57 protein-coding genes (2 of these 57 only partly in view) are annotated in these 55,293 nt (G+C 66.7%); 29 read left to right on the forward strand and 28 right to left on the reverse strand.

Translation table 11 applies throughout. The features are described 5' to 3' along the window. From trxB to aat, 3 genes are all read left to right on the forward strand, one after another. Positions 1-20, forward strand: partial view of a thioredoxin-disulfide reductase gene (trxB, locus tag ACQKIE_RS04850; protein ID WP_427456339.1) — the final stretch only. Its footprint begins 943 nt before the window's first position; only the last 20 of its 963 coding nucleotides appear in the window; the start codon falls outside the window, past its left edge; its stop codon occupies positions 18-20. Positions 21-81: 61 nt separating this feature from the next. Continuing rightward, positions 82-1,215 (forward strand): GNAT family N-acetyltransferase, encoded by a 1,134-nt coding sequence (locus ACQKIE_RS04855; protein WP_427456341.1) that lies wholly within the window; start codon positions 82-84, stop codon positions 1,213-1,215. Beyond that, positions 1,212-1,922, forward strand: a complete 711-nt coding sequence (gene aat / locus ACQKIE_RS04860) for a leucyl/phenylalanyl-tRNA--protein transferase (protein ID WP_427456343.1) — start codon at positions 1,212-1,214, stop codon at positions 1,920-1,922. The genes ACQKIE_RS04855 and aat overlap by 4 nt, the downstream gene beginning before the upstream one ends. A gap of 37 nt (positions 1,923-1,959) precedes the next feature. Here aat and ACQKIE_RS04865 read toward each other — a convergent pair whose 3' ends face one another. Further along, positions 1,960-3,357 (reverse strand): DHA2 family efflux MFS transporter permease subunit, encoded by a 1,398-nt coding sequence (locus tag ACQKIE_RS04865; RefSeq protein WP_427456345.1) that lies wholly within the window; start codon positions 3,355-3,357, stop codon positions 1,960-1,962. A gap of 103 nt (positions 3,358-3,460) precedes the next feature. After that, positions 3,461-4,330 carry a pseudouridine synthase gene (locus ACQKIE_RS04870; RefSeq protein ID WP_427456347.1) on the reverse strand — a complete coding sequence of 290 codons (870 nt, stop codon included), beginning with the start codon at positions 4,328-4,330 and terminating at the stop codon, positions 3,461-3,463. Between the two features lie 177 nt (positions 4,331-4,507). On the opposite strand from ACQKIE_RS04870, the gene ACQKIE_RS04875 reads away from it, so the two are divergent. After that, complete coding sequence (locus tag ACQKIE_RS04875; protein ID WP_427456349.1) at positions 4,508-5,449, forward strand: HDOD domain-containing protein; 942 nt, start codon at positions 4,508-4,510, stop codon at positions 5,447-5,449. Positions 5,450-5,456: 7 nt separating this feature from the next. On the opposite strand, the gene ACQKIE_RS04880 is transcribed toward ACQKIE_RS04875, so the two are convergent. Continuing rightward, entirely contained in the window at positions 5,457-5,990 is a 534-nt protein-coding gene (locus ACQKIE_RS04880; RefSeq protein WP_427456351.1) for a hypothetical protein, read from the reverse strand. Positions 5,991-6,138: 148 nt separating this feature from the next. Here ACQKIE_RS04880 and ACQKIE_RS04885 point away from each other — a divergent pair, with 148 nt between their 5' ends. The 3 genes from ACQKIE_RS04885 to ACQKIE_RS04895 all read left to right on the forward strand — a co-directional run bounded on the left by ACQKIE_RS04885 (position 6,139) and on the right by ACQKIE_RS04895 (position 10,513). Continuing rightward, positions 6,139-6,984: a restriction endonuclease gene (locus ACQKIE_RS04885; RefSeq protein ID WP_427456353.1), complete on the forward strand. Its 846-nt coding sequence runs from the start codon at positions 6,139-6,141 to the stop codon at positions 6,982-6,984. Positions 6,985-7,071: 87 nt separating this feature from the next. After that, complete coding sequence (locus ACQKIE_RS04890; protein WP_427456355.1) at positions 7,072-9,438, forward strand: phosphoketolase family protein; 2,367 nt, start codon at positions 7,072-7,074, stop codon at positions 9,436-9,438. 43 nt (positions 9,439-9,481) lie between these two features. Then, the gene (locus ACQKIE_RS04895) at positions 9,482-10,513 is read left to right on the forward strand and encodes an acetate/propionate family kinase (RefSeq protein WP_427456357.1); all 1,032 of its coding nucleotides are present in this window, start codon (positions 9,482-9,484) and stop codon (positions 10,511-10,513) included. A gap of 16 nt (positions 10,514-10,529) precedes the next feature. On the opposite strand, the gene ACQKIE_RS04900 is transcribed toward ACQKIE_RS04895, so the two are convergent. Then, entirely contained in the window at positions 10,530-12,047 is a 1,518-nt protein-coding gene (locus tag ACQKIE_RS04900) for a fumarate hydratase (protein ID WP_427456359.1), read from the reverse strand. 118 nt (positions 12,048-12,165) lie between these two features. Here ACQKIE_RS04900 and ACQKIE_RS04905 point away from each other — a divergent pair, with 118 nt between their 5' ends. From ACQKIE_RS04905 to ACQKIE_RS04925, 5 genes are all read left to right on the forward strand, one after another. Further along, the gene (locus ACQKIE_RS04905) at positions 12,166-13,137 is read left to right on the forward strand and encodes a thioredoxin family protein (RefSeq protein ID WP_427456361.1); all 972 of its coding nucleotides are present in this window, start codon (positions 12,166-12,168) and stop codon (positions 13,135-13,137) included. Between the two features lie 70 nt (positions 13,138-13,207). Further along, positions 13,208-13,813: a PadR family transcriptional regulator gene (locus tag ACQKIE_RS04910; protein ID WP_427456363.1), complete on the forward strand. Its 606-nt coding sequence runs from the start codon at positions 13,208-13,210 to the stop codon at positions 13,811-13,813. Continuing rightward, entirely contained in the window at positions 13,810-14,583 is a 774-nt protein-coding gene (locus ACQKIE_RS04915) for a siderophore-interacting protein (protein WP_427456365.1), read from the forward strand. Before ACQKIE_RS04910 ends, ACQKIE_RS04915 begins: the two co-directional genes overlap by 4 nt. Positions 14,584-14,663: 80 nt before the next feature. Continuing rightward, positions 14,664-16,811 (forward strand): AsmA family protein, encoded by a 2,148-nt coding sequence (locus tag ACQKIE_RS04920; RefSeq protein WP_427456367.1) that lies wholly within the window; start codon positions 14,664-14,666, stop codon positions 16,809-16,811. A 54-nt stretch (positions 16,812-16,865) separates the two neighbouring features. Then, the gene (locus tag ACQKIE_RS04925; protein ID WP_427456369.1) at positions 16,866-17,762 is read left to right on the forward strand and encodes a DMT family transporter; all 897 of its coding nucleotides are present in this window, start codon (positions 16,866-16,868) and stop codon (positions 17,760-17,762) included. Between the two features lie 232 nt (positions 17,763-17,994). Here the strand turns inward: ACQKIE_RS04925 and ACQKIE_RS04930 are convergent, their stop codons facing one another. The 4 genes from ACQKIE_RS04930 to orn form a co-directional block, all read right to left on the reverse strand. Then, complete coding sequence (locus ACQKIE_RS04930; protein ID WP_427456371.1) at positions 17,995-18,930, reverse strand: isopenicillin N synthase family dioxygenase; 936 nt, start codon at positions 18,928-18,930, stop codon at positions 17,995-17,997. Positions 18,931-18,947: 17 nt separating this feature from the next. Continuing rightward, positions 18,948-20,351 carry a phosphoglucosamine mutase gene (gene glmM / locus ACQKIE_RS04935; protein WP_427456373.1) on the reverse strand — a complete coding sequence of 468 codons (1,404 nt, stop codon included), beginning with the start codon at positions 20,349-20,351 and terminating at the stop codon, positions 18,948-18,950. A gap of 97 nt (positions 20,352-20,448) precedes the next feature. Then, positions 20,449-21,354, reverse strand: a complete 906-nt coding sequence (gene folP, locus ACQKIE_RS04940) for a dihydropteroate synthase (protein ID WP_427456375.1) — start codon at positions 21,352-21,354, stop codon at positions 20,449-20,451. Between the two features lie 4 nt (positions 21,355-21,358). Continuing rightward, a complete protein-coding gene (orn, locus tag ACQKIE_RS04945; protein WP_427456377.1) occupies positions 21,359-21,925 on the reverse strand; it encodes an oligoribonuclease in 567 nt (188 codons plus the stop codon). Positions 21,926-21,991: 66 nt separating this feature from the next. On the opposite strand from orn, the gene sbcB reads away from it, so the two are divergent. Continuing rightward, entirely contained in the window at positions 21,992-23,416 is a 1,425-nt protein-coding gene (gene sbcB, locus ACQKIE_RS04950) for an exodeoxyribonuclease I (protein WP_427456379.1), read from the forward strand. Positions 23,417-23,429: 13 nt separating this feature from the next. After that, on the forward strand, positions 23,430-24,116 hold the full coding sequence (locus tag ACQKIE_RS04955) for a DUF2461 domain-containing protein (RefSeq protein ID WP_427456381.1): 687 nt from the start codon (positions 23,430-23,432) through the stop codon (positions 24,114-24,116). A 37-nt stretch (positions 24,117-24,153) separates the two neighbouring features. On the opposite strand, the gene gloA2 is transcribed toward ACQKIE_RS04955, so the two are convergent. Genes gloA2 through ligA form a run of 3 tightly spaced genes read right to left on the reverse strand, consistent with a single transcriptional unit; the run spans position 24,154 to position 27,880 of the window. Beyond that, positions 24,154-24,540 carry an SMU1112c/YaeR family gloxylase I-like metalloprotein gene (gloA2, locus tag ACQKIE_RS04960; RefSeq protein ID WP_427456810.1) on the reverse strand — a complete coding sequence of 129 codons (387 nt, stop codon included), beginning with the start codon at positions 24,538-24,540 and terminating at the stop codon, positions 24,154-24,156. A gap of 2 nt (positions 24,541-24,542) precedes the next feature. Continuing rightward, on the reverse strand, positions 24,543-25,493 hold the full coding sequence (gene epmA / locus ACQKIE_RS04965; protein WP_427456383.1) for an EF-P lysine aminoacylase EpmA: 951 nt from the start codon (positions 25,491-25,493) through the stop codon (positions 24,543-24,545). Then, positions 25,490-27,880 (reverse strand): NAD-dependent DNA ligase LigA, encoded by a 2,391-nt coding sequence (gene ligA / locus ACQKIE_RS04970; protein WP_427456385.1) that lies wholly within the window; start codon positions 27,878-27,880, stop codon positions 25,490-25,492. The genes epmA and ligA overlap by 4 nt, the downstream gene beginning before the upstream one ends. Positions 27,881-27,978: 98 nt before the next feature. Between ligA and ACQKIE_RS04975 the strand changes: the two genes are divergently transcribed. Together ACQKIE_RS04975 and ACQKIE_RS04980 are read left to right on the forward strand one after the other, a co-directional pair. Then, a complete protein-coding gene (locus ACQKIE_RS04975; RefSeq protein WP_427456387.1) occupies positions 27,979-29,439 on the forward strand; it encodes an MFS transporter in 1,461 nt (486 codons plus the stop codon). A gap of 49 nt (positions 29,440-29,488) precedes the next feature. Beyond that, positions 29,489-30,676, forward strand: a complete 1,188-nt coding sequence (locus ACQKIE_RS04980) for a cation:proton antiporter (RefSeq protein WP_427456389.1) — start codon at positions 29,489-29,491, stop codon at positions 30,674-30,676. Here ACQKIE_RS04980 and ACQKIE_RS04985 read toward each other — a convergent pair. Next, positions 30,615-32,066 carry a cryptochrome/photolyase family protein gene (locus ACQKIE_RS04985; RefSeq protein WP_427456391.1) on the reverse strand — a complete coding sequence of 484 codons (1,452 nt, stop codon included), beginning with the start codon at positions 32,064-32,066 and terminating at the stop codon, positions 30,615-30,617. The two genes, ACQKIE_RS04980 and ACQKIE_RS04985, sit on opposite strands and share 62 nt — an antisense overlap. A gap of 132 nt (positions 32,067-32,198) precedes the next feature. On the opposite strand from ACQKIE_RS04985, the gene ACQKIE_RS04990 reads away from it, so the two are divergent. After that, positions 32,199-32,648, forward strand: coding sequence for a glycine zipper 2TM domain-containing protein (locus tag ACQKIE_RS04990; protein ID WP_427456393.1), 450 nt, complete (start codon positions 32,199-32,201; stop codon positions 32,646-32,648). A 103-nt stretch (positions 32,649-32,751) separates the two neighbouring features. On the opposite strand, the gene pncB is transcribed toward ACQKIE_RS04990, so the two are convergent. After that, positions 32,752-33,933: a nicotinate phosphoribosyltransferase gene (pncB, locus tag ACQKIE_RS04995; protein ID WP_427456395.1), complete on the reverse strand. Its 1,182-nt coding sequence runs from the start codon at positions 33,931-33,933 to the stop codon at positions 32,752-32,754. Further along, entirely contained in the window at positions 33,930-34,313 is a 384-nt protein-coding gene (locus ACQKIE_RS05000; protein WP_427456397.1) for a thioredoxin family protein, read from the reverse strand. Before ACQKIE_RS05000 ends, pncB begins: the two co-directional genes overlap by 4 nt. 101 nt (positions 34,314-34,414) lie before the next feature. Between ACQKIE_RS05000 and ACQKIE_RS05005 the strand changes: the two genes are divergently transcribed. Next, positions 34,415-35,221, forward strand: a complete 807-nt coding sequence (locus tag ACQKIE_RS05005; RefSeq protein WP_427456399.1) for a c-type cytochrome — start codon at positions 34,415-34,417, stop codon at positions 35,219-35,221. 20 nt (positions 35,222-35,241) lie between these two features. Here ACQKIE_RS05005 and ACQKIE_RS05010 read toward each other — a convergent pair whose 3' ends face one another. The 3 genes from ACQKIE_RS05010 to ACQKIE_RS05020 are packed head-to-tail and all read right to left on the reverse strand — an operon-like array spanning position 35,242 to position 37,939. After that, positions 35,242-36,273: an aminopeptidase gene (locus ACQKIE_RS05010; protein WP_427456401.1), complete on the reverse strand. Its 1,032-nt coding sequence runs from the start codon at positions 36,271-36,273 to the stop codon at positions 35,242-35,244. A 38-nt stretch (positions 36,274-36,311) separates the two neighbouring features. Continuing rightward, positions 36,312-36,854: a cytochrome b gene (locus tag ACQKIE_RS05015; protein ID WP_427456403.1), complete on the reverse strand. Its 543-nt coding sequence runs from the start codon at positions 36,852-36,854 to the stop codon at positions 36,312-36,314. Continuing rightward, complete coding sequence (locus tag ACQKIE_RS05020; RefSeq protein WP_427456405.1) at positions 36,851-37,939, reverse strand: catalase family peroxidase; 1,089 nt, start codon at positions 37,937-37,939, stop codon at positions 36,851-36,853. The genes ACQKIE_RS05015 and ACQKIE_RS05020 overlap by 4 nt, the downstream gene beginning before the upstream one ends. Positions 37,940-38,065: 126 nt before the next feature. On the opposite strand from ACQKIE_RS05020, the gene ACQKIE_RS05025 reads away from it, so the two are divergent. Beyond that, entirely contained in the window at positions 38,066-38,578 is a 513-nt protein-coding gene (locus ACQKIE_RS05025) for an RNA polymerase sigma factor (protein WP_427456407.1), read from the forward strand. Next, the gene (locus ACQKIE_RS05030) at positions 38,575-39,321 is read left to right on the forward strand and encodes an anti-sigma factor family protein (protein WP_427456409.1); all 747 of its coding nucleotides are present in this window, start codon (positions 38,575-38,577) and stop codon (positions 39,319-39,321) included. The genes ACQKIE_RS05025 and ACQKIE_RS05030 overlap by 4 nt, the downstream gene beginning before the upstream one ends. 12 nt (positions 39,322-39,333) lie before the next feature. On the opposite strand, the gene lolD is transcribed toward ACQKIE_RS05030, so the two are convergent. The 9 genes from lolD to ACQKIE_RS05075 all read right to left on the reverse strand — a co-directional run bounded on the left by lolD (position 39,334) and on the right by ACQKIE_RS05075 (position 45,962). Next, positions 39,334-40,026 (reverse strand): lipoprotein-releasing ABC transporter ATP-binding protein LolD, encoded by a 693-nt coding sequence (gene lolD, locus ACQKIE_RS05035; RefSeq protein ID WP_427456411.1) that lies wholly within the window; start codon positions 40,024-40,026, stop codon positions 39,334-39,336. Then, positions 40,019-41,260, reverse strand: coding sequence for a lipoprotein-releasing ABC transporter permease subunit (locus tag ACQKIE_RS05040; RefSeq protein ID WP_427456413.1), 1,242 nt, complete (start codon positions 41,258-41,260; stop codon positions 40,019-40,021). The genes lolD and ACQKIE_RS05040 overlap by 8 nt, the downstream gene beginning before the upstream one ends. 134 nt (positions 41,261-41,394) lie before the next feature. Then, on the reverse strand, positions 41,395-41,853 hold the full coding sequence (locus tag ACQKIE_RS05045; RefSeq protein WP_427456415.1) for a protein YgfX: 459 nt from the start codon (positions 41,851-41,853) through the stop codon (positions 41,395-41,397). Next, on the reverse strand, positions 41,825-42,073 hold the full coding sequence (locus tag ACQKIE_RS05050) for a succinate dehydrogenase assembly factor 2 (protein ID WP_167023948.1): 249 nt from the start codon (positions 42,071-42,073) through the stop codon (positions 41,825-41,827). The genes ACQKIE_RS05045 and ACQKIE_RS05050 overlap by 29 nt, the downstream gene beginning before the upstream one ends. 103 nt (positions 42,074-42,176) lie before the next feature. Beyond that, complete coding sequence (locus ACQKIE_RS05055; RefSeq protein ID WP_427456418.1) at positions 42,177-42,962, reverse strand: succinate dehydrogenase iron-sulfur subunit; 786 nt, start codon at positions 42,960-42,962, stop codon at positions 42,177-42,179. 21 nt (positions 42,963-42,983) lie between these two features. After that, positions 42,984-44,768, reverse strand: coding sequence for a succinate dehydrogenase flavoprotein subunit (sdhA, locus tag ACQKIE_RS05060; RefSeq protein WP_427456420.1), 1,785 nt, complete (start codon positions 44,766-44,768; stop codon positions 42,984-42,986). A gap of 3 nt (positions 44,769-44,771) precedes the next feature. Next, positions 44,772-45,158, reverse strand: a complete 387-nt coding sequence (sdhD, locus tag ACQKIE_RS05065) for a succinate dehydrogenase, hydrophobic membrane anchor protein (protein WP_427456422.1) — start codon at positions 45,156-45,158, stop codon at positions 44,772-44,774. Then, entirely contained in the window at positions 45,155-45,547 is a 393-nt protein-coding gene (sdhC, locus tag ACQKIE_RS05070) for a succinate dehydrogenase, cytochrome b556 subunit (RefSeq protein WP_427456424.1), read from the reverse strand. Before sdhC ends, sdhD begins: the two co-directional genes overlap by 4 nt. A 58-nt stretch (positions 45,548-45,605) precedes the next feature. Then, positions 45,606-45,962 carry a DUF1674 domain-containing protein gene (locus ACQKIE_RS05075; RefSeq protein ID WP_427456426.1) on the reverse strand — a complete coding sequence of 119 codons (357 nt, stop codon included), beginning with the start codon at positions 45,960-45,962 and terminating at the stop codon, positions 45,606-45,608. A gap of 123 nt (positions 45,963-46,085) precedes the next feature. Between ACQKIE_RS05075 and ACQKIE_RS05080 the strand changes: the two genes are divergently transcribed. Together ACQKIE_RS05080 and ACQKIE_RS05085 are read left to right on the forward strand one after the other, a co-directional pair. Continuing rightward, positions 46,086-46,688, forward strand: a complete 603-nt coding sequence (locus ACQKIE_RS05080) for a hypothetical protein (RefSeq protein ID WP_427456428.1) — start codon at positions 46,086-46,088, stop codon at positions 46,686-46,688. Positions 46,689-47,123: 435 nt separating this feature from the next. After that, positions 47,124-47,558 (forward strand): cell wall hydrolase, encoded by a 435-nt coding sequence (locus ACQKIE_RS05085; protein ID WP_427456430.1) that lies wholly within the window; start codon positions 47,124-47,126, stop codon positions 47,556-47,558. Positions 47,559-47,708: 150 nt separating this feature from the next. On the opposite strand, the gene ACQKIE_RS05090 is transcribed toward ACQKIE_RS05085, so the two are convergent. Beyond that, positions 47,709-48,176, reverse strand: a complete 468-nt coding sequence (locus ACQKIE_RS05090; protein WP_427456432.1) for a glycine zipper 2TM domain-containing protein — start codon at positions 48,174-48,176, stop codon at positions 47,709-47,711. A gap of 29 nt (positions 48,177-48,205) precedes the next feature. Next, positions 48,206-48,814 (reverse strand): glycine zipper 2TM domain-containing protein, encoded by a 609-nt coding sequence (locus tag ACQKIE_RS05095; RefSeq protein ID WP_427456434.1) that lies wholly within the window; start codon positions 48,812-48,814, stop codon positions 48,206-48,208. 140 nt (positions 48,815-48,954) lie between these two features. Here ACQKIE_RS05095 and ACQKIE_RS05100 point away from each other — a divergent pair, with 140 nt between their 5' ends. The 7 genes from ACQKIE_RS05100 to ACQKIE_RS05130 all read left to right on the forward strand — a co-directional run. Then, positions 48,955-49,719 (forward strand): TatD family hydrolase, encoded by a 765-nt coding sequence (locus ACQKIE_RS05100; protein ID WP_427456436.1) that lies wholly within the window; start codon positions 48,955-48,957, stop codon positions 49,717-49,719. A gap of 72 nt (positions 49,720-49,791) precedes the next feature. Then, positions 49,792-50,319, forward strand: coding sequence for a MarR family winged helix-turn-helix transcriptional regulator (locus ACQKIE_RS05105; RefSeq protein ID WP_427456438.1), 528 nt, complete (start codon positions 49,792-49,794; stop codon positions 50,317-50,319). Beyond that, entirely contained in the window at positions 50,316-51,776 is a 1,461-nt protein-coding gene (locus tag ACQKIE_RS05110; protein WP_427456440.1) for an efflux transporter outer membrane subunit, read from the forward strand. Before ACQKIE_RS05105 ends, ACQKIE_RS05110 begins: the two co-directional genes overlap by 4 nt. Beyond that, a complete protein-coding gene (locus ACQKIE_RS05115) occupies positions 51,773-52,972 on the forward strand; it encodes an efflux RND transporter periplasmic adaptor subunit (RefSeq protein ID WP_427456442.1) in 1,200 nt (399 codons plus the stop codon). The genes ACQKIE_RS05110 and ACQKIE_RS05115 overlap by 4 nt, the downstream gene beginning before the upstream one ends. Beyond that, positions 52,969-54,537, forward strand: coding sequence for a DHA2 family efflux MFS transporter permease subunit (locus tag ACQKIE_RS05120; protein WP_427456445.1), 1,569 nt, complete (start codon positions 52,969-52,971; stop codon positions 54,535-54,537). The genes ACQKIE_RS05115 and ACQKIE_RS05120 overlap by 4 nt, the downstream gene beginning before the upstream one ends. 107 nt (positions 54,538-54,644) lie before the next feature. Then, positions 54,645-55,145 carry a polyhydroxyalkanoate synthesis repressor PhaR gene (gene phaR, locus ACQKIE_RS05125; protein WP_427456447.1) on the forward strand — a complete coding sequence of 167 codons (501 nt, stop codon included), beginning with the start codon at positions 54,645-54,647 and terminating at the stop codon, positions 55,143-55,145. Positions 55,146-55,229: 84 nt separating this feature from the next. Beyond that, positions 55,230-55,293, forward strand: partial view of an FAD-dependent oxidoreductase gene (locus ACQKIE_RS05130; RefSeq protein ID WP_427456449.1) — the beginning only. The gene runs 1,316 nt beyond the window's last position; only the first 64 of its 1,380 coding nucleotides appear in the window; its start codon is at positions 55,230-55,232; its stop codon lies beyond the right edge, outside the window.

Consider the following 55,293-nt stretch of genomic DNA (forward strand, 5'->3'; position numbering starts at 1 on the left):
AGCAGCACCTGCTCGCCTAAGGCTGCGGGGTGTCGTGGGAAGCGCGCTTCCCACAGGCCTCCCACAGCCCTGGTGTGTCCCATGAGTGATACGCGCTTCCTTGACGGCCTCGGCGGCATTCCTGCCGCCGACTGGGACGCGCTCGTGCCCGACGGCAACCCTTTCGTATCGCACGCGTTCCTGCATGGCATGGAGGCGAAGGGGTGCCTGCGCGAGGATTATGGCTGGCGGCCACACCACCTCGGCATCTTCGAGGACGGACGGCTGGTTGCCGCCGCCCCCACCTACCTCAAGGGCAATTCGCACGGCGAGTTCGTCTTCGACTGGAGCTGGGCCGCCGCCTGGGAACGCGCCGGCGGCGACTATTACCCGAAGCTGCTCGTCGCCTCGCCCTACTCCCCCGTGCCGGGGCCGCGCCTGCTGGTGCGCGAGGGTATCCAGGCGGAGGTGATGCGCAATCGACTTACTGCGGCCCTCGTCGACGAGGCGGACCGCCTCGGCCTCTCCTCCATCCACGCGAACTTCCTCGCGGATGCCGACCTGGACGCCTTCGACGACCGCTGGCTCGTCCGTGCGGACTACCAGTTCCATTGGCACAACCGCGGCTACGCCGACTTCGACGCGTTCCTCGCCGCCCTGACCTCAAAGAAGCGCAGGAACATCCGGCAGGAACGGGCGCATGCGCATGCGTCCGGTCTCACGGTGGAGATGCGTGCCGGCGACGCGCTGTCCGACACCGAATGGCGCCAGATCCACGCCCTCTACGAACTGACCTTCGACATGAAGGGCAACCATGCGGCGCTGACAGCACGCTTCTTCCAGTACCTGGGGCGCACGCTCGGCCCGAACGTGCAGGTGGCCATTGCGCGCGACAGCCACGACATCGTCGCGATGGCACTGTTCCTGCGCAGCGGCGACGCGCTCTATGGGCGCTACTGGGGTGCCAGCGTGGAACTGTCGGGCCTGCATTTCGAACTGTGCTATTACCGCGGCATCGACTACGCCATCCGCGAAGGACTCGCACGTTTCGAGCCCGGGGCACAGGGTGAGCACAAGCTGGCGCGAGGCTTCCTTCCCACGTTGACGCACTCGCGCCATTACATTGCCCACGAAGGCTTTCGCCGCGCGGTGGCAGACGCCTTGCGCCAGGAGGCCGCGCATCGCGAGGCGTACCGTGAGGAACTCCTGGCCCACTCCCCGTATGCCGACCGATGATCACGTTGCCGCAACTGCATCGCACGCGACTCGGACTCTTTCCCGATCCGGAATCGGCGCTCGCCGAGCCGAACGGACTGCTCGCGTGGGGTGGCGATCTCTCGCCTGAACGCCTGCTGGCGGCCTATAGCCAGGGTGTGTTCCCGTGGTTCAACGCGGATGAGCCGATCCTCTGGTGGTCGCCGGATCCGCGCTGCGTCTTCCGTACCGATGGCGTGCACATCAGCCGGAGCCTGCGAAAGCAGTTGCGCCATTCATCCTGGCGCGTGACGGCCGACACCTCGTTCAGCCGTGTGATGCGCGCGTGCGCCGCGCCACGCGACGGCCAGCCCGGCACCTGGATAGGCGACGACATGATCGAGGCGTACGAGGAACTGCATCGGCGCGGGCATGCACACAGCGTCGAGGTATGGGACCGAGGTTCGCTGGTCGGCGGTATTTACGGCGTCGCCGTGGGCCGGCTGTTCTGCGGCGAGTCGATGTTCAGTGCGCGCTCCGGCGGGTCGAAGGCGGCGCTGGCAGCCATGTGCGGTTTGCTCCACGCATGGGGCTTCCCGCTGCTCGACGCCCAGGTCACCAACGACCACCTGCTCAGCATGGGCGCCATCGAACTGCCCCGCCGCGATTTCGTGGCGCAGGCAAGGCAGCTGGCAGCGATGCCGGGTGTCGTCGGCCCTTGGGTGAAGTACCCGCTCGCATTGCCCTAGCGGAGCCGCAATAGCGGCTCCTACAAGGCACGCCGACTCAGCGAGAGCGGTGTCCGCTCATCTCCGATCCCGCATTGCGCGGGAACAGCGCACACACCGGCGCGGCCACCAGCGAAATGAAGGTGATGACCAGGAACGCCACGCTGAAGTCGGGCAACTTCGCGCGATCGTAGCCATGCCACGCCACCGAGGCGTGCAGCGCCGCGGCGGCCACGCAGATGCCCAGCGACAGCATCAGTTGCTGGAAGGTGGAATAGAAACTCGTGGCGGCGGAGAAGCGCTCGCTTGGCACGTCCGCATACGCCACCGTGTTGTACGCGCTGAATTGCAGCGACTGGAAGAAGCCACCCAGCAGCAGGATCGTGTAGATCGTCCACAGCGGCCAATCGGGTCGGAACGCGGCGCACAAACCCACGCAGATCATCGACAGCACGCCGTTCCAGACCATCGTGCTGCGGAAGCCCCACTTGCGCAGCACCGGCGTGGATGTCGCCTTCATGAGCATCGCGCCGAGCGCGGAGACGAAGGTGACGACACCACTGTGCGCCGCGGAGAGGCCGAAACCCAACTGCATCATCAGCGGCAGGAGGAACGGCATGCCGCCCGCGGTGATACGCGTGAGGGAACCGGCCACCACCGAGAGGCGGAACGTGGTGAAGCGCATCAGCGACAGGTCGAGGATCGGATTCTCCACGCGGCGCGCATGCCACACGTACAACGCGCCGGCGACGAGGCCGGTGACGACCAGCCCCGTGGAACCCACGACGGATGTCGCGCCATGGCTCGCCATCTCCAGGCCGAAAACCAGGCACGAAAGCGACACGCCCGAAAGCACGAAGCCCAGGCGGTCGAAGCGGACCTTGTCGGGCAGGCGTATGTCGGGGATATAGCGGGAGGCGAGCCACATGCCAACCAGACCGATCGGCACGTTGATGTAGAAGATCCATCGCCACGATGCCCAGGTGACGATGAAGCCGCCCAACGGCGGGCCCACGACCGGGCCGATCAACGCCGGCACCAGCAGCCAGGACATCGCTGAAACCAGCTCGGATTTCGGCACCGAACGAAGCAGCACGAGCCGGCCCACCGGCACCATCATGGCGCCGCCGATCCCTTGCAGCAGGCGCGACAGCACCAGCAAAGGCAGGTTCGCGGAAACACCGCAGAGGATCGATCCCACCGTGAACAGCGCGATCGCGGCACGGAAAACGTTGCGCGAACCGTAGCGATCCGCGATCGCCCCGCTGGCCGGAATGAACACGGCGAGGCTCAGCATGTACGAGGTGAGCGCCACGCTCATGTGCAGCGGCGAGACGTCGAATGACTCCGACATCGCGGGCAGCGCCGTGGCAAGGATGGTGCCGTCCAATTGCTCCATGAACATCGCGCTCGCGATGATCAGGGCGACAGTGCGGAAGCCTGGGGCGGCGTTCATCCGGGGACGGGCGGCGGAGAAGTGCGTAGTTTGCGCTCGCGCCGATGAAAGGTCGAGCCACTTTGCAGACCGATCCGTGGCTTGCTCGCCGCTATAGCGGCTCCTACAGGGCGGGTTCCTGGCGGTCGCTGCGGAAGATGCGTTCTTGACCCGTCAGGGGATCGATGAACCGGAGCTCTCGGGCCAGCAGGCACAACGGGTCGGCAAAGCCGGGGACCTCTTCCCGGACCACCGGATAGACCGTGTCGCCCAGGATCGGCGCGCCAAGTGCGGCCATGTGCACGCGCAACTGGTGTTTGCGCCCCGTGACCGGCTCGAGCCGATAACGCCAGAGGCGATCGCCACGCTCGATCACGTCGATGTGCGTGCACGCATTCGGTGGCCCCGCCGCTTCGCGCATGCGGAAGAACGGCTCGCCGCGTTCGAGGCGGCTTTCGTAGGTGAAAGGAAAGCGCTGCCCGGGAAGCGGGGGCGCCAATGCCTCGTAAGTCTTCGCGATGGCGCGTTCGCGGAACAGGCGCGTATAGGCGTCGCGACTGGACGGCCGCGCCGAGAACACCACCAAGCCGGCCGTGCCACGGTCCAGCCGATGCAGTGCCACGAGGTCCGGGTTCCCGAGGCGACGGACGAGGCGGACCGACAAGGTCTCTTCGACATGGCGCCCCGCCGGCATCACCGGCAGGTAGTGCGGCTTATCGGCGACGACGAGATCGTCGTCGATGTGGACGATGGTTTCGTCGAAAGGAATGCGAGGTTCGTCGACGACTTCGCGGCGGTACGTGACCACGGAACCCGGGCGGTAAGGTGCGAGCCGAGGTACGGCGACGCCGTCCATGGTGACGAGCCCCCGTTCCATGCGCTCGAGCCACACCTCCCGGCCGATCGCCGGGAAACGCTCGCAGAGGAAGTCGAGCAGCGAAGCCCACCCACCGGGCGGGAGGGCGACACGACTCACGGGAAGCGACGGTTCCATCCGGCCATCTTAAGAGCATCGCCGCGACTTATACTGCGTCCATCGTCCCCACCCACCCACACCCGGAGCTTTCCCGTGATCGGCCGGTTCTTCAGGAAGTGGTTCGGCGGCGCCGCATCGACGGCCCCCGTCGCGCGGGAACGCTCACAGCCGCCGATCCCCGCGCCCACCGTCGCCGTGACGGGAGAGGCCCCTCCGGGCGCCTTGCCTGCGGACGAGATCGAGGACCGGTTCTACCGGCTCGTCTTCGCCATCGACCCCTCTCAGGACCTGGGCTTGACCTCCGGCGAGCAGTCCGTGCTCCGGCGCGTGCGCGATGCCTTCGGCGGCGAGCGCTTCGATGTCGGCACCCTGCCCCGCCTGCCCGCGGTGGTGCCCCAGCTCATGCGTTCGCTGCGCAGCGACGATACGGACAGCCGCGCGCTGGCCGAGCAGATTGCCAGGGACACCGTGCTGGTCGGCGAGGTGATCCGCGTTGCCAACAGCGCCTACTTCCGCACGGCCCGGCCCGTGGCGAGCCTGCCGCAGGCCATCACGCTGCTGGGCCACGACGGCCTGCGGCGCGTCGTGATGCAGATGGTGATGCGGCCGATCCTGCACACCGACGACAGCGAGGCGGGACGTCAGGCCGGCGACCGCCTGTGGGAGCACGCGGAGCGCTGCGCGCGGGCTTGCGTGTTCCTGGCGCAGGGTGCGTGCGACCCCTTCGAGTCATTCCTCGCCGGCCTCGCCAGCCAGACCGGTGCGCAAGCGATCCTGCGCGAGGTGGAGCGTGTGCCCGACCCGACGGCCCTTGCCTTCAGCCGCCCCTTCGTCGCCGCCCTCGGGCAGCAGATCGAGCGCCTCTCGCTGCACGCGGCGCGCCACTGGAATTTCCCCTCGCGCGTGGTGCAGGCCCTGGCCGAGCGGGCCGACCCCGCGGACGCGGGAGCGCGCACGCCGCTCGGGCGAGCGCTGCTCGCCGCCAGCCGCGTGGCGATGCTGGATGTCCTGATCGAACGCGGTGCCGCCGATGCGGAGGCGGTGCTCCTGGCGACGCCGGCGCAGGGGTTCAGCCAGGAACGGCTGCTGGCCTGCCGCGACGACCTTCGCTCCGCGGCAATCGCTACCGAAGCCTGAGGCCCGGTCAGCGTCCCGCGACGGGTGTTGGCACGTCCGCCCAGAGCTTCTCGGCCAAGTCGCCGGCCGACGCCTCGATCAGCTTCGGCACCAGCACATCGAAGTGCGGCGCCGCGGGATCGACCGGCAGGGACTGACGAAAACGATACGTCTTCGTTGCGACGGGACCGCGCGCGACGAGGCGACAGTTCACGGAAAGATCCAGGTGAGCCGCCGGCGGAGCGTTCTCGTCGTCCGCCTTCGCGGACACCGCCACATTCAGGTCGCTGCAATTGATGATCAGATCGGTGAAGTAGCGCGGTTGCAGCAAGGTGCGCACGCGCGCCTGCACGACCGAAGCGACATCGGGTGTCACCTGCACCCGGGCCTTCTCATCCAGTCCGGTCACCGTCACGAGCGAACCGGTCGAACCTTCCACCGTCAGCCACGGCGACGCCGGACTTGCGGCCACCATCCGGCTCATGTCGCTCTCGATCACCGTCTTGCCACCGCAACCGGACAACGCCAGCGCGGCGGCCACGGTCAGTACTTGCTTGAACACGTCGTTCCCCCGGATTCCCCGAACACAATCGCCCAATTTACCGGCTGGGCCCGTGCCGCGGCAATCCTCACGAACGTGAAAAGCGTGCCCGGATCGACAGTCCGAGGCGTTATCATGGCGACCTCACCCTGGCAGGTATCAAATATCGATGTTTTCGGCGCGACCGCCTTCGCCCGCCGGCACGGACGCACTCGCACGGCTCGGCTGGCACGACTTCGAGCACCTGCTCGCGGAACACTATCGTGACCAGGGCTGGCGGGTGGAATACCACGCGCCGCGGGCGTCGCTGAAGCAGCTCGAGGGCGCCTTCGACCTGCGCCTGTATCGCGGCAACGAGACCGTCATCGTCCAGTGCAAGCACTGGGACGCCCTCGAGGTGCAGCTGCAGGAAGTGAACGAACTCCTCGGCACCATGCTCAATGAAGCCGCCACGCGGGGCATCCTCGTGACGCGCGGCCAGTTCAGCGCCGAAGCGCGTGCCGTGCCGCGTCGCCAGCCGCGTCTGCAGCTCATCGACGGCGATGTCCTCCGGGTCATGCTGAAATTGCCCGATCACCTGGACACGTCGATCCCGGGCGTCGCGCTGCCGACGGTCGGCTCCCGCAAGGGAGGCAAGGGGCGACGCCGTTCGGACGGCATCGGTTCGCGCCTCGTGCCGCTGCTCCTCGTCCTCGGTATCGCCCTGCTGCTCGGGATCTTCATCTGGCGGGCCATGTCGCGTCGCGCCGAGGCGCCTCCGGCCCCGACCGCCGACAACGCCGCCGCCACGGCACCAGCGCCCGCGTCGTCACCCGTGGCGCCGCCCGTGCTTCCACCGCCTCCCGCGGCGGCGGCCGCCACGCAGGCGGAATCGTCGCTGTCGCGCGAACTTGCGGAACGAGCGCGCGTGCGGGAAGCGGCGGACGCCGCCGCGGCGCGCGATTCACGGCGCAAGGCCGAAGACGCGATGAAGGTCATGGAACAAAACACGCGCGAAGTGGGCTCCCCGGACTAAAGCGCCCAAATGGCGCCCGGTTCTTTCACGCCGGCCGGATACCCCTGGTCATAGGCTGGTTGGTGAACCCGCCGCCTGGAAGCACCCATGACCGAGACGCTAGCGCCCGACCTGTTGCGCCGCATGCACGCGTACTGGCGCGCCGCCAACTACCTCACCGTCGGCCAGATCTACCTCCGCGACAATCCGCTGCTCGAGGAGCCGTTGCGCAAGGAGCACATCAAGCATCGCCTGCTCGGCCACTGGGGCACGACGACCGGCTTGAACTTCATCTACACCCATCTCAATCGCGCGATCGTCGAGCGCGACCTCAACATGATCTACGTCATGGGCCCGGGTCACGGCGGGCCCGGCCTGGTTGCGCATACCTACCTCGAAGGTTCGTATACCGAGATCTACCCGCACATCGACCGTAGCGCCGCGGGCATGCGCGAACTGTTTCGGCAATTTTCGTGGCCGTACGGCATCCCCAGCCATGTGGCGCCGGAAACGCCGGGTTCGATTCACGAAGGCGGCGAGCTTGGTTACTCGCTCTCGCATGCCTTCGGTGCGGCGTTCGATAACCCCGATCTCGTGGTGGCCTGCGTCGTCGGCGACGGCGAGGCGGAGACCGGCGCGCTAGCCACGAGTTGGCATTCGAACAAGTTCCTCAATCCGGAACGCGACGGCGCGGTGCTCCCGATCCTCCACCTCAACGGCTTCAAGATCGCCAATCCCACCGTCCTCGCTCGCATCGAGCCGGAGGAATTGCGCGACCTCATGCGCGGTTACGGCTACGAGCCGCACTTCGTCGAAGGCCACGAATTCGAGCCCATGCACCAGGCCTTCGCCGCCGCGCTGGACCATTGCCTCGATGAGATCGCACGCATCCAGCAGGCAGCACGCACCGGCAGCGCCGAGAACGCGACGCGCCCGCGCTGGCCGATGATCGTGCTGCGCAGCCCCAAGGGCTGGACGGGTCCGAAGGTGGTCGACGGCAAGCCCGTGGAAGGCACGTGGCGCGCGCACCAGGTACCCATCGCTAAGTTCGAGAACGAGGAGCACCTGGCCATCCTCGAGCGTTGGATGAAGAGTTACGAGCCGGAGGAACTGTTCGACGAGCGCGGGCGCTTCCGTGAGGAATTCGCGTCGCTGGCGCCCAAGGGGCGCCGCCGCATGGGCATGAATCCGCACGCCAATGGCGGCCTGCTCATGAAGCCGCTGCACATGCCGCACTACCGCGACTTCGCCGAGGACGTGAAAACTCCGGGCGACCACAAGGCCGAGGCCACACGCGTCCTCGGGCGATTCCTGCGTGAGGTGATGCGGCGGAACATGGAAGACTTCCGCCTTTTCGGGCCCGACGAGTCGGCGTCGAACCGCCTCGAGGCGGTCTACGAGGCCAGCGGCAAGACGTGGCTGGCCCGGACGGAGTCCGTGGACGAGGACCTTTCCCCTGCCGGCCGCGTGATGGAGGTGCTGAGCGAGCACCAGTGCCAGGGGTGGCTGGAGGGCTACCTCCTCACCGGTCGACACGGGTTCTTCTCCTGCTACGAGGCCTTCATCCACATCATCGATTCCATGTTCAACCAGCACGCGAAGTGGTTGAAGGTAACGAGGAAAATGTCCTGGCGACCGCCCATCGCGTCGCTCAACTACCTGCTGAGTTCCCACGTCTGGCACCAGGACCACAACGGGTTCTCGCACCAGGACCCGGGCTTCATCGACCATGTCGCCAACAAGAAGTCCGAGATCGTCCGCATCTACCTGCCGCCGGATGCGAACTGCCTGCTCTCGGTCGCCGACCATTGCCTGCGCAGCCGGCACTACGTGAACGTGATCGTCGCCGGCAAGCAGCCGGACTGGCAGTGGCTGGACATCGAGACCGCGGAGCGCCATTGCGCGGCCGGTGCCGGTATCTGGGAATGGGCCAGCCGCGGCGGTGACGATCCCGACGTGGTCATGGCATGCGCGGGCGACGCGCCGACGGTGGAAGTGCTGGCGGCCGTGATGCTCCTGCGCGACTACGTGCCGGACATCCGCATCCGCGTGGTGAACGTGGTGGACCTGATGTCGCTGGAACCGCCGGAAGAGCACCCGCACGGCATGGACGACGACCGCTTCGACGACCTGTTCACCACGGACCGCCCGGTGATCTTCGCCTTCCACGGTTATCCCGGCATCGTCCACAAGCTGACCTATCGCCGCCGCAACCACGACAACATCCACGTGCGCGGATACAAAGAAGAAGGCACCACCACGACGGCACTGGACATGATGGTGCTGAACAACATGGACCGCTTCCAGCTCGCGCTCGACGCGATCAACCGCATTCCCCGCCTGGCAGGCGAACGCGAAAAGGCGGCACAGCGGTACTGGGCCGATATCGAGCGGCACAAGCTGTACGTGAGCGAGCACGGACAGGACCTGCCCGACGTTCGCGACTGGCAGTGGAAGGCCGAGGACGCCGCGTGAGGGGCGTCTTTCGAAACGTGCCCTCCGTCGTCGGACGCGGTGCATGAACGGGCCGCGCACCATCCTGGCGCTCAACGCCGGCTCGTCGTCACTGAAATACGGGCTGTATCGCGTCGACGCCGACACGTGCGAAGAACGCTTCGCCGCGAAGGTGGAGGGAACGGGCGGCGACGCCGATCCGGTGGCGACCATCGTGGAGGCGCTGCGACAACGGTCGCTGCCGATGCCGGATGCCGTGGGGCACCGCATCGTGCATGGGGGCCCGAACGTGCGCGAACACGCCCGCATCGACGCCGCGCTGATGACGCACCTCGACGAAGCGAAGGCGTTCGCTCCGCTGCATGTGCCGGTGGCGGTGAAGATCGTGGCGCAGGCGAAGGACGCGTTTCCCCAGGTGCCCCAGGTGGCCTGTTTCGACACCGCCTTCCATGCGACCTTGCCGCTCGTCGCCAAGACCCTGCCCTTGCCGGCCGACCTGCGCGCTGGCGGGATCGAGCGGTACGGCTTCCACGGGCTGTCGTACGAATCGATCGTGCGCCAGCTCGGCAATGCGATACCTGAGCGCGTCGTGATCGCTCACCTCGGTAACGGCGCGAGCCTGTGTGCTGTGCACGCGGGCAAATCGGTGGACACGACGATGGGCCTGACGCCCACCGGCGGCATCGTCATGGGAACGCGGCCCGGCGATCTCGATCCTGGCGTGCTGCTGTACCTGCTGCGCGAGCGCGGCTACGACGCGGCGCGACTGGAAGTGCTCGTGGACCGGGAGTCGGGACTGAAGGGGCTGTCCGACGGAACGAGCGACATGCGCAAGCTGCATGAGATGGGAAGCGACGCGTCGCGTCTCGCGCAGGACGTGTTCGTCCACGTCGCGCGCAAGCACGTGGCGTCGATGGTGGCCTCACTCGGCGGCATCGACCTGCTGGTGTTCACCGGTGGCATCGGCGAGAACGACGCGGCGACGCGCGAGGCGATCCTCGAGGGACTGCGCTGGATGGGGTCGTTCGCCGTGCGCGTGATCCCCACCCAGGAAGACGAACAGATCGCCAGGCACACCTGGCGTATCGCTTCGTAAGGCTCTCAGCGCGACATCAGATCACCACCACCGGAATCTTGCCGATCTTCGAGCGCCACTCCTTCGGCCCGGTTTCATGCACCGAGGTGCCCGCACTGTCGACTGCGACGGTGACCGGCATGTCCTTCACCTCGAACTCGTAGATCGCCTCCATGCCCAGGTCCTCGAAGGCGAGCACGCGCGAGGCCTTGATCGCCTTCGACACGAGGTACGCTGACCCGCCCACGGCCATGAGGTAAACGGCCTTGTTGTCGCGGATCGCGTCGATTGCCGCCGGGCCGCGTTCGGACTTGCCGACCATGCCGAGGAGCCCCGTGGACTCCAGCATCTGCCGGGTGAACTTGTCCATGCGCGTGGCCGTGGTCGGACCGGCCGGGCCGACGACTTCGTCGCGTACGGGATCGACCGGGCCGACGTAGTAAATGAAGCGATTGGTGAAATCGACCGGCAGCGTCTCGCCGCGGTTGAGCATGTCGATCATCCGTTTGTGCGCGGCGTCGCGGCCCGTCAGCAGCTTGCCGTTGAGCAGGATGGTCTCGCCCGGCTTCCAGCTTTGCACTTCCTCGCGGGTGATCGTGTCGAGGTTCACCCGGCGCCCCTTGGAGGCGTCATAGGTCAGCTTCGGCCAGTCTTCCAGCGACGGCGGATCGAGCGCCACCGGGCCGGAACCGTCCAGCACGAAGTGCGCATGACGCGTGGCGGCGCAATTCGGAATCATCGCCACGGGCAGGTTCGCCGCGTGCGTCGGGTAGTCCTTGACCTTGATGTCGAGCACCGTGGTCAGGCCACCGAGCCCCTGCGCACCGATGCCGAGCGCATTGACCTTCTCGTACAGCTCCAGGCGCAGTTCTTCGGCACGGTTGGACGGGCCACGGGCGATGAGGTCGACGATGTCGATCGGCTCCATCAGCGCTTCCTTCGCCAGCAGCATGGCCTTCTCGGCCGTCCCGCCGATGCCGATGCCGAGCATGCCCGGCGGGCACCAGCCGGCGCCCATCGTCGGCACGGTCTTCAGCACCCAATCCACGATGGAATCGGACGGATTGAGCATCGCGAACTTCGACTTCGCTTCCGAACCGCCGCCCTTGGCCGCGACGATCACGTCGACGGTGTCGCCCGGCACGATCGACACGTTGACCACCGCCGGCGTGTTGTCGCGCGTGTTCATGCGCTTGCCTGCCGGGTCCGCGAGCACGGATGCACGCAGCTTGTTGTCCGGATGGTTGTAGGCGCGGCGGACACCCTCGTTCACCATGTCCTCGACGCCCACCGTGGCATCGTCCCAGCGCACGTTCATGCCGACCTTCAGGAAGACGGTGACGATGCCGGTGTCCTGGCAGATCGGGCGATGTCCCTCGGCGCACATGCGCGAATTGATGAGGATCTGGGCGATGGCGTCCTTCGCCGCCGGGGACTCTTCCCGCTCGTACGCCGCGGAGAGGTTCCGGATGTAGTCCACCGGGTGGTAGTACGAGATGTACTGGAGGGCGTCGGCGACGCTGGTGATGAGGTCGTCCTGCTTGATCGAGGTCATGGCGCTGCGGCTGGCTCGCGAGGCTGGCAAAACGCCAATTTTAGCGCACCGGGCCGATGTAAGGTGCCAATGAGATCGCCGGTCAACTCACGGCACCCCCGAGAACCACGGAGTTTCCATGCGCCACCTGTTCCGTAACGCCCTCCTCGCCTGCGTCCTTGCCATCACGGCACTGGGCCTGGCGCGCCCGGCCGCCGCCGCCCAGACGGCGCCGGAGTTCACCGGTATCGCCGCCTGGCAGAACTCCAAGCCCCTGACCATGCGCCAGCTGCGCGGCAAGGTCGTCCTGATCGATTTCTGGGCGTATTCCTGCATCAATTGCCTGCGCACCCTGCCCCACGTGACCCGCTGGTACGACCAGTACAAGGACAAGGGCCTGGTGGTGGTCGGCGTGCATTCGCCCGAATTCCCCTTCGAAAAGCAGGAAGGCAACGTCCGCGACGCCATCGCCCGGTACGGCATCCACTACCCCGTGGCCCAGGACAACGATCTGGCCACCTGGGATGCCTGGGACAACCAGTATTGGCCGGCGGAATACCTGGTGGACCAGCGCGGCAACGTCATCGCCCATCACTTCGGCGAGGGCAACTACATGGAAATGGAAAACGCCATCCGCACGCTGCTGGGCCTGCCGCGCCTGACGGAAGCCGCCGCGGGAGGCGAAAAGGACGCGCCCGACTTCAGCCAGCTAGGGTCGCCAGAGATGTACTTCGGCAGCGACCGCAGCCAGAACAACGCCAGTCCGGAGGGCGACGATTCGGGTACCCGTGACTTCACCGCACCCTCCCGCCTCGACCTCAACCGCTTCGCCCTCGTCGGCCGCTGGGAAATCAGCCGCCAAAACGCGACGCTGGTGGGCCCGACCGGCGAGATCCGTCTGCATTTCAAGGCGAAGAAGGTGCACATCGTGGCTAGCGCCAACGATCCGGTGACGCTCGAGGTGCTGGTGGACGGCAAGCCGCAGGCGCCCGTGACCGTGCAGAAATCCATGCTCTACACCCTGTACAGCGGCGAGGACTACAAGGACCACGTACTGACGATCCGCGTGTCGAAGGCCAATTTCCACGCCTTCACCTTCACCTTCGGCTAGCCTGGCTTGCAAAGAGTGTTTCTTAAGATATATCGTACGACCACTACGTACGATATATCGGAGAGCACCCATGCACTTTTTCCACCACGCCCGGCACCACTTCCGCGAGCACATGCAGGCCATCGGCCGCGGCGGCCGGTTCGGCGGCGGCGGCGCCTTCGGCTTCGACGATCGTGAAGGCATGCGCGGAGGCCGCGGCGGCGGTCGCTTCGGCGGCCGCATGTTCGGCACCGGCGACCTGCGCCTCCTCCTCCTGGCCCTGATCGAGGAGCAGCCGCGGCACGGCTACGAGTTGATCCGCACCATCGAGGAGATGTTCGACGGCCAGTACAGCCCCAGCCCCGGCGCCATCTACCCCACCCTCACCATGCTCGAGGAACTGGGCTATGCGCGCGTCGAGGCGGAGACGGGCGGCAAGAAGCTCTACGCGATCACCGACGCCGGGCGCGCCTTCCTCGAGGAGAACCGCGACAGCCTGGAGGCCCTGACCGAGCGCCTGCAAGTGATGTCCCGGCACATGCGCCGGATGAGCGTGCCGAACCCCATCCGCGAGGCGATGCACGCGCTGAAGCACCAGCTCATGAACCATCACAAGGGTTGGGACGACGATGAAGTCCGTCGCGTGGCGAAGCTGATCGAAACCACCGCCCGTGCGGTCGCGGAGCGCCAGGGATGAGCGAACGGCATGCGATCGTGCGTGTGCGGCACGCCTTGAAGATGCGCCGCCTCACGGTGTCCCGGGTGCATCGGCTCACGCCGCACATGGTCCGCGTGACACTTACCGGCGTGGACCTGGAGGGCTTCGTCTCCGCCTCGCCGGACGACCACGTGAAGCTCTTCTTCCCGGTAGCCGGTGGCGCGCTGAACCTGCCCACGCTCGGGCCGGATGGTCCCCAGTACCCGGAGGGCTTGGAGCCTTCGCCTTCCCGCGATTACACGCCGCGTCGCTACGATGTCGCGCGCAACGAGCTGGACATCGACTTCGTGCTGCACGGCGAAGGTCCGGCCTCGAGCTGGGCCGAGGACGCCAAGGTGGGCGACACGCTCGGCGTCGGCGGTCCGCGCGGGTCGATGGTGGTTCCCGATGACTACGATCATTACGTGCTCGTGGGCGACGCGACGGCCTTGCCCGCGATCGGACGTTGGCTGGAGGAGATGCGGCCCGACGCGAAAGCCACCGTCCTCGTGGAGGTACCGTCGGATGACGACCGGCAGGTGCTCGCGCGCGATGCCCGTTGGTTCGTCGAAGGAGAGTCGCCGGGTCTGGACGAAGCCCTGGCAGCCCTCCCCATCCCCGATGGCGATACGTTTTGGTGGGTCGCCGTGGAATCCAGGCGCGCCCGGACGCTGCGCTCGCTGCTGGTCGAGCAACGGGGCGTGGACAAGGACTGGGTCAAGGCCACCGGTTACTGGCAGCAGGCCTCACAAAACCTGCACGACCCTTAATGCCCGCCGATTCATGAACACATAACCTTGTCGGCTATCGGGTTACCCCTAGACTCGTTCTTGGATCGGGAGGCGGCACGATGCGGCGCGGCAGGAAAATAGTGGCTTGGGTCCTCGGCATTCTGATCCTGCTGATCGTGGCGGTCGTGTTGTTCATCGCTTTCTTCGATTGGAACCGGTTGAAGCCCACCATCAACGAGAAAGTGTCCGAGGCCATCGGCAGGCCGTTCGCCATCAACGGCGACCTTTCCGCCCAGTGGTCCCGCGAGCCGGGCGAGAGCGGCCTCGCGGGACTGATGCCATGGCCACACTTCGTCGCGAGGGACGTCACCGTGGCGAATCCGGACTGGGCGAAGGACAAGCAATTCGCCACGCTCGACTCGATCCAGTTCCGGCTATCGCCCTTCCCGCTCATCGCCCATCGCATCGTGGTTCCCGAGATACGACTGGGTCAGCCGCGGGTCGCCTTGCAGCGGCAGAAGAACGGCGACAACACCTGGACCTTCAAGCTGCCTGAGAGCACCGGACCGTCCGAGTGGCAGCTCGAACTCAACGCCATCGCATTCGACAAGGGCCACATCGACTTTTCCGACGCGATGAACCAGATCGTCATGGGGATCGATGTGACGCCGCTGGGCAAGGGCATTCCGTTCGACCAGATCATGGCCGAGCAGGAAAAGGACGCCCGGGCGCAGGCGAAGAAAATCACGGGAGCCAGTGCCAAGGCCCTCGCGAAGAGCGATGCCGACGAGAAAGATCGCCAGGACGAGACCAAGAAGAAGCAGGTCTACTACTTCGCCTGGGACGCCAAGGGCACGTACAAGAAGTCGACGGTTTCGGCCAAGGCGCGCACCGGTGGCGTGCTCGCGCTACGCGACGCCGCCCGTCCGTTCCCTGTCCAGGCAGACGCCCGCTTCGGCGACACGCACATCGCCCTGGTCGGCACGCTTACCGATCCCTTGAACATGGGCGCGCTCGACGTGCGCCTGTGGTTTTCGGGCACGAGCATGTCGCACCTCTACGACCTCACCGGCATCACGTTGCCGGACACGCCGCCGTTCGCAACCGAGGGGCACCTCAAGGCCAACCTCAAGAAAGGCGCGAGCGTCTATACGTACGAGAACTTCACCGGGCGCGTCGGCGGCAGCGACCTCGGTGGCAGCCTCGTGTTCGACACCCGCGGCCAGCGGCCCAGCCTGACGGGCACCCTGAAATCCAACCAGTTGCTGTTCAGCGACCTGGCGCCTTTGGTAGGCGGCGGATCGAACGCCGAAAAGGCGGAGCGCGGCGATGCGACGAAGCAGCCCGCGGATAAGGTCCTGCCCGTCGAGCCGTTCAAGACGGATCGCTGGAACGCGATGGATGCCGATGTGCGCTTCACCGGCGTCAAGATCGTTCACGGCGAGCGCCTGCCCATCGACAACCTGTCCACGCACCTCGTCATGAAGGACGCGGTGCTCACCCTCGATCCGCTGAAGTTCGGCGTGGCGGGCGGGACGGTGGGCAGCAATGTCCGTCTGGATGGGTCGAAGACGCCGATGAAGGGTGGCTTCAACCTCGGCGCACGCCACCTGAAGCTCAAGGAGCTTTTTCCGACGTTCGAGCCCATGCAGACGAGCTTCGGTGAGCTCAACGGCGATGCCTCGCTGACCGCCACCGGTAATTCGCCGGCAGCGCTGCTGGGAAGTTCGAACGGCGAGGTGAAGCTGCTCATCAACGACGGCGCGATCAGCAGTTCGCTGCTGGAGCTGGCCGGACTGAACGTCGGCAGCTATGCCGTCAACAAGCTGTTCGGCGACGAGGTGGTGAAGATCAACTGCATGGCGGCGGATCTGGTGGCCACCAACGGTGTCATGGAATCGAAGCTCTTTGCGTTCGATACCGAGAAGGCGCTGATCAATGTCAGCGGTGACGTGAACTTCCGCGACGAGAAGCTCAACGTCGACATCGTGCCCCACACGAAGGGCTTCCGCCTGTTCTCGCTGCGCTCGCCGCTGTACGTGCATGGCACGTTCAAGAATCCCGCGCCGGGCGTGCACGCCGGCCCGCTGATCCTGCGTGGCGGCGGTGCCATGGCACTCGCCGTGTTCGCGGCGCCGATTGCCGCGCTCGCACCCTTGATCGTGCCGGAGAGCGGCAAGGCTGACGCGACCCAATGCAAGCCGCTGCTCGAGGACCTGCGCAAGAAGCCGCCGAAAGCTCCGCCGGCCGGGAAGACCGCCGGCTGACCCATCGCGCGAAAACGCTTGTGGCCCTCACGGCCTCCCGGCAAGCTTCGCGGTATGTCGCCTTCCCGCAAAGCCCACCTCCAGATCCACTTCTGCGTCCTGCTCTGGGGCTTTACCGCCATCCTCGGGAAGCTGATCGCCCTGCCCGCCCTGCCGCTCGTGTGGTGGCGCATGTTGCTGGTCTCCGCCACGTTGCTCTGCGTGCCGCGCGTGTGGCGCGGCCTGCATGCGATGCCGGCGCGCCTGCTGTTCTCCTACGCGGGCATCGGCGTGATCGTGGCGCTGCATTGGCTCACCTTCTACGGGGCGATCAAGCTCGCCAATGCCTCGGTGGCCGCGACGTGTATCGCGCTCTGCCCGGCGTTCCTGGCGCTGGTGGAGCCGTGGGTCGCCGGGCGGCGCTTCGACCCGCGAGAGCTGATGATCGGCGCCGCCGTGGTACCCGGCGTGGCGCTGGTGGCGGGCGGCCTTCCCGGCGACATGCGCCTCGGTCTCGCCGTGGGCGTGCTCTCCGCGCTGTTCGTGGCCTTCTTCAGCGCGCTGAACAAGCGACTCATCGAGAAGGCCGACTCGCTGACCGTCACGTGCGTCGAACTGGGTACCGGCACGCTGTTCCTCACCGCACTGGCGCCGTTCTTCGCGTCTCCCGCGTTTCCGCTACCTGGCGTGCGTGACGGCACGCTGCTGCTCGTGCTCGCCTACGGCTGCACGCTCCTGCCCTTCGCCCTCGCGCTGGCGGCGCTGCGCCATTTGTCGGCGTTCGCGACGCAGATGGTGACGAACCTGGAACCCGTTTACGCCATCGTGCTCGCCATCCCGCTGCTCGGGGAGCAGCGCGAACTGGGCTGGACGTTCTATGTCGGCGTCGCGATCATCCTGATCGCGGTCTTCGCGCATCCATGGCTGCACCGCGGGGAAAAGGCGGAAGCGGGGGATCTCGTGGCACCCTGATATGTGGGAGCCGCTATAGCGGCTCCTGCGGGCAAGTCACGCCCGGCCGCGGGCTCGCATCGTGCGGGCGCGGCGGGCGCGTTGGGCCGCGGAGCGGCCGGCTGGCTTGATGCGGGACGACGGGCGCTTGGCTCGCGAAGGCGGGCTGGAAGTTTTCACTACGGAACTCCGGAAACGGAACCGGGAGGGTCGATGCTCCGACCCTCCCGGTGAAAAACCTGCAAACGGGGCGTCAGATCAACTTGATCTCGCGCAGCCGCTCCTGCAGGTATTCATGGGCCGTGATCGGCTCGGGGTACCGCTTCGGGTTGTCCGGCGTGACGCACGACGGCAGCACATCCAGTACCACGTCCGGGTTCGGGTGCAGGAAGAACGGCACCGAGTAGCGCGGCTTGCGCGCGTTCGCGTCCTGCGGATTGGTCACGCGATGCGTCGTCGACGGGTACACGTGATTGGTCAGGCGCTGCAGCATGTCGCCGATGTTCACGACGATGGCGTCGCCCTCGGTCGTAATGGGCAGCCATTCGCCCTCGCGCGTCAGCACTTCCAGGCCGGCCGCGCTCGCACCCACGAGCAACGTGATGAAGTTGATGTCCTCGTGCGCGCCGGCGCGCACGTTGGGCACGTCCGCCTGCTCGATCGGCGGGTAATGGATAGGACGGAGGATGGAATTACCGGAATCGATCTTGTCGTCGAAGAAATGCTCCGGCAGGTCGATGTGCAGGGCCAGCGCGCGGAGTACCCGCGCACCGAGCTGGTCCAGCGCCTCGTACACGCCGTAGCCCTTCTCCTTGAAATCCGGCACTTCCGTGGGCCACACGTTGGGCGGCATCACTTCGGCGAACGTCGAGTCGCGCGGGATCTCGCGACCGATGTGCCAGAACTCCTTCAGGTCGGCGAACTTGCTGTCCTTCGCCGTCTCCACCTTGAACGGCGTATAGCCGCGCGCGCCACCGCCACCAGGCACGTGGTACTTGCGCTTGACCTCGTCCGGCAGTGCGAAGAAGCGCTTGAACGCGTCGTACGCCCCGTCGATCGCATCCGCCGGGATGCCGTGGCCGCTGATGCAGCAGAAGCCGAACTCACGGTACGCGGCGCCGAGTTCGGCGACGAAGGCCTCGCGATCGGTGTCGTAGCGGCGGATATCGAGGGTGGGAACCTTCTTCATCGATCGTCTCTTGCGGGTCAAGCGGTCGCTTGGGCCGCCGATTTTACGGCGTCGGCCAGCTGCCCCGCCAGCCGCTCGACCTCCGCGGCATCCGCGGCCTCGATGGTCACGCGCACCAACGGCTCCGTGCCCGAGGCACGCAGCACCACGCGGCCACGGCCCTCGAGGGCGGCTTCCACGTCGGCCAGGGCCTGGCGAACGGTGTCGCTGCCCAGAGCCGCCTTGGCGCCCTCGACACGCACGTTCACCATGGTCTGCGGGAGCTTGACCAAGTCTGCGCGGGCCTGGGCGAAGGTTTCGCCCGAGTCCGCGAGCACCTCGAGCAGGGCCAGCGCGGCGACGATGCCGTCGCCTGTCGTGAAGCGATCGAGGCAGAGCACGTGCCCGGAAGTCTCGCCACCGAGTACGCCGCCGTATTCCTTCAGTTGCTGCAAGACGTAGCGATCGCCGACGTTGGCGCGCACGAAGGGGATGTCCAACTGCTTCAGCGCGCGCTGGAGGCCGTAGTTGCTCATCAACGTGCCGACGACAGGACCGGGCAGCGACGCCCGCTTCTTCCAGTGACGGGCGATGACATAGAGCATGTCGTCGCCATCGGTCACGGTGCCGTCGCGATCCACGAGGCGTACACGGTCGCCGTCGCCGTCGAAGGCGATGCCGAGATCGGCGCCCCGGTCCACGACGGCACGGGCCAGGGCCTCGGGATCCGTCGAGCCGACGCCGCGGTTGATGTTGAGGCCGTCCGGCTCCGTGCCGATGGTGGAGACCTCGGCGCCGAGGTCGCGGAAGACCTTGGGCGCAACCTGGTACGTGGCGCCATGGGCGCAGTCCAGGACGAGGCGCATTCCCGACATCGAGAAGTCGTCGGACACCGTGGACTTGCAGAATTCCGCGTAGCGGGTGACGGCGTCGTCCACGCGGCTGGCCTTGCCGAGTGCCTCCGAAGCCACCGTGGCGAAATCTGCCTCGAGTTCGGCCTCGATCTCGGCTTCGAGCGCGTCGTCGAGCTTCTCGCCCTGGCCGGAGAAGAACTTGATGCCGTTGTCCTGGTGCGGGTTGTGCGAGGCGCTGATGACGATGCCGGCGTCCGCACGCAAGGAGCGCGTGAGATAGGCGACGCCCGGCGTCGGCATCGGGCCGAGCAGGCGCACATTGGCACCGGAGGCCACCAGCCCGGCTTCCAGGGCGGATTCGAACATGTACCCGGAAACCCGGGTGTCCTTGCCGATCACAACGGTCACCTTGCGGCTGGGGTCGCGGCGCTCGGGACCGGCGTCAGGCCCACGCAAGTCCGCGGCCCGCCGCCTCGCCAGCACGGCGCCGGCGGCGCGGCCCAGGCGAAGGATGAAATCGGCGCTGATGGGGTAAGTCCCGACATGGCCGCGGATGCCATCCGTGCCGAAATACTTGCGTTCGCTCATGGTCTTATCGTTCCTTCCGGGATCGGGCGAGAATACTCCGATCCGGTGAATGCACCCGCTATGCCCCAAGCCCTAGCCAGAGTGCCTGTAGGCGGTATCAGTCGTCGTCGGGCCAGCGGGGCATGGAGGGCTTGTCGTGACGGGGCGCCGTGTCGCCGGCCTTGACGGCGGCCCACACAGCCAGTGCGTCGACCGTCGCGGCCACGTCGTGGACGCGGACCATGAGGGCCCCGCGCTGCACGGCGATCATCGCCGCGGCGACCGAGCCGTGGACGCGGGCCGCGTGGTCCTGGCGGCCGGTGAGGGCCGCGATCATCGCCTTGCGCGACACGCCCACGTAGGCACCCGCGCCCAGTTCGGCGAATCGGCCCGTCGCGCGCAGCAGCGCGAGGTTGTGCTCCAGGTTCTTGCCGAAGCCGAAGCCGGGGTCCACGAGCACCCTGCGCCGGTCGATGCCGGCCAGTTCGCAGGCGAACAGGCGATCGGTGAGGAAGCGGTGGACGTCGCCGACCACGTCGTCGTAATCCGGCGCTTCCTGCATCGTGCGCGGCTCACCCAGCATGTGCACGAGGCAGACCGGCACGCGCAGTTCGGCGGCCGCGTCCAACGCGCCTTCCCGGCGCAGCGCATATACGTCGTTGATCATGCCCGCACCCGCACCGACGGCGGCGCGCATGACCTCGGGCTTCGACGTATCGACCGAAATGGGCAGGGTCGTGGCGGCAGCGAGGCGCTCGATCAACGGAACGATGCGGCGGATTTCCTCCTCGACCGACACCTCTTCGGCGCCGGGGCGGGTGGATTCGCCGCCGACATCGAGCATGTCCGCGCCCTCTTCCGCCAGCGTCATCGCATGGGCGTATGCCGCCTCCAGCGAGGCGTGCTGGCCGCCGTCGGAGAAGGAATCGGGGGTGGCGTTGACGATGCCGACCACGCGCGGCCGATCGAGGGCCAGCGCGCGGCCGTTGCAGTCGAGGACGGGGGCGAAGGGGTCGAAGTCCATGCGCTCAGCCCGGCTGCTGACCGCCGAGCGCGCCCAGGAAGCGGCGGTAGTAATGCAGCTCGTCGATGGAGTCGCGGATGTCGGACAGCGCGGTATGCGCCGAGTCCTTCGCAAACCCGCGGGCGATCTCCGGCGACCAGCGCCGCGACAGTTCCTTGAGCGTTGAGACGTCGAGGTTGCGGTAGTGGAAGTAGCGCTCCAGCCGGGGCATCTCGCGGTGCATGAAGCGCCGGTCCTGGCAGATGGAGTTGCCGCACATCGGCGACTTGCCCGGCGGGACCCACTGGCGCAGGAAGGCGATCGTCGCCTCCTCGGCCTGCTCGGGCGTCGTGTCGGATTCGACCGAGCGACCCCAGAGGCCGGAGCGCATGTGCTGGTTGCGATTCCAGGCGTCCATCTGCTGCAGACGGGCGTCCGCATGCGATATGGCGAAGACCGGCCCCTCGGCAAGCACGTTCAGATCCTTGTCCGTCACGATCGTGGCGATTTCGAGGATGGAATCGTTGTCCGTATCCAGACCGGTCATTTCCAGATCGATCCAGATGAGGTTGTCGTCATTCGCAGGCGTCATGGGCGCTCCCTTCTGTCACGAGAGTCTAACCTGCCAGACACCGATGCGTCGTGAGATGATGGGCCGATGCCCGAACCGACCTTCTTCTGGCACGACTACGAGACCTTCGGCGCCGATCCACGCCGTGACCGACCCAGCCAGTTCGCCGGCATCCGCACCGACGCCAATCTGGACGTGGTCGGCGAGCCCCTGATGATCTACTGCAAGCCGCCGAGGGACATGCCTCCCCAGCCAGCGGCCTGCCTGGTCACCGGGATCGCTCCCCAGCTGGCGGAGCGCGAGGGGCTCAGGGAGGCGGATTTCGCCGCCACGATCCACGAGCAGATCGCCCTGCCCGGCACCTGCACGGTGGGCTACAACTCCCTGCGCTTCGACGACGAGTTCACCCGGCACCTCCTGTACCGCAACTTCTACGACCCGTATGGGCGGGAATGGGAGAACGGTAATTCGCGCTGGGACCTCATCGACCTGGTGCGCATGTGCCAGGCGCTGCGCCCGGAAGGCATCGTCTGGCCCACACGTGACGACGGCACGCCGAGCTTCAAGCTGGAACACCTCGCCCGGGCGAATGGCCTGAAGCAGGACCGCGCACACGACGCGCTATCCGACGTCGAGGCGTTGATCGCCCTCGCCCGGTTGATCCGCGCCAGGCAGCCGAAGCTCTGGGACTGGTACTTCGCGCTGCGTCGCAAGCAACGGGTATTCGAGTTGCTGGACGTGGCGGCAATGACGCCGGTGGTCCATGTCTCGTCGCGGTACCCGGCCAGCAGGCATTGCCTGGCTGTCGTCGTCCCGCTGGCCGCGCATCCGTCGCGTCCGGGCGAGGTGATCGTGTACGACCTGGCGTCGGACCCGGCCGAGCTGCTCGCGCTGGACGACGGCGACGTCGCGGACCGCGTCTTCACGTCCCGTGCCAGCCTGCCGGAAGGCGTGGAGCGGATCGCCTTGCGCACCATCCGCGCCAACCACGCGCCCGCCTTGGCGCCGCTGTCCGTGTTGAAGAACGTGGACCATGCGCGGCTCGGGCTGGACATGGATAAGGTCGATCGCCACCTGGGGTCGCTGCGCAATGCGGAGGGACTGGCGGAGAAGTTGCGTCGCGTTTATGCGCATGCCGGCGACCTGCCGCCGGCGGAGGACCCGGAGCTCGCGTTGTACGGCGCCTTCCTGCCCGACGCCGACCGCCGGCTGCTGGCGGAGGTGCGCGCCACCCCGCCCGAGCACCTCGGCAGCCACGCCTTCAACTTCCGCGACCCGCGCTACCCGGAACTGCTGTTCCGCTACCGCGCGAGGAACTGGCCGCAGACCCTCAGCCTCGACGAACAGGAGCGCTGGGAAGCCTTCCGCGTCGACAGGCTGACCCGGCACGGCCCGCTGACCACGCTAACCCTCGACGACTACGCCGCCGAACTCGCCATCCTGCGCGCCATGCCCGACGCCCCCGTTGCCCTGCTCGACGCGCTGGACGCGTGGGGCCGCGAACTCCGCTGACTATCCGACTTCCATGCCCACGACCTATTTCACGCCCGCCACCTTTCGCTTCTTCAAGTCGCTCGGCCGCAACAACAACCGCGAATGGTTCCAGGGGCACAAGGACGACTACGAGCGACACGTGCGCGAGCCGTTCCTCGCGCTGATCGGGGACCTCGCCGCTCCGTTGCAGAAGATCAGCCCGCATTTCCGCGCGGACACGCGCAAGGTGGGCGGGTCGCTGTACCGCATCCATCGCGATACACGCTTCGCGAACGACAAGCAGCCGTACAAAGGCTGGCAGGGCTCGCGCTTCTTCCACGAGCGGCGCCATGAAATCCAGGCGCCCGGTTTCTACCTGCACATCCAGCCAGGCGAGTGTTTCGTCGGTGGCGGGATGTGGCATCCGGAGCCGCCGGTGCTGAAGAAGCTGCGCGAATTCCTGGCCGACAATCCGGGTGCGTGGAAGCGCGCGACGCATGCGAAGGCATTCGTGGAGCGCTTCAGCTTCTGGGGCGAGAGCCTGTCGCGGCCACCGCGCGGGTTCGACGCCAGCCATGAACTGATCGAGGACCTGAAGCGGAAGAACTTCGCGGCAGGACAGGAGTTCGACGAAGCGATGGCGTGCTCGTCGGAACTCCTCCCGTTCGTGGTGGACAACTTCAAGCGACTCGCACCGATGGTGGATTATTTGTGCGCGGCGCAGGAGCTGGAGTTTTGAGTGGCGCTTGACGGGAGGCTGTCGCCAGGTCGTCTCCTCAGCGCTCGTACAACTCGATAGGCAAATCGTCCGGATCGGCGAAGAAGGTGAATCGCTTGCCGGTGTACTCGTCGACGCGGATGGGCTCACAAGCCACACCGCGATCGCGCAACGTCGCCACCACGGCATCGATATCGCTCACCGAGAACGCCAGGTGCCGTAACCCTTGCGCCTCCGGCCGCGACGGGCGTTTCGGCGGCGCGGGGAACGAGAACAGCTCCAGTTGCACGCCGGGGCTCACCTCGAGGTCCAGCTTCCACGAATCCCGCGCCTCGCGGTACGCCTCGTGGATCACCTTCAGGCCCAGTACCTCGGTGTAGAACGCCTTCGACCGCGCATAGTCGGAGCAGATCAGCGCCACGTGGTGAATGGATTCGAGCACGATGCTCAGGCCTCGGAGAAAGGAAAGGCAAGGACGTCGGCGATCGCATCCGTGCGCGCCAGCACCATCAGCAGGCGCTCGACCCCGATGGCGACGCCCGCGCAATCCGGCATTGCGTCCAGCACCGCCAGGAGGTTCTCGTCGATCGGCATCTCGGCGACGCCACGCGCACGGCGTTTCGCGTTATCGCGCTCGAAGCGCTCGCGCTGTTCCGTCGCGTCGTTGAGTTCGTGGTAGCCGTTCGCCACTTCATAGGGCCCGACATACGCCTCGAAGCGCTTCGCCACCGGCGGATCGTCCGGACGAATCCGCGCCAGCGCGCACTGGCTCGCCGGGTAGTCGGAGACGACGGTGATCCGATCGACCGGGAAGCCGGGTTGGATGCGATGGGTCATCAACAGGTCGAGCCAGTCGTCGCGTTCCAGCCCCCGCGGATCGATGCCCGCGTCCGACAAGGGCGCCTGCAGGCGTTCGAGCGGATCGGTCAGCGGGTCGACGCCGAGGGTGTCGTGGAACAGCCCCCGGTACGTCGTCTCCACGATGTCGAACGTACGTCCGGCTTCGAGCAGCAGCGTTTCGAGCAGGTCGATTACCTCGCGAGCCAGCTTCGCCTCGTCCCAGCCCACGCGGTACCACTCCAGCATCGTGAACTCGGGGTTGTGGCGGCCGCCGGCTTCGCCGTCGCGGAAGACCCTGCCCAACTCGTAGCAATCCCCGACCCCCGCGGCGAGCAGTCGCTTCATGGGGAACTCGGGCGATGTGCGCATCCAACGCTCGCGCGCACCGGCATCGACGTGACCGCTGAACCGCGTGGCGAAGCTCTGGATGTTCGGGTCCGTATTGCCGGCGGCGGAGAGGATCGGCGTCTCCACCTCCAGCACGCCGCGCGCGGCGAAGAACGCGCGGATCCGCCCGTACGTGGCGGCCCGCAGACGAAGGTTGCCCTTGTCGGTCATGGCGCCACGCCGTGTTCGGTCAGGAGGGCAAGCAGGTCGGCTTCCGTGTGCACGGGAACGCCCAGCTCGTTCGCCTTGTCCAGCTTGGAACCGGCGGCTTCGCCGGCGAAGACGGCGGTCGTCTTCTTCGATACCGACCCCGCCACCTTGGCGCCCAGGGACTCGAGGCGCTCGGTGGCGTCGTCGCGCTTCAACGACGCCATCGAACCGGTGATGACGTACGTATGGCCCTCCAGCGGAAGGGTCGCGGCGGATTTGGCCGGCAACTGGTCGAGCAGCCACGCCATGTCGGCGAAGTCGTTGGCCAGCTTTCGGTAGTTCGTCGGATCGGCGATGTACGACCACAGGTTCGTCGCAGCCGCGGAAGGAACGCCCGCGATGATCCAGTTGTGTTCGCCGGCCGCCACCAGCTCCTGCACGCTGGCGTAGGTCTTCGCGAGCAAGGCCGTGCTCTTCGGCCCGAGCTTCTGCACTTTCGCGGCCTCGAGCAGCACGTCGAGACCCAGGCGATCGCGCAACTTCGGCGACGGCGCACCCTCGTCCGCGAACGTGATGCCTGCCGCCAACAACGCATCGACCACCTTCTCGTTGCCTTCCTGCGCGAAGAACGCGGCGATCGACGTCGCCACCTCATCGCCGATGTCGGGCAACACGCGCAACACGGCCGCCGGGGTCCGCCGGACGACGGCCAGCGAGCCCAGCCAGTTAGCCAGCGTCTTGGCGGTGCTCTCGCCGATGTGCATGATGCCCAGCGCGAAGAGGAAGCGCGGCAGCGTGCTCTTCTTGCTGGCCTCGATGGATGCCACGAGGTTCTCGGCCCACTTGGTCGCGACCTTGCCCTGCTTCACCGTTTCCGGCGTGGAGCCGTCGCGTTCGTCGGCGAGCGTCTTCATCCGCACGAAGCTGTCGACGGTAAGCCCGTAGAGGTCGGCGGGCGTGTGCACCATGTCGAACTCGACGAGGGCATCGACGAAGCGGTCGCCCAAGCCGTCGATGTCCATGGCACGGCGCGAGGCAAAGTGGATGATCGCCTCCTTGCGCTGCGCACCACAGATGAGCCCGCCCGAGCAGCGATAGGCCGCCGCGCCTTCTTCGCGCAGGAGAGCGGAGCCGCACACAGGGCAGGTCTCGGGCATCTTCCAGGGCACCGTCTTCGCCGGGCGCCGCTCCGGGACGACCCGGGCGACCTCCGGAATGACGTCGCCGGCGCGTCGCACGATCACGGTGTCGCCAATGCGCACATCGAGGCGCGCGACCTGGTCGGCGTTGTGCAGCGTGGCGTTGGTGACGGTGACGCCACCGACCTGCACGGGTGTGAGACGCGCCACGGGGGTCGCCGCGCCGGTGCGGCCAATCTGGATCTCGATCGCCTCCACCGTCGTCATCTGTTCCTGCGCCGGGTACTTGTGCGCGATCGCCCAGCGCGGCGCTCGCGAGACGAAGCCCATCTCTTCCTGGCCTTCGTAGTCGTCGAGTTTGTAGACGACGCCATCGATGTCGTACGGCAAGCTGTCGCGCTTTTCACCGATGCGGCGGTAATAGGTGATCAACCCCTCGAAACCTTTGGCCGTCGACACTTCAGGCGATACGGGAAAGCCCCATTCGCGCAACTTCGCCAACGTCGCGGAATGTGTATCCGGCAACTCGCCGTCCGCGACGCGACCCACGGCATAAGCGAAGAAGGCCAGTGGCCGCTTCGCCGTCACGGCGGGGTCCAGCTGGCGCAGCGAGCCGGCGGCGCCGTTGCGCGGATTCGCCAGCGGTTTATCGCCAGCGGCCCGCGCGCGCTCGTTGAAGGCTTCGAACGCCGCGCGCGGCATGATGACCTCGCCTCGCACTTCGAGCAGGCGCGGCCAATCGTCACCGCGCAGGCGCAAGGGGATCGCCTTCACCGTGCGCAGGTTCGCGGTGACGTCTTCGCCGACGGCCCCGTCGCCGCGCGTGGCGCCCTGGACGAAGACGCCGTTCTCGTAGCGCAGGCTGATGGCGAGGCCGTCGAGCTTCGGCTCCACCGAAAACACCGGCTGCCGGCGGCCGAGCGTCTGCTCGATGCGCCGCTCGAAATCGGCCACTTCCCGATATTTCTCACGGTCGGTGTCGCCATCCTGTTCGAAAGCGTTGCCGAGCGAGAGCATCGGCACGGCGTGCACGACTTCCGCAAAGCCGCCTTGCGCGCGAGCCCCCACCCGCCGGGTCGGCGAGTCCGCGCCGGCCAGGTCCGCATACTCCGCCTCGAGCGCTTCGAGTTCCCGCATGAGCCGGTCGTACTCGACATCCGCGATGCTGGGGTCGTCCAGCACGTGATAACGGTAGTTCGCGTCCTCGATGAGGCGGCGCAGGGTCTGGGCGCGCTCGACGGCTTCGACGGGGGCGGTGGCTTGGGGCATGTGCAAGGTCCGTGATGGTGCGCGCGACCGACGCGACCCTGAACTCTCGGCCGAACACGCGGCAAAAGCAAGAATGCCATCCGCTATAATTCTTGGGTATGCCTTTCCAAGACGTCAGCACCCGCCCCGATACCACCGACGTCCCCGTCCTTCCGACCGACCGGCCGGCCCTCGCACCGGCCGAGCCGTCCAGCAAGGCGCGTTATCGCGGCCTGATCTGGCTGGTTTCGGCCGCGTTCTTCATGCAGGCGCTGGACTCGACGATCGTGAACACGGCCGTGCCCTCCATCGCGGGCGCGCTGCAGGTCACGCCGCTCAGCATGCGCACGGCGCTCACCAGCTACGTCCTCACCCTGGCCATCTTCATCCCGATGAGCCCCTGGCTGTGCGACCGCTTCGGCACGCGCCGGGTCTTCGGCGGCGCCATCCTCGTCTTCGCCCTCGGCTCCCTGCTCTGTGGCGTCGCGCAGACGCTGCCGCAGCTGGTGCTGTCGCGCGTCGTCCAGGGGCTCGGCGGTGCCGCGTTGATGCCGGTCGGCCGCTACGTCCTCGTGCGCAGCATCGATCGCCGCGAGTTCGTGAGCTCGATGACCACGGTCGCCACCTTCGGGCTGCTCGGGTCCGTCTTCGGTCCCCTGCTCGGCGGTGCTCTCGTGGAGTTCACCAACTGGCGGCTGATCTTCCTCATCAACGTGCCGGTGGGCATCCTCGGCCTGGTCCTGAATCGCCGCGAGATGCCGGACTACCGGCTCGACCGTGCGCATCGCTTCGATACCTTCGGCTTCATGCTTTTCGCCGGTGCCTCGGCGCTCTGCCTGCTGGCCGCGGAAACCATCGGCGCGAAAGGACATGCGGTCACCATCATCGGGTATGCCCTCGGCGCCCTGGCGCTGGCGGCACTCTATGTACGGCACAGCCACCGCACGGCGTACCCCGTCACCGACCTCTCGCTGCTGAAGGTGCGTAGCGTGTGGGTCTCGCTGGCCGGAAACCTGTTCACGCGCCTCGGCGTCTCCGGCATGTACCTGTTGCTGGTGCTATTCCTGCAGATCGGCTGCGGCTGGTCACCGCTCGCGGCGGGCATGATGATGGTGCCGCAGGCGATCGGCTCCATCACGGTGAAGCCCTTCATCGACCGCCTCCTCACGTATTTCGGCTACCGCCGCCTGCTGCTGGGCAACACCATCGCCGTGTCGGTCGTGCTTTGCTCGTTCGCCCTGCTCACGCCGCATACGCCGCCCTGGCTCATCGCCGGCTTCGTGTACATCTATGGCGCGGTGATGTCGCTGCAGTACACGTCGATGAACACGCTGGCGTACGTCGACCTCGACGTGAAGCATGCGTCCATGGCCTCGTCGATGGCGTCGACGGCGCAGTACCTCTCCATGAGCTTCGGCATCGCCCTCGCCTCGCTGTTGATGGCGGGCTTCCTCGGCTCGCACAACGCCGACGGCTATGTCTGGGCCTTCCGCTGGTCGGTGATCGTGCTGGGCATGATCACCCTCGCGGCCAGCTGGATCTTCAGCCGGTTGCGCGAAACGCGGCCCATCACGGTATAACTCTCAAGGACACCGCGCCTTCCTTCGCGGCTCGATCTGGAACGATCCCATGCATGACTCCGCCGGCATCCTGCTGACCCTGTTCATCATCTTCGTCGCCGCGCAGATTGGTGGCGAAATCGCTCAACGACTCCGCCTGCCTTCCGTCGTCGGCGAGATCGCCGCCGGTTGCGCCATCGGCCCGTCGGCCCTCGGCTGGGTCACCGTTCCCGATATCGCCGTTGGCACACCGCTGGATGTGCTGGCCGAGATCGGCGTGATCCTGCTGCTCTTCTCGGTCGGCCTGGAAACGCGGCTGGACGATTTGAAGAAAGTCGGCGTCAGTGCCTTCCTCGTCGGCGTGCTGGGCGTGATCGTCCCCTTCGTCCTCGGCTCGGTATGGGCGCACGGCTCCGGCTTCGACTGGATCCGCTCGATGTTCGTGGCCGCCGCATTCGTCGCAACCTCCGCGGGCATCACCGCACGCGTGCTGCAGGAACTGGGCGTGCTGCAGCGGCGTGAGGCGCGAATCATCCTCGGCGCGGCCGTGATCGACGATATCCTCGCCATGCTCCTGCTTGGCATCGTGTCTTCCCTGCAAGGCGGTGGCGCGGTGGACGTGGGCAGCCTGCTGATGACGCTGCTCGGCGCGATCGGCTTCGTCGCCGTGATCGGCTGGGGCGGCACGCGCGTGATGCGACGCGGCTCGGGCTGGCTCGACAAGCCCAGCAACCCGATGTCGTCGCTGGCGATCGTGCTCGCGCTGTGCCTTGGCCTTGCCTACCTGTCGATGAAGTTCCACCTGGCGGCGATCATCGGTGCCTTCCTCGCCGGCATGATCGCCTCGGAAACGCGCCAGCGGCACCAGCTCGAAGAACAGACCGCGCCCCTGCTCGCCTTCCTGACGCCCTTCTTCTTCGTCGTGACGGGTGCCAAGGTGAACCTGGCCGAGCTGGGAAACGCCACGGCGCTCAGCATGCTCGCGGTGGTCACACTCATCGCAATCTTTTCCAAGCTGGCGGGCGGCTTCCTCGGCGCGCTGAGCCTCGGGCGGCGCGGTGCGATGATCGTCGGTTTCGGCATGGTGCCGCGCGGCGAGGTCGGCGTGGTGATCGCCGCCCTCGGACTCGCGGCCGGCGTGTTCGACGAGCGTATCTATGCGGTCATCGTGGCGATGTCGCTGCTCACGGCCATGGTCACGCCGCCGGTGCTGGCCCTGCTGCTGCGCGATCGGCACGCAGGTTCCGGTACGCCATGAGCGCCGCCTCGCGCGATGACTTGAGGTCGACGAGCGGCGGCGGGTAGCCCGTCCGCTGCAGCCATGAGGGATCTTCCCAGGGTGCATGCACCAGCCGCCCCGGTGCATCCGCCAGTTCGGGCACCCAGCGCCGGATATAAGCGCCGTCGGGATCGAATTTCTCCGACTGCGTGACCGGATTGAAGATACGGAAGTACGGCGCGGCATCGGCGCCGCTCCCGGCGACCCATTGCCAGCCCATGGCGTTGTTGGCGAGGTCGGCGTCCACCAGGGTGTCCCAGAACCATGCCTCGCCTGGCAGCCAATGCTGACGGAGGTTCTTCGTAAGCAGGCTCGCCACCAGCATGCGCACGCGGTTGTGCATCCAGCCGGTGGCCCAGAGTTCGCGCATGCCGGCATCGACGATGGGAATGCCGGTGCGTCCCTCGCGCCAGCGGCGCAAGGCGTGGGGGTCGCGCTTCGCCCACCGGAAAGCATCGAACGCCGGGTTGAAGTTTTCCTTGGCCGTGTTCGGGAAGTGGAAGAGAAGGTGCTGGGCGAACTCGCGCCATCCCAATTGGCGCAGGAACGGCTCGATGTCCGCGCTTTTCCTACGCTTCCCGGCGTGTTCGCGCAGGAAGGCGAGGATCTGCATCGGGGAGATTTCGCCCCAGTGGAGATGCGGCGACAGGCGTGACGTCCCGTGGCGTGCCGGAAGATCGCGCCCTTCGGTGTAGTGCGCGACGGCGTCGTCCGCGAACAGGCCGAGCATCTCTTCCGCGCCGCGCTCGCCGGGTGTCCAGTCCACGAACCCCCGCGCCCAGTCGCGATCCGGGAGCAAGCCGAGCGCCGCGATGGAGGTGCGTCCCGCGATGTCTTCGGGCAAGTCCGACACCGGCAGACGCGATGGCACGGGCAGCGGCGATCGCCCGTCGATCCTCGTGCGCAGGTTGCGCCAAAACGGCGTGAACACGCGGTACGGTTCGCCTTGCTTGGTGACAATGTCCCCGGGCTCGCTCCATAGGGACGCGTTGAACGCATGGACCGCGGTGCCGTCGGCCTCGAGTGCGTCGCGAATGGCGGCATCGCGCGCAACGAGGTGGGGCTCGTAGAGACGGTTGAAATACACGGAATCGGCACCCGCGGCGGCCACGGCCGAGCGCAGGCATGCGAGGCTGCCGCCTTGCACCACGTGCAACCGCGCTCCACGCTCCCGCAGCGATGCGTCCAGGGCTTCCAGCGAATGATGGAGCCACCAGCGACTCGCTGCCCCGGGCGCCCACTCGCCTTCCTCGTCAGGCGCATGCGCATAGAGGGCCACGACACGATCGCAGGAGGCGACGGCGGCATGGAGCGCGGGGTTGTCGGAAAGGCGCAGGTCGCGGCGGAACCAGACGATGGCGGTGCTCATCGACCCAGTATCCATGACGGGCCGGCGCGCGTCGCCTGCGAAAGTGAGAAACGTGCTCCATCTGCGTTCAGTCGCGAGGCTTAGACTGTTACGGCCGACGACCACCTCCAAGGTCGTCCCTAAGGAGCTTCCATGAACATCAAGACCGTCCTCGGCCTTCCCCTGGCCGCCCTGCTCGCCACGGCGGTCGCCGCCCCTGCCTCGGCTGCCGTGCTGACCCGCAGCGACGGCATCTACGTGCGCTGCGACCAGTGTGGCGTCGTGCAGAGCATCGAGCACAACGTCACGGCCGGGCGCGAGCACGGCACCGCCGGCGCGGTCATCGGCGCCATCGCCGGTGGCGTCCTCGGCAACCAGGTCGGCAAGGGCAAGGGCCGGACCCTCGCCACCGTCGGCGGCGCGGTAGGCGGCGGCTTCGCCGGCAACGCCATCGGCAAGGGCGGCGGCAGCGAGAGCTACACGCTGCGCCTGAAGATGGGCACCGGCGGCTACACGAACGTCCAGGTCAAGGATGCTTCGGCCATCCGCCAGGGCGACATCGTCGTCGTCGACGACCAGGGCAACGTCTCGCGCGTGCAGTAAGCACGAGCGCCGCAAGGACAATGTAGGAGCCGCTATAGCGGCGAGAAGCCAACGAAGCGACGAAGCAGCCGCTTCTGTGCCTCCCTCGCCGCTATAACGCCTCCTACGCCGGTGGAAGTTCGAACACGCGCCGCAGGTACGCGATGTAGTCGGGGTCTTCCACCCCCATGCTCTTCCCCGGTGAATCCGACAACTTCGCAACGGGCTGCCCGTTGCAGCGGGTCATCTTGATGACGATGTTGATCGGCTTCGGGCCGACGTCGTTGGTGAGGTTCGTGCCCACGCCGAACGAAAGCAGGCAGCGGCCGGCGAAGTGCCGGTAGAGCTCCATCACCCGGGGGATATCAAGGCTATCGCTGAAGACCAGGGTCTTCGTGCGTGGGTCGACGCGGTTCTTCTCGTAATGCGCGATGACGCGGTCGCCCCAGACGATGGGGTCGCCGGAGTCGTGCCGTGCCCCGTCGAAGAGCTTGCAGAAGTACATGTCGAAGTCGCGCAGGAAGGCTTCCAGGCCATAGACATCCGACAAGGCGATGCCGAGGTCGCCGCGATACTCGCGCGCCCACGCTTCGAGCGCGGCGGTCTGCGAGTCGCGCAGGCGCGGCCCGAGCGACTGGAACGCCTGCAAATACTCGTGCGTCATGCTGCCGATCGGCACCAGCCCCTGCCGCATGGCCAACCAGACATTGCTCGTGCCAGCCAATTGCTCGCCCAGTTCCTGTCGCAGGATGCCCAGCATTTCCTCGTGCCAGTCCCGGGAGAACCGCCGGCGCGTGCCGTAGTCGGCAATGCGTACGCGCTCGTATCCCGGACTGTCGCGCAGCATCGCGATCTTCGCGCGCAGCCGCGCCCTGCCCTCGTCCAGGTCGATGTCCGGCGACGTGGCGCGAAAATACAGCTCGTTGACGATGGCCAGCAGAGGCACTTCGAACATGATCGTGTGCAGCCACGGACCGGCGATCACGATTTCGATCTCGCCATTGGCCTTCGGGGACGGCTCGATGGTCACGTACTTGGCATTGAGCTGGAACAAGCCGAGGAAGTCGACGAAATCGCTGTCGATGAAACGAAGGCCAGCGAGATAGGCCAACTCGTCTTCCGTGAAACGCAACGAACACAGCGCGTCGAGTTCCTCGCGGATGCGGCCCACCAGTGGCGCGAGGTCCACGCCGGGCGTACGGCAGCGGAACCGGTACTCGACCTGCGCGGCGGGGTACTGGTGCAGCACCACCTGCATCATCGTGAACTTGTAGAGGTCGGTATCGAGCAGCGACTGGACGATCATGCGCTCGCCCCCGTCGCGGCGATCTGCCGGTCCACCGCGTCGACGAAGGGCTGCGTGCCGGGCCAGGAGGTGATCCGGCCGAGCTTCTTTCCCCGGTGGAAGAGGAAGAACGCCGGGATGCCATGCAGGCCGAAGCGCGTCGCCATGGTCGGGTCGTCGTAGACGTTGTCGTGCAGCCAGCGCACCTCCGGCCAGGTAAATCGTTCGGGGGTGAGGAGGATCTGCCCCTTCGCGATGTCGCAATTGGGGCAGTCGCGGCCCCAGAGGAAGAGGATGGCGATGCGGTTGTCGTCGGTGGCCAGGTCGGCGTCGAGTTCGCTGTCCACGATGCGCTGCATGGGGAAGCGTTGGAAGAACTCGGGAACGCTGGTATCGGACATGGGAGAATCCGTGATCGGGTCGAAAGGCCGACATGGGGTCGGTGCGGCGATAATCCGAGGGTACGGCCAACCTTTCCCATCTCCTTCTCCAGAAACCTCTCGTGCGCCTTTTCCTCGGATGCCTCCTCTTCCTCGCCGCGGGCGTGGCCCCTGCCGCCACCCTCGTCGTCGATACCGGCGACGGCGCCCGCAAGCTGACGACGGAAGCGCTGCTGGCGCGGCCCGACGTACGGGACATCCAGGTACGCGGCGATGTTTCCTACCACCATGACGCCCACTATCGCGCCATACCGCTCAAGGCACTCCTGGACGGCGTGCCGGCCGACGCGCACCTGCAATTCGTCGCCCTCGATGGCTTCACGGCCGAGGTGCCGGCGTCGCTGGTCCTGGACGGACACGGTGCCGAAGCCTGGCTGGCGATCGAGCCGGAGGGCGCTCCGTGGCCCGCGCTAGGCACTGGCAAGCCCAGTGCCGGCCCGTTCTACCTCGTGTGGCTGCATCCGGATGCGGGGCATGTCGGGCCCGAGCAGTGGCCGTACCAGGTGGCGAGCATCCGTGTACTCGCTTCGCCCGCCGCGCGCTTCCCCGCCATGCAACCGGCGGCCTCGCTACCCGCGAACGCGCCTGCCCGGCACGGTTTCGCCTTGTTCCAGCGCAACTGCATCAGCTGCCATACCCTCAACGGCCAGGGCGACGCCAAGCTGGGGCCGGACCTCAACATCCCCCATAACCCGACCGAGTACCTCCGCGACGCCATGTTCCGCACCCTGGTGCGCAATCCCCAGGACCTGCGCCACTGGCCACAGGCGAAAATGCCTGGCTTCGACAGCAAGGTCCTTTCCGATGCGGACCTGGACGACCTGGTGGCCTACCTGAAGCACATGGCGGGGCGGAAGGCGTCGCACTGAGCGGCTGACTGAGTCGCGCCTTACCGGCGCAACCTCTCTAGCTCCCTGGTGCGCTCGCTTGGCTCCAGGCGCGACAGGCGCTTCACCCTCGCGAAAAAAGCCGGCCACGCGCGACCGCACTCGTCGAACAACGTGGCGAACGACGGCACCCAGGTATCGTACAGGCCGAACGGCAGAAGCGTCGCGTTGTTGAGACGTCGCGACATCCAGCGGTCGTAGCGACGATCGCCGCCAGCCTCGTCGTGGCGCCACACGAGGTAGCGACCACGGAAGTCCTCGAAGGCCTCCGCCTTCGCCACGCGCTTCGCATCCTCCGTCCACGCCTCCGCATAGATGGCTTTCAGACGGTCGCGCAGTGCGAGCACCTGCTCGGTGAAGGATCGTTCCAGCGCGTCCCCCATGCCATCCGGAGCCGGTTGCTCCCTGGCTTCCCGCCACTCGCGCAGGCCCTCGCGCTCGACGAAGGTCGCGAAGGATTCATTGAAGGACGAATCGTCCTTCACGTAGATCTTCTGGTGGGCCAGCTCATGGAAGATCGTGCCCGCGAGTTCGTCGTCGTCCCAACGAAGCATGCTGCTGAGGATGGGATCGGCGAACCAGCCAAGCGTGGAATAGGCAGGCACCTCGCCGATGGCGACGTCGTGACCGAGCGCGGCTTCGCGCGCGGCCTCTCGCTCGGCGAGGTCTTTACGGAAATAGCCACGGTAAGCCACGCAGCCCGCGACGGGAAAACAATGGGTCACCGGGGCGATCGACAATTCGGGCGTGGCGAACACATTCCACGCCACCCAGGGCCGATCGAGCTGCACGAAATAGGTGTAGCTACGATTGTCCGGCAGGTCGAGCTTGCGCGATGCGAAGCGACGGGCCTCACTGGCGCGTTCCAACCGCGTGCGCGTGGCTTCCGGCGTCTTCGGGTCGGCCAGTACTTTGTCGATGGGGCGGCGCTCATGGAGCAGCGCCGCCTGGCCGTGGGCCACGTGGGCGTAATAGCCGATGGAGCGGCAACCGGTGACGAGGGCGACCAGGAGGGCGGCAAGTGCGATGCGCATCGTCGCATTGTGCCGCGAATCCCGGGGCCCGCGGTCGATCAGGGATCGGTTCGCCCCCCGGTCATCGACTGCAACACGCCGTCCCTTCGTATCAGCCCGTGCATCAGGGCCGCGCCCATGTGCAACAGGAAGGTCAGGAAGAACAACCAGGCGACATAGCGGTGCGCTTCGCGCAGCCAGGCGAAGAGCAGCGCATCGGTCGGAAGGATGGGCGGGAGCAGCAGCCCGCCACCCAACGTCACCGGATAGTTGCCGGCGGACAACATCCCCCACCCGATCAGCGGCATCGCGATCATCAAGCCATAAAGCAACCAGTGCGACGCATGCGCCACGAGTTTCTGCCACGCCGGCATATCGGCGGGGAGCGGCGGCGCGGGGTGGGTCAGGCGGAAGCCGAGGCGAACCAGGGCCAGCACGAAGATCGTGATGCCGAGCGGCTTGTGGATCGCCAACAACCAGTCGTGCTTGGTCTCGACGGTGCTGACCATGCCCGCGCCGACGAACAGCATCGCCAGGATCATCGCCGCCATCAGCCAGTGCAGCACGCGTGCGAAGGGATGGAACGTCTGGGGGCGATTCATCGCTTGTCCTCATTGGCGCGGCTCGTGCCGGGAAGGTGCGCTTCCTCGCTGGTGCGGCGCAGGTACGAATCCGCATAGGCGGCCGAGCGCGCCGCGATCAGCGGATCGGCGGACGTCTCGATGCCGCGTGGGAGGATCGTCGGGTCGTAGTTGACGTCTCGACACGGTCCGTCGGCCTGCGGCTGCGTCCTGTCGATGACAAGGGTGCCTGCGTCCACGACCTGACGGTCGCTCGGCCATTCCCGGGTCGCATCGTCCACGGGATCGCCTGGGGCGGCGAAGACCATCTGCAAATGCCAGCGCAGCGGTCCCGCCGCGATGCGCTTCGACAGGTCGGCAGCGAGGTAGTCGGGGTCACCCGCCGCCGGACCGCCCTCGCCCTCCGCCGGTTGTTCCGGCACCACCATCCAGCGCACCGCGCGCTTTTGCCCCGCGGCGTCGCGCAAGTAGAAGGCGTTGATGCTCCGGTAGGTTTCCGTGGCGTAACTCGCCGACGGCTTCGCCGTCTTTACCCAGGCCAGGAAGGCCGCCGTCTCGGGATGCGTTGAAAAGAAGGCTTTCGCCTTGGCCGGATCCGGCTTGCCTGTGGCCGGATCGGGATGCGTCGCGAGCTGTAGCTGGTAGAACGCTTGAGGCGTGGCTACCGGGAACAGCGGCATGGCGTTCATGCCGGTGCGCCACTGCTCGCCATCGGGCAGGTCGAAGCGCAAGGCGAAGCTCCGGATCGGCACGCTCGAATCCGGGGCGTAAGGATTGCCGCCCGGGATCGCCAACCGCCCCACTACCGGCGTCTCGACGCCCGCGGCGAACAAGCCCGCCGTGGAATAGCCCGCCAAAGCCCCGTTCGATGCGAATCGCCCCACTACGCAGATGCCCTTGGCGTGGTTGCGCCGGTAGCCGGGATGCTCGCCGCCGTTCGCCTGCAGGGTGTCCACCAGGCGTTCCGGCGTGAGCCGATGCGGCGCCAGCCAACCACCCACGTAACCGAAGGCGGCCGCCGATCCGGCCACGGCGAGGCCAATGAGTGCCCATCGCCAGGCGACATGCGCCGGGGGGCGCGGATTATTCCCGGGTTCTTGCGTCATGAGGTGTGTGGTCCAGGTTGTGGTTCCAGGGTGGGACGCACGTCAGGGACTTTTATTCCCTCACGGGGGAATAATCGACGTACCCGGACGTCATACGTTCGACGATACGCCCGGCGGAGACCCGGCATGCACGATCCGCACATCGACGACGCCCTTCGCACGATGCTGCCGCGCCTGCGGCGCTTCGCGCTGTGGCTCGCCCGCGATGCCCACGCCGCCGATGACCTGGTCCAGTCCACGGTCGAGCGGGCGCTTTCCCGCTGGCACACGCGCCGGGAAGTGGAAAGCCTGCGCGCCTGGCTGTTCTCGATCCTGTATCGCCAGTTCCTTGATGGGAAGCGCCGGGAGAGCCGCTACGCCCTCCTGCTCGGCGAGCTTGGCCGCGAGGAACCGACCTGGCCATCGGCGGAACGCGTTGCCGTCGCGCACTCCACGCTGGCGGCGTTCGCCTCGCTGCCCGCGGAACAGCGGAGCCTGCTGATCTGGGTCTCCGTCGAGGGCATGAGTTACCAGGAGGTCGCGGACATCCTGCACGTCCCCATCGGGACCGTCATGTCCCGCCTTTCCCGCGCACGCCGCGCCCTACGCCAGCTCGGCGAGGGCGACCCCCAATCCCCTTCCCTGCGACTGCTGAAATGAGCCTCACTCCCCCCAGCGAACACGAAATCCACGCCTACGTGGATGGCCATCTGGACAGCGCCCGCCGCGGCGAGGTCGAACGGTACCTGGCGCGGCATCCGGAACAGGCCGACGAGGTGATGGCCTGGCGCCAGGATGCGCAGCAGTTGCGCGCGTTGCTGGCGGGCGACTTGGCGCCCGCGCCGGCGCTGGACCCGTCACGGGTGCGCGAGCGCGCGCGCAGCCGCCGCATCGTCCGCTGGGCTACCGCCGCGGGCGTGCTGCTCTGTCTTGCCGTGGGGGGCGCGGGCGGGTGGGCGGCGCGCGGCGTGGGGACCGGAGAGGCGCCCATGGCCGATGCGATGCAGGCCTACCGGCTGCTCGCGCTGGACCACGGCGTGGGAATGGACATCACCACCGGCAACGAGGGCGACCTCCGCGCATGGCTCGCGGGGCGCGTGGGACCGGACGTGCGCCTGCCCGACCTGGCCGATGCCGGCTTCCGTCCCATGGGTGGCCGCCTGTTCGCCACCGACCAGGGGCCCGCGGCCATGGTGCTGTACGACGACGGCAACGGCCACACCGTGAGCTTCTACGTCCGCCCGCCAGGCCCGGCCCGGCACTTCCTGCCACGCGGATCGCGCGAGGACGGCGGCCTGCTGGCGAACTACTGGTCGGAAGGCGGCCACAACTACGCGGTGGTCGCGCTGGCCGACACCGATGGCCGCCAGGCGGCGGACCGGGTGGCGAGCAAGGCGATCTAGCGGTCAGCAGGATTACTGGCGCTCGTGCAGTTCGCCCGAATGGAGTTCCAGCGTCCGGTCCATGCGACCGGCGAGGCGAGAATCATGCGTCACTAGAACGAAGCTGGTACCGATCTCGCGATTGAGTTCGATCATCAGCTCGTACACATGCGACGCGTTGGTTTCGTCGAGGTTGCCGGTCGGCTCGTCGCCGAGCACGCAGGCTGGACGCGTCACCAGGGCACGCGCCACGGCGCAACGCTGGCGCTCACCGCCGGACATCTCCGCCGGACGATGGCGCAGGCGCGCTCCCAGACCCACCCGCTCGAGCAACGCCGTGGCTTCCCTTTCCGCCTGGCCGATCGACACGCCGCGGATCAACAACGGCATGCACACGTTCTCCAGTGCCGTGAATTCCGGAAGCAGGTGATGGAACTGGTAGATGAAGCCCAGCGAGCGGTTGCGCTCGCGGCCGCGCTCGGCGTCCGACAGTTCCGACAGCACGCGGCCGTTCACTTCGACCTTGCCCGAGGTGAGCGTGTCCAGGCCGCCGATGATGTGCAGCAACGTGGACTTGCCGGAGCCGGACGCACCCACGATGGCCATCGTCTCGCCACGGCGCAGCGCGAAATTCACATTGGAGAGGACGCCCGTGCGCAGGTCGCCCTCCTCGTACACCTTGGCGACGCCCGTGGCGCGCAGGACGATGTCGTTCGGCTTATTCATAGCGGAGCGCCTGGGCTGGCTGCGTGCGGGACGCGCGCCATGCCGGGTACAGGGTGGCCAGGAGGGAGAAAGCAAAGGTGACGAGGACCACCCAGCCCACGTCCGACCACAGCAACTGGCTGGGCAACTCGCTGATGTAATACACGTCCGGCGACAGGAAATTCTGGCCGGTGACGTGTTCGATCCACTTCACGATGGCCGGCAGGTTGAGCGACAGCAACGCACCGAGAAGCACGCCGAAGCCGATGCCGACGATGCCCACGAGCACGCCCTGCACCATGAACATGCCCATGATGCTGCGCGGCGTGGAGCCGAGCGTGCGCAGGATGGCGATGTCGGCCTGCTTGTCGGTGACCAGCATCATCAGCATCGAGATCAGGTTGATCACCGCGACCAGGATGATCAGCGAGAGGATGATGAACATCACCTTCTTCTCCATGTCGATCGCGCGGAAGAAGTTGGCGTGCGTGTCCATCCACGTTTCGACGCGATAGGTCTGGCCGAGCTTGTTCACCAGGTCCTGCGCCACCGGCCATGCCTCCCGCATGTCGTCCAGCTTGAGGCGGATGCCGGTGGGGCCATCGAAACCGTTCAGGCGTTCGGCGTCCTGCATGGAGATGAGCGCGAGGTTCGCGTCGTACTCCTGCATGCCAAGTTCGAAGATGCCGCTGACGGTAAAGCTGCGCAGCTTGGGCACCGCACCCATGGGCGTGGCCGTGAACTGCGGGACCACGACGGTAACCTTGTCGCCGACCTGCACACCCAGGGTCAGCGCCAGTTCGCGTCCGAGCACGATCTTCCAGCCACGGTCCGTCAGGTCGGTCATCTTGCCTTCGACCATGTGCCGGTCGATGTCGGAGACATTCGGCTCCATCGACGGCACGACGCCGCGGATGAGCGCGCCGCTGGGCCGACGGGCCTGCAGGAAGGCCTGGATCTCCACATAGGGAGCGGCACCGCGCACGTGCTTCGTGCCTTCGGCTGTCTTCACCGCCGACTGCCAGTTCTGCACCGTTTCATCAATGCCGGAAACGGTGACGTGGGAGACCGCGCCGAGGATTCGGTTGCGCAGTTCGCTGTCGAAGCCGTTCATCACCGACATGACCGTGATGAGCGCGGTGACACTGATCGCGATGCACACGATCGAGACGGTCGAAATGAAGGAAATGAACTGGTTGCGACGCTTCGCCCGCGTGTAGCGCAGTCCGATGAAGAGTTCTAGGGGTCTGAACATGCCTGTCGACAACTGCCTGGGATGAGGGGGGCGCCAAGTAAGACACGCACCGCGCCGCAGAGTGCCCGATGCGGCCTTTCGGGGCAAGCCGGGGACGCTCGCTGGCCGCTATAGCGGCTCCTACGGGGATTCGGTCACGCCGTTCGCGTCCGGAGGCGGGCGCGGAGCAAGCGCAGCTCGTCGGCTGGGGTGTTGTCCGGCAGGAGGGCGACCTGCCCCGCGCCGCCTCGCCAGCGCAGGTGGAGAAAAACGGCGGGACCGAACACCCGGGAGCCGGCGAGTTCCGCGCGAATATCACGGCCGTTGCGCTGCGTGACGGTCCAGAAGGCTGCCGACGAAAGCCGAAAAGCGGCGACGGGCGACCGCCGGAAGGCGCGAAGTCGCAGCAGCCCATGGCACCCGGCGACAACCGCCAGCGGGTAGCGTGTGGCCCAGGGCAACGAAGTAAGCAGTGGAGCGACCGTCGCAAGCACGAGGACGCTCGCAACGAGGATCGTCAGGGTTTTGGAGGGATGCACGACGACATGGATGCCTCGCGCCGCTTGGGAGCCGGCGTCCGCGGGTTCAGAGCCGATGCCTCGTTCGGATGTCATCGATGATCGCCTGCCAGTCGTCGCGCGGGGCGCGGGCATGGCCCATCACCCAATCCCAGAGATCGGGATCCTGCACGTCGAGAAGCTCATCGAAAGCCAGCCGCGTAGCCTCGTCGGCGTCGGCGAAACGCTCGTCGAGCCAGCCACCGAACAGGCGATCGAGTTCGCGCGTGCCACGGCGGGTACGCCAGCGGAGACGTTTGAGGCGGGCTTCGTCCATCGGCATCAACTCCGTCGCTTCGGTCTTTGGCGAGGGCGATCAGCCTGCCCTGCCAACTGCTGCTTGGTGGAAACCGACCCTGTCGGCTCCCACCAAGCCCTTGTCAGGCCGAGCGGCGCTGGACGATCAGCTTCTTGATCTCCGCGATCGCCTTCGCCGGGTTCAGGCCCTTCGGACAGGTGCGCGCGCAGTTCATGATCGTGTGGCAGCGGTACAGCTTGAACGGATCCTCGAGGTCGTCCAGGCGATTGCCGGTGTCCTCGTCGCGGCTGTCCACGATCCAGCGATACGCCTGGAGCAGGATGGCCGGACCGAGATAGCGGTCGCCGTTCCACCAGTAGCTCGGGCACGACGTGGAGCAACAGGCGCAGAGGATGCACTCGTACAGACCGTCGAGCTTCTTACGGTCTTCCGGCGACTGCAGGCGCTCCTTGTCGGCCGGCGCCGGGCTCTGCGTGCGCATCCACGGCTTGATCGAGGCGAACTGCGCGTAGAAGTGCGTCAGGTCCGGCACCAGGTCCTTCACCACCGGCATGTGCGGCAAGGGATAGATGTTGACCGTGCCGCTGCCGCAGTCCTCGATGGCCTTGGTGCACGCCAGCGTATTGGTGCCGGCGATGTTCATGGCGCAGGAACCGCAGATGCCTTCACGGCACGAGCGGCGCAACGCGAGCGTCGAGTCGATCTCGTTCTTGATCTTCAGCAGGGCGTCGAGAACCATCGGCCCGCACGCGTCGAGGTCGACCTCGTACGTGTCGGTGCGCGGGTTCTGGCCGTCGTCCGGCGTCCAGCGATAGACCTTGAAGGTGCGCACGTTCTTCGCGCCCTTCGCCGGGAAATGCTTGCCGGCCTGGATCTTGGAATTCTTGGGTAGCGTGAACTCTGCCACGATTGCCTCTCCGGTCCGGTATCAGTAAACGCGCTTCTTCGGCGGCACGACTTCAACGTCGTCCGTCAGGGTGTACATGTGCACGGGACGGAAGTCGAAACTGGACTTGCCCGCCTCGTCGATCCACACCAGCGTGTGCTTCTGCCAGTCGTGGTCGTCGCGCTCCGGGAAATCCTCGCGGGCGTGGGCGCCGCGGCTTTCCGGACGCTGCTCGGCCGAGTGCATGGTCGCCACGGCCTGCGCGAGCAGGTTCGACAGCTCCAGCGTCTCGATGAGGTCGGAGTTCCAGACCAGCGAACGGTCGGTGACCTTCACGTCCTGGAACTTCGTGTAGACCTCGGAGATCTTCTGCGAGCCTTCGCGCAGCGTCTCGCCCGTGCGGAACACGGCGGCATCGGACTGCATCGTCTTCTGCATCTCGGCGCGGATCTGCGCGGTCGGCGTGTTGCCGTTCGCGTAGCGCAGCGCGTCGAAGCGGCCGAGCACCTTGTCCAGCGCGTTCGCCGGCAGGTCGCGGTGCGGCGTGCCCGGCTTGACGATCTCGGCGCAGCGATTCGCCACCGCGCGACCGAACACCACCAGGTCGAGCAGCGAGTTCGAGCCGAGGCGATTGGCACCATGCACCGATACGCAGGCCGCCTCGCCGATGGCGAACAGGCCCGGCACGATGGAATCCGGATCGTCGTCGCGCTTGGTGACGACTTCGCCGTGGTAGTTGGTCGGGATGCCGCCCATGTTGTAGTGGACGGTCGGCAGCACCGGGATCGGCTCCTTGGTGACGTCGACGCCCGCGAAGATGCGCGCGGATTCGGCGATACCCGGGAGGCGCTCGTGGATGACCTCGGGACCGAGGTGCATCAGGTTCAGGTGGATGTGGTCCTTGTTCGGGCCCACGCCACGGCCTTCGCGAATCTCGATCGTCATCGCGCGGCTGACCACGTCGCGCGAGGCGAGGTCCTTCGCGTTCGGGGCGTAACGCTCCATGAAGCGCTCGCCCTCCGAGTTGGTGAGGTAACCGCCTTCGCCGCGAACGCCCTCGGTGATCAGGCAGCCGGCGCCGTAGATGCCGGTCGGGTGGAACTGCACGAACTCCATGTCCTGCATCGGCAGGCCGGCGCGCAGCACCATGCCGCCGCCGTCGCCCGTGCAGGTGTGCGCGGAGGTGGCGCTGAAGTACGCACGACCATAACCGCCGGTCGCCATCACCACGGCATGGCCGCGGAACAGGTGCAGGGTGCCCTCGTTCATGTCGAGCGCGAGCACGCCGACGCAGCGACCTTCCTCGAAGATGAGGTCGATGGCGAAGTATTCGATGAAGAAGGTGGCGTCGTGCGCCAGCGCCTGCTGGTACAGGGTGTGCAGGATCGCGTGGCCGGTGCGGTCGGCCGCGGCGCAGGTGCGCTGCGCGGTGCCCTGGCCGTAATGCGTGGTCATGCCGCCGAACGGACGCTGGTAGATCTTGCCTTCCTCGGTACGCGAGAACGGCACGCCGTAGTGTTCCAGCTCGATGATGGCCGGAATGGCCTCGCGACACATGTACTCGATGGCGTCCTGGTCACCGAGCCAGTCGGAGCCCTTGATCGTGTCGTAAAAATGGAAACGCCAATCGTCCTCGCCCATGTTGCCGAGCGCGGCCGAGATGCCACCCTGCGCGGCGACGGTGTGCGAGCGGGTCGGGAAGACCTTGGTGATGCACGCGGCCTTGAGGCCCTTTTCGGCCAGACCGAACGTGGCGCGGAGGCCAGCGCCGCCGGCGCCGACCACGATCACGTCGTACTTGTGTTGTTGGACCTTGTAGGCTTCCATGGATCAGCTTCCGAGCGCGACGCGCAGCACGGCCAGTACACCCGCGAGCGCGGCGAGTACGGCGATGAACTTGATGAGCACCAGCGAGGCCACTTCGAGCCAGCGCGTGTGGACGTAGTCTTCGATCACGACCTGCAGGCCGAGCACCGCATGGCGGAACGTCGTGACCAGCAGCGCGATGAGCAGCACCGCGTTCCACGGTTTCACCAGCGTGGCGCGGGCGGTGGCGTAATCGGAGTGCATCAGTCCCAGCACCGTGACCACGAACCAGACCGTGAGGAACACCAGGCCGAGCCCGGTGACGCGCTGGAGCATCCAGTGGCTGACACCTTCCTTCGCCGAACCGAGGCCGCGAGCGCGTGCGAGCGGATTGCGCAGGTCGCGGCTCATGCGTGGCCCCCGGCGAGGATGTACGCCCAGACGGCGACGGTGAGCACGATGGCGATGACGATCGACAGCCAGCTGGAGCGCACGAACGCGGGAATGGAGTAACCGGCGCCCGTGTCCTGCACCAGGTGACGGATGCCGTTGGCGAGGTGATAGAAGAAAGCCAGGGTCCAGCCGACCAGCACGATCATCCCGATGGGGCTGCCTGCGCAGGCGGTGAAGGTGGCAAAAGCATCCGGGCCGGCGGCGAGGGCCGCGAGGCCCCAGACGAGGAGCAGGCTACCGACGGCGAGAACGATGCCGGTGGCGCGATGCAGGATGGAGGTCACCATCTGCACTTGCCACTTGTAGACCTGGAGATGCGGTGAGAGCGGGCGTCCCGTTTGTGCCATGGCGGCTATCCTGATTGGAATCGCTGGTGCCCGACGGTCTCTCCTCGCCTTCCTGCCCTCAGAAGTCGATGCAGCGTCCGTTTTTTTCCCAGTCGCCGTAACGCGTGGGGTCCAATGGCGCTTTCTCGACCCCTGCTTCGCCGTCGTGGGGACGACCGGCGGAACGAGCGGCTTCGCCGGAGCGGAATCGTTCGTGCCCTTGGGTTCGGAGGGATTGTCGGACATGGTTATAAAGCCCCGAAAGCGTAATACCTGTGCCACGGCAGCACAACCTTGACGAATGTGTCGGACCTTGGGTTGGGCCCGGCCGGACCGTATATCTTACTCCTCCCCGCCCTCTTCCGTCTCCCGCATGCCGAGCACTACCACTCGCACGATCACCCTCGCCGGCCCCGACGCCGCCGGCTTCGCCCATGCCCAGCTCAGCAGCGATGTCCTCGCCCTGCCCACCGGCCGGTGGCAATGGAGCGGCTGGCTGGATCCGAAGGGCCGCGTACGCGCACTGCTCCAGGTCGCACGAGTGTCGGATGAGCGATACGTGCTGGTCCCGCGCGGCGGCGACGCGCGCACCCTCGCGCAAGATCTCGCGCGTTTCGTATTTCGCTCGAAGGTGAAGATCGACGTGTCGGACGAGCTGCACGTGAGCGATGGCGAAGCGTACGACGACGGCAGCGTGCGCGACGACGATGGAGCACTCCTGTTGGGTGAAGGCGACGCATCGCTGCGTATCGGCACCAACACAGGCGACGACACGTGGGTCGCGCGACACATCGACAAGGGTTTCGCATGGTTACCCGATGCGGCACTTGGCGTTCTTCTCCCACCCGCGTTGTCGATGGAACGTCTAGGCGCCGTCGCGTTCGACAAAGGATGCTTTCCGGGACAGGAAATCGCAGCGAGGCTGCATTTCCTCGGCGGACACAAACGTCATCTGCGCGCGGCGCGCGCGGACGTGGGCGCGGCGCTGGAAGAAGGGCAAGCACTGCGCATCGGCGGCAAAGAGGTGGGCATCGTATTGATGCGCGCGAACATCAGAATTTCGCCTACGACTCTTGTCGTACTCGACGACACGATGTCGCAGGTAGAGACTCTTGACATCGACGATGCGCGCCTTCATCTCGTTTCGACATTCGCTGAGTAACGTGCGCTACATCGCAAAAAGTTGTTTCTGCATGTGTGTGAGTCAAAGCTGAACCAAGCACCTCGCGCACTTGCGGAAATCGAAACGCGCCACTAGGCTCCGCCGATCCCATTTACGTGGCCGTGGTGTTTCGACACGGTTACACCCGCGACGATCCGTCGAAGATGACGGTTCTGGCGCGACCCGGCCCCCGCCGGAGAGGAGCGACGCGCATCCCCATTCCTGCGCGTGCCCAACCCCAGATACCGGACGGCTCCGGACAGCCGCCCAGTACAGTCACAGTGTGTGACGCCCGAGTCATCCGTGTTTGTTCACTTCATCGGATGCCGTCGGTTGGTCCAGGTAGTAACGGCCTGCCCGCCCGTCTACCGCTCATACGTCTCCCATGGCTTTCCAGCCGCAAGTGACGGAAAAGCTCGTTGGAGGCAGATACACATGAAACTCTCCGCTTTGCTCTGGATGGCGTCCGTCCTTCCAAGCCACCTCGCCGACCAGACGTGCCTGGCGACGACGGTATACCTCGAGGCACGTAGCGAACCCACCATCGGCCAGTACGCCGTGGCGGAAGTTGCCCTCCGACGCCGCGACCGCGGCATGGGCGGCAAGAACGTATGCGAAGTCGTGAAGGCTCCGCGCCAGTTCGCCATCACCACCACACCGAAAGATTTCGAGGTCACCGACCTCGTCGCGTGGACGAAGGCGTGGAAAATCGCCGGCGACTCGCTCAACAACTGGAGCCTGCCGAAGAGCGAGCGCCTCGTCTATGTTCCGCAAGCCGATCATTTCGCCACCGTCGCCGTCGCACCGAGCTGGTCGTCCAGCCGCGTCGTGCGCAAGATCGGCGACCACGCGTTCTACGCCGTCAACTGACGCGCTACAACGTGCGGGGAAAAGGGATCCGAGCGGGCAGCTTGGGATCTCCGGGAAAAGGGGCCCTCGGACGAGGGTCTTTTTTTTGCCCTGAAAAAAGGCCCGCTTGCGCGGGCCTTGCACAACTTTCTTAAATGGACGTCTATACGTCTAACGCCGATACACGCGATCCCCGCGCACCTCGACGTAATCGCCGCGACGAAGCTGGGGATCTTCCCGCTGCGTCACGGTCGCCCAGCGCCCGTCGTCCAGGCGTACGCGCACCCGGAAGGCGACGTCGTTCGCTCCGTTGCGCTTGCCGACCTGGTTACCGACAACGCCACCCACGACGGCTCCGCCGACCGTGGCCGCCGAGCGGCCATCGCCCTTGCCGATGGTGTTGCCAAGCAACCCGCCCGCCACCGCGCCGATCACGGCACCGAGCGGCGAGGAACCCTTCTCCACGTAAACCTGCTCGATATCGTCGACCACGCCGCACTGCGAGCATCCTCGCGGCGCGCTGGAGTAGGCCACCCGATCATCGCTATACACTCGGCGCGGCTGCTCGTAGCACGCTGTCAGCGACAGCGTGGCCAGGGCAACGGCGACGAGGCCGAGTTTGCGAACAATGCTGTGCATGGCCAGTCCTCTCGCGGGGAATCGATGGATCAACGCGCGTCAGAAACCACCGTGACGCCTTCCTGTACCTCGACACGGTCGCCCGGATCGTGATCCATGCGGACCGAGCGGGTGACGCCGTTGTATTCATAGCGCACGTCGTAGGCCACGATCTTGTCGCCACCGCTGCCGGGTACCGTGCTGCACTTACGCACGGTGCTGGTCACGGTATTGGATTCCTGGCGGCGCTCCTGGATGGTGTGGCCGGCATAACCACCGCCCACGGCACCGGCGACCGTCGCCAGCGTGCGACCCTTGCCACCGCCGATCTGGTTGCCGAGCAGACCACCCGCCACGGCGCCGATGGCCGTGCCGGCGATCTGGTGCTGGTCTTTTACGGGGGCACGATGCGTCACGACTTCGTCGTGGCACTCGCGCTTCGGCGCGGTGGCCGCCTCGCGGACCGGGTCCACGCTCACCACGCGGCCGTACTTCGGACCCGCGGGTTCCGGGGCCGCTGCCGGGGCGGCGGCCGGGGCCGAGCCGGGAGCGGAGGCATTCGCCACATCGGCGTTGGCGTCACGGTTGCAGGCGGAAAGGCCAAACACGAGGGCCGCGCCCAAACCGGCGTTCAGGACGGAAATCTTCAACCTGCTCATACCCTAATCTCCACTGATGTATCGGCGACCCGATGGAGCCCGAGGCCCATCACCCAAAGCCGCCGTGGTTCCATTTGACAGTCGTTAAACTGAACGACGCCTTAGACTCCCGCTTACGTTCATTCCGGCATCACACTTACATGCTCGATCTCATAGACACCCATGCACACCTGGACGACCGCTCGTTCGACGACGATCGGGAGCCTATGTTCGGGCGTTCCGCCGATGCCGGCGTGCGCCGCTGGATCGTACCGGCGATCGACCGCGCGAATTGGGAGAAGGTCGAGCTTCTGGCGGCTTCGCACGCCGGCGTGTCCGCCGCCTACGGCTTGCATCCGCTCTTCCTGGACGCCCATCGCGACGAGCACCTGGATGAACTCCCCCGCTGGCTGGACGAGCGCGGCGCGGTCGCCGTCGGCGAGATCGGACTGGATTTCTATGTCGAGGGCCTGGACCCGGAACGCCAGCGCGACCTGTTCCACCGTCAGTTGCAGATCGCCCGCGAGCACGACCTGCCTGTCATCGTGCACGCGCGACGCGCCTTCGAGGAAGTCATCCATACCTTGCGCCGCTTTGGCGGCCTGCGCGGCGTGGTCCACAGTTTCTCGGGAAGCGAGGAGCAGGCCCGGCAGCTGTTCGACCTCGGCTTCCACATCGGCATCGGTGGGCCGGTCACCTATGACCGTGCGCATCGGATCCATCGCGTGGTGACGAACATGCCGCTCGAGTGGCTCCTGCTCGAGACCGACGCGCCCGACCAACCGTGCGCGCAGCGCCGGGGCGAGCGGAACGAGCCCGCTTACCTGCGCGACGTGCTCGCGACCGTGGCACGGCTGCGGGGCGAGAGCGAGGAACACGTGGCGGCACGAACCACGGCCAACGCCATCGGCCTTTTCCGCTTGTGAGTGCCGGCACTGGTCACCGCCAGTAGATACTTGCTAGCCTGATAGTTCACCAGCGAACTATTAGCCAGCGAAATGCCCAGTCTCAAACCCCACGTCGAGGCCATGTACGAAGGCGTCGGCCGCGTCGCCGGGCGCATCCCCGAAATGCCCGTGTCCGAGGTACTCCTCGTACGGATGTTGATGATGACGGCGGGCGCGCTGCATCGCGGTTTCGAAAGCAGGCTCAAGCCTTACGGCCTGAACGACAGCGACTTCCGCACGCTGATGATGCTGTACAGCAGCGAAGACGGCAGCGCGAACCCGGGAGAGCTGTGCCAGCTTGCCGAACAGAAGCCCACGAACATGACGCGCATCGCTAATGCCCTGGCGAAGCGCAACCTCATCTCGCGAGCACACGCGACGCACGATCGCCGGCAGGTGGTCCTGCGGATCACGCCGGCTGGCCGGCGCTTCGTGACCAAGATGCTGCCGCCCCTCTTCCCCTCGGTGATCGAGTCCTTCGCCTGCTTCAGCGCCGCCGAGCGAAAGACTTTCGAGCGCCTGCTGAAGAAACTCGCCCTCCACATCGACCCGATGGTCGACCCGGACGCTTCCCCATGAGCCCTGCCTCGCTCCGCCCCGCCCTGCTCGCCTGCGCGATCGCCGCGCTGCTCGCCGCCTGCCACGTTCCGGCGAAAATCGACCGACCCGCCCTGCGCGACGAAGCGCCCCTCGCCGGGCTGTCGACAAGCCAGCGCGCCGGCTGGCCAGCCGCCGACTGGTGGCGCGTGTATGGAGATCCGCAACTCGACACCTTGATGGACATGGCGCTGCGGGGCGCGCCCGATCTCGCCCAGGCACGCGCGCGGGTCTCCTCCGCGGAGCAGAACATTCGCGTTGCGGCGGCACAGGCCGGCCTGCGCGTGGACGGCAGCGGCCAGGTGGCGCGCCAGCGGATGAGCGAGCACGGCCTCATCCCGTCGCAGTTCCTCGGCTTCACCTGGTACAACCAGGCCGACCTCGGCATCCAGGTCCGGTACGACTTCGACTGGTGGGGCAAGAAGCGCTACACGATCGAGTCGGCGATCGACAGCGCCCGCGCCGCCGAAGCCGAACGATCGGCGGCGTCGCTGGGCATCCAGGCCATGGTCGCCGACACCTACTTCGGTTGGCTGGCGGACGAGGCGCGCTTTGCCCTGGCCGACCACCTGGTCGCGGCTCGCGAACGTGCCCTGCGCATCGCCGAGTTGCGGGTGAAACAAGGCGTCGACGTGCCGGACACCGCGCTGCAGGCGCGCGCGGAATTGGCCGGTGCGCGCCAGCAGCGCGTGGCCCTGCAAGGCTCCGCGGACATCCGCCGCGCCTCCCTGGCGACGCTCGTGGGCGTATCTCCCGCGGAACTGCCGGCGCTCGCGCCGCGGCCCTTGCCGGACGTCACGCCCGGCCTGCCTTCCGATGCCGGCACCGACCTGATGGCACGCCGCCCCGACATCGCCGCCAGCCGTTGGCAGGTGGAGGCCGCGCTGCGCCAGACCGATGCCGCCCGGGCGCAGTTCTTCCCGGACGTGAGCCTCAGCGCCATGGCCGGCCTTTCGAGCATCGACATGGACAAGGTCTTCTCGGCCGACAGCCGTGTCTTCTCCCTGACCCCGGCCACCCACCTACCCATCTTCGAAGGCGGCGCGCTGGAGGCCAACCATGGCGTCAGCCGTGCGCAGCTCGATGCGGCGGTGGCCCAGTACAACGCCACCGTGGCCTCCGCGGCACGCGACGTGGCGACGCAGGCGCTTGGCGCACAGCAGCTCGCCCGCCGGCGAACGGAGCAGGCCACGCAGATCGACGCGGCCCACGCGCTGCTCTCCAGTGCGCGCGCCCGCGCCGCGCGAGGCGTCCGCGACGACCGCGAATCGCTCATGACGGAAGCGGCGCTGATCCAGCAGCAGGACATGGACGCGGAACTGCATGCGCAGGCCTTGTCCACCGATGTCGCACTCATCAAGGCCCTCGGCGGCGGTTATCGCGCCGAGCCCACCGAACCCCCCTCCACCTCGAGCACCCACGGAGCCATGACCCCATGAGCGCTTCCCCGAACGATACACAGCGCGTGCAGGACGAAAGCGGCAACGCGCCCAAGGACAAGCGCAAGCGCGGGCGCGCGCTGCTCATCGCATTGGTCGTTTTCGTCCTGGCCGCCGTCATCTGGTTCCTGCTCTGGATGTTCGTGTTCTCCAAGCGGGAGACTACCGACGACGCCTATGTCGGCGGAAACCAGGTCGCCATTTCCGCGCAGGTGCCGGGCATCGTCGTGGGCGTGTATGCGGACGACACCCAGCGCGTGACGGCCGGGCAAGTGCTCGTGCGCCTCGACCCCACGGACGCGGACGTGTCGTTGCGCAAGGCCGGTAGCGCCCTCGCCCAGGCCGTGCGCCAGGTACGCCAGCAGACCCAGTCCGCCGCGGGTGCCGACGCGGCGCTCGTGGCCCGTCGCCAGGACCTGAAGCGCGCGCAGGACGACCTCAAGCGCCGCCTTCCGCTGCTCGCGGAAAAGGCCGTGGCGCCCGAGGAAGTGCAACACGCCCGCGACGCCGTCACCAGCGCGCAGTCCGCGCTCGACGCGGCGCAGCGCCAGGCCGACGCCGCACGCGCACTCGTCGACGGCAGCAACGTGGAAGACAACCCCGCCGTGACGCAGGCGCGCGCGAATTTCCGCCAGGCGTGGGTGGCCTCGCAGCGCAATGCGATCGTCGCGCCCATCGACGGTTACGTCGCGTTGCGCGGCGTGCAGGTCGGCAACAGCGTGCAGCCTGGACAGCAGTTGATGACGGTGGTGCCCTTGCACGACCTCTGGGTGGACGCCAATTTCAAGGAAGCCCAGCTGCGCCATGTGCGCATCGGCCAGCCGGCCAAGGTCGAGGCCGACATCTACGGCGGCGGCGTCGAATACCACGGCAAGGTCGTCGGCCTCGGCGCCGGTACCGGCAGTGCGTTCTCGCTGCTGCCCGCCCAGAACGCCACGGGCAACTGGATCAAGGTGGTGCAGCGCGTGCCGGTGCGTATCGCGCTGGATCCGAAGGACCTCGACAAGCACCCGCTGCGCATCGGCCTGTCGACCGCGGTCACCGTCGACATCACCGACGATGCGGGCGACGTCCTGCCCCGCCAGCCGTCCAACGTGCCCGTGGCGCAGACGCGCGTCTATGACGATGTGGCCGCCAAGGCCGATGCCGCGGCCGACACCATCGTGCGCGCCAACCTCGGAGCCAACGCGCCTTGAGCGACGAGACCGCCATCTCAGAGGTTCCCGCCAACGGCGGGCCGAAGCCGCTGCATGGCGGCCCCCTCGTCCTGCTGACGATTGCCGTCGCATTCTCCACCTTCATGGAGATCCTCGACATGACGATCGTCAACGTGGCGGTCCCGCATATCGCGGGCAGCCTGGGCGTGAGTTCGAGCGAGGGCACGTGGGCGATCAGCTCCTACGCGCTGGCCAGCGCGATCATGCAGCCGCTCACGGGGTGGCTTGCCAAGCGCTTCGGCGAAGTCCGCACGTTCTGCGTGTCGGTGGGCTTGTTTGTCGCCTTCTCGATGCTCTGCGGCCTTGCCACCAACATGCCCATGCTGGTGATCTTCCGCCTGATGCAAGGCGCGGGATCGGGACCCATGGTGGCCTTGTCGCTCTCGCTGCTGCTGGCGAGTTATCCGAAGACGAAACAAGGCATCGCGCTGGCCATGTGGGCGATGACGGTGGTGGTCGCGCCCATCTTCGGCCCCATCCTCGGCGGCTACCTCACCGACAACTTCTCCTGGCCGTGGATCTTCTACATCAACGTGCCGGTAGGCGCCGCCGCGGGCATCGTGACGTGGAGCATCCTGCGCCATCGCGAGACGAAGATCGTGCGGGCACCGATCGATACCGTGGGGCTCGCCTTGCTGATCCTCGGCGTGGGCAGCCTGCAATTCATGCTGGACAACGGCAACGACCACGATTGGTTCGCCTCGCCGATGATCCTCACGCTCGGCCTCATCGCGCTCGTGGCGCTCGTGTTCCTCGTGATCTGGGAACTCACGGCGAAACACCCGGTGGTGGACCTCTCGCTGTTCGCGCGGCGCAACTTCGCCATCGGCGTCACAGCGCTGTCGCTGGGCATGCTCGCCTTCTTCGGCATCAACGTGGTGTTCCCCCTCTGGCTGCAGACGACACTGGGTTACACCGCCACGTGGGCCGGCCTCGCAACGGCGCCCGTAGGCATCCTCGCTTTCCTCGTCTCGCCCTTCATCGGCAAGAACATCCAGCGCCTGGAACTGCGCGCGGTGGTGACGTTCGCCTTCATGGTGTTCGCCTTCACCTCGTTCTGGTTCGCGGGATTCAATAGCGGCGCCTCGTTCTCGGCGCTAGTGGTGCCGCGTTTCATCATGGGCATCGCGATCGCGTGTTTCTTCATCCCGCTCAACCAGATCTTCCTGTCCGGCCTCGAACCGGACCAGATCGCCGGGGCGTCGGGCCTGGCGAATTTCTGCCGCACGCTCGCCTCCAGCGTCTCCACGGCGATCACCGTCACCCTGTGGCAGCACCGCACCGAGACCCACCATGCGTCGCTGATGGAGTACGTGACCCATACGGCACCGGCGACCACGGCCTTCACCCAGAAGCTCACGTCGCTCGGCATTCCGGGCAAGCCCGGGCTTGCGGTGGTGGACCAGCTGGTGACCCGCGAAGCCGCCACACTGGCCGTCAACGACGTCTTTTGGGGGTGCGCGATCCTCTTCCTCGCCCTCATTCCCATCCTCTGGTTCGCGAAGCCGCCGTTCGGGAATGCCGGTGGTGCAGCCGCACATTAAATCGCCGTTACCTAAATCGATCCAAAACCGGTATGTGAAATCCGTAAACGATTACGATGACTTGCGACAACTGGTGCGGCGCAATACCTCGTGGTAGTTTTCGCCGCATGGCACAAACCCTACGCATCATTAAGAAGTATCCGAACCGTCGTCTCTACGATACGGAAATCTCGAGCTATATCACGCTGGAGGAAGTCCGCCAGCTGGTACTCGATGGGGAAACTTTCGAAGTTCGGGACGCCAAGTCCGGCGAGGACCTGACCCGCTCGGTCTTGTTGCAGATCATTGCGGAGCACGAGGAACACGGGCAGCCGATGCTCTCGCCTCAGTTGCTTTCGCACATCATCCGTTTCTACGGCGACTCGCTGCAGGGCTTCATGGGGCCGTACCTGGAGCGCAGCCTGCAGGTCTTCCTGGACCAGCAGCAGCAGTTCCGGAACCAGCTCAACAGCCTGATGGGCCAGACACCCTGGTCCATGCTCAACGAGATGACCGAGCGCAATCTCGACGTGTGGAAGTCGATGCAGCGCGGTTTCCTCGACGCCGCCACCGCCAAACCGGCGGAGCCCGTGCGGCCTGCGTCGCGGACCGGCAAGAAGACTGGCTGAGTCCCGCCCAGCCCCACTTGCCCCCAGCAGCGCTGCGGCGCACGATGCGCTGCCCCGCAATATCGCGCCCGGACGAAGGTCGCCATGCCCCGTAACGACATCGCCGTGGTCGGCGCCGGACTGGTCGGCGCCCTGGTCGCCACCCTGC

Source organism: Luteibacter sp. NPDC031894, from assembly GCF_050273135.1.
In the GTDB taxonomy this organism is placed as follows: Bacteria; Pseudomonadota; Gammaproteobacteria; order Xanthomonadales; family Rhodanobacteraceae; genus Luteibacter.

Excerpts from the sequence above, each read along its gene's own strand:
- ACQKIE_RS04985 (WP_427456391.1), bottom strand. The coding sequence starts at position 32,066 with ATGAGCACCGCCATCGTCTGGTTCCGCCGCGACCTGCGCCTTTCCGAC.
- glmM (WP_427456373.1), bottom strand. The coding sequence starts at position 20,351 with ATGAGCGAACGCAAGTATTTCGGCACGGATGGCATCCGCGGCCATGTC.
- ACQKIE_RS04930 (WP_427456371.1), bottom strand. The coding sequence starts at position 18,930 with ATGAAGAAGGTTCCCACCCTCGATATCCGCCGCTACGACACCGATCGC.
- ACQKIE_RS05020 (WP_427456405.1), bottom strand. The coding sequence starts at position 37,939 with ATGACGCAAGAACCCGGGAATAATCCGCGCCCCCCGGCGCATGTCGCC.
- ACQKIE_RS05100 (WP_427456436.1), top strand. The coding sequence starts at position 48,955 with ATGCTCGATCTCATAGACACCCATGCACACCTGGACGACCGCTCGTTC.
- ACQKIE_RS05085 (WP_427456430.1), top strand. The coding sequence starts at position 47,124 with ATGAAACTCTCCGCTTTGCTCTGGATGGCGTCCGTCCTTCCAAGCCAC.
- ACQKIE_RS05045 (WP_427456415.1), bottom strand. The coding sequence starts at position 41,853 with ATGACATCCGAACGAGGCATCGGCTCTGAACCCGCGGACGCCGGCTCC.
- ACQKIE_RS05075 (WP_427456426.1), bottom strand. The coding sequence starts at position 45,962 with ATGGGCGAAGCCGGCGGCGTCGGGGCCGGCGAGGGTGATCGTGCGAGT.
- ligA (WP_427456385.1), bottom strand. The coding sequence starts at position 27,880 with ATGCCCCAAGCCACCGCCCCCGTCGAAGCCGTCGAGCGCGCCCAGACC.
- ACQKIE_RS04955 (WP_427456381.1), top strand. The coding sequence starts at position 23,430 with ATGCCCACGACCTATTTCACGCCCGCCACCTTTCGCTTCTTCAAGTCG.
- folP (WP_427456375.1), bottom strand. The coding sequence starts at position 21,354 with ATGGACTTCGACCCCTTCGCCCCCGTCCTCGACTGCAACGGCCGCGCG.
- ACQKIE_RS04905 (WP_427456361.1), top strand. The coding sequence starts at position 12,166 with ATGCGCCACCTGTTCCGTAACGCCCTCCTCGCCTGCGTCCTTGCCATC.
- ACQKIE_RS04890 (WP_427456355.1), top strand. The coding sequence starts at position 7,072 with ATGACCGAGACGCTAGCGCCCGACCTGTTGCGCCGCATGCACGCGTAC.
- ACQKIE_RS05105 (WP_427456438.1), top strand. The coding sequence starts at position 49,792 with ATGCCCAGTCTCAAACCCCACGTCGAGGCCATGTACGAAGGCGTCGGC.
- ACQKIE_RS05015 (WP_427456403.1), bottom strand. The coding sequence starts at position 36,854 with ATGAATCGCCCCCAGACGTTCCATCCCTTCGCACGCGTGCTGCACTGG.
- ACQKIE_RS05095 (WP_427456434.1), bottom strand. The coding sequence starts at position 48,814 with ATGAGCAGGTTGAAGATTTCCGTCCTGAACGCCGGTTTGGGCGCGGCC.
- sbcB (WP_427456379.1), top strand. The coding sequence starts at position 21,992 with ATGCCCGAACCGACCTTCTTCTGGCACGACTACGAGACCTTCGGCGCC.
- ACQKIE_RS04900 (WP_427456359.1), bottom strand. The coding sequence starts at position 12,047 with ATGACCTCGATCAAGCAGGACGACCTCATCACCAGCGTCGCCGACGCC.
- ACQKIE_RS04895 (WP_427456357.1), top strand. The coding sequence starts at position 9,482 with ATGAACGGGCCGCGCACCATCCTGGCGCTCAACGCCGGCTCGTCGTCA.
- aat (WP_427456343.1), top strand. The coding sequence starts at position 1,212 with ATGATCACGTTGCCGCAACTGCATCGCACGCGACTCGGACTCTTTCCC.
- ACQKIE_RS05025 (WP_427456407.1), top strand. The coding sequence starts at position 38,066 with ATGCACGATCCGCACATCGACGACGCCCTTCGCACGATGCTGCCGCGC.
- ACQKIE_RS04870 (WP_427456347.1), bottom strand. The coding sequence starts at position 4,330 with ATGGAACCGTCGCTTCCCGTGAGTCGTGTCGCCCTCCCGCCCGGTGGG.
- ACQKIE_RS05010 (WP_427456401.1), bottom strand. The coding sequence starts at position 36,273 with ATGCGCATCGCACTTGCCGCCCTCCTGGTCGCCCTCGTCACCGGTTGC.
- ACQKIE_RS04990 (WP_427456393.1), top strand. The coding sequence starts at position 32,199 with ATGAACATCAAGACCGTCCTCGGCCTTCCCCTGGCCGCCCTGCTCGCC.
- sdhD (WP_427456422.1), bottom strand. The coding sequence starts at position 45,158 with ATGAGCCGCGACCTGCGCAATCCGCTCGCACGCGCTCGCGGCCTCGGT.
- phaR (WP_427456447.1), top strand. The coding sequence starts at position 54,645 with ATGGCACAAACCCTACGCATCATTAAGAAGTATCCGAACCGTCGTCTC.
- ACQKIE_RS05110 (WP_427456440.1), top strand. The coding sequence starts at position 50,316 with ATGAGCCCTGCCTCGCTCCGCCCCGCCCTGCTCGCCTGCGCGATCGCC.
- sdhC (WP_427456424.1), bottom strand. The coding sequence starts at position 45,547 with ATGGCACAAACGGGACGCCCGCTCTCACCGCATCTCCAGGTCTACAAG.
- ACQKIE_RS05040 (WP_427456413.1), bottom strand. The coding sequence starts at position 41,260 with ATGTTCAGACCCCTAGAACTCTTCATCGGACTGCGCTACACGCGGGCG.
- ACQKIE_RS05090 (WP_427456432.1), bottom strand. The coding sequence starts at position 48,176 with ATGCACAGCATTGTTCGCAAACTCGGCCTCGTCGCCGTTGCCCTGGCC.
- ACQKIE_RS05000 (WP_427456397.1), bottom strand. The coding sequence starts at position 34,313 with ATGTCCGATACCAGCGTTCCCGAGTTCTTCCAACGCTTCCCCATGCAG.
- ACQKIE_RS04980 (WP_427456389.1), top strand. The coding sequence starts at position 29,489 with ATGCATGACTCCGCCGGCATCCTGCTGACCCTGTTCATCATCTTCGTC.
- lolD (WP_427456411.1), bottom strand. The coding sequence starts at position 40,026 with ATGAATAAGCCGAACGACATCGTCCTGCGCGCCACGGGCGTCGCCAAG.
- ACQKIE_RS04925 (WP_427456369.1), top strand. The coding sequence starts at position 16,866 with ATGTCGCCTTCCCGCAAAGCCCACCTCCAGATCCACTTCTGCGTCCTG.
- sdhA (WP_427456420.1), bottom strand. The coding sequence starts at position 44,768 with ATGGAAGCCTACAAGGTCCAACAACACAAGTACGACGTGATCGTGGTC.
- ACQKIE_RS04920 (WP_427456367.1), top strand. The coding sequence starts at position 14,664 with ATGCGGCGCGGCAGGAAAATAGTGGCTTGGGTCCTCGGCATTCTGATC.
- ACQKIE_RS04885 (WP_427456353.1), top strand. The coding sequence starts at position 6,139 with ATGTTTTCGGCGCGACCGCCTTCGCCCGCCGGCACGGACGCACTCGCA.
- ACQKIE_RS04915 (WP_427456365.1), top strand. The coding sequence starts at position 13,810 with ATGAGCGAACGGCATGCGATCGTGCGTGTGCGGCACGCCTTGAAGATG.
- ACQKIE_RS05115 (WP_427456442.1), top strand. The coding sequence starts at position 51,773 with ATGAGCGCTTCCCCGAACGATACACAGCGCGTGCAGGACGAAAGCGGC.
- ACQKIE_RS05030 (WP_427456409.1), top strand. The coding sequence starts at position 38,575 with ATGAGCCTCACTCCCCCCAGCGAACACGAAATCCACGCCTACGTGGAT.
- ACQKIE_RS04855 (WP_427456341.1), top strand. The coding sequence starts at position 82 with ATGAGTGATACGCGCTTCCTTGACGGCCTCGGCGGCATTCCTGCCGCC.
- orn (WP_427456377.1), bottom strand. The coding sequence starts at position 21,925 with ATGACGCCTGCGAATGACGACAACCTCATCTGGATCGATCTGGAAATG.
- epmA (WP_427456383.1), bottom strand. The coding sequence starts at position 25,493 with ATGACCGACAAGGGCAACCTTCGTCTGCGGGCCGCCACGTACGGGCGG.
- ACQKIE_RS04975 (WP_427456387.1), top strand. The coding sequence starts at position 27,979 with ATGCCTTTCCAAGACGTCAGCACCCGCCCCGATACCACCGACGTCCCC.
- pncB (WP_427456395.1), bottom strand. The coding sequence starts at position 33,933 with ATGATCGTCCAGTCGCTGCTCGATACCGACCTCTACAAGTTCACGATG.
- ACQKIE_RS04910 (WP_427456363.1), top strand. The coding sequence starts at position 13,208 with ATGCACTTTTTCCACCACGCCCGGCACCACTTCCGCGAGCACATGCAG.
- ACQKIE_RS05050 (WP_167023948.1), bottom strand. The coding sequence starts at position 42,073 with ATGGACGAAGCCCGCCTCAAACGTCTCCGCTGGCGTACCCGCCGTGGC.
- ACQKIE_RS04865 (WP_427456345.1), bottom strand. The coding sequence starts at position 3,357 with ATGAACGCCGCCCCAGGCTTCCGCACTGTCGCCCTGATCATCGCGAGC.